At 42.6% G+C, this 57,671-nt stretch carries 56 protein-coding genes, 2 tRNA genes and 1 riboswitch (2 of these 59 only partly in view); of the genes, 35 read left to right on the top strand and 23 right to left on the bottom strand.

Going from position 1 to position 57,671, the window contains the following annotated elements; genetic code table 11:
- From K1X66_06525 to cls, 3 genes are all read left to right on the top strand, one after another.
- Positions 1-590, top strand: the 3' portion of a protein-coding gene (locus K1X66_06525; GenBank protein ID MBX7158022.1) for a DNRLRE domain-containing protein. The gene continues 523 nt to the left of window position 1, outside the view; the window shows 590 of its 1,113 coding nt (coding positions 524-1,113); its start codon lies beyond the left edge, outside the window; the stop codon is at positions 588-590.
- Positions 591-661: 71 nt separating this feature from the next.
- On the top strand, positions 662-2,149 hold the full coding sequence (metG, locus tag K1X66_06520) for a methionine--tRNA ligase (protein MBX7158021.1): 1,488 nt from the start codon (positions 662-664) through the stop codon (positions 2,147-2,149).
- Positions 2,150-2,154: 5 nt separating this feature from the next.
- Positions 2,155-3,567 (top strand): cardiolipin synthase, encoded by a 1,413-nt coding sequence (gene cls, locus K1X66_06515; protein MBX7158020.1) that lies wholly within the window; start codon positions 2,155-2,157, stop codon positions 3,565-3,567.
- Positions 3,568-3,613: 46 nt separating this feature from the next.
- On the opposite strand, the gene K1X66_06510 is transcribed toward cls, so the two are convergent.
- A tRNA-Asp gene (locus K1X66_06510) sits at positions 3,614-3,687 on the bottom strand.
- Positions 3,688-3,879: 192 nt separating this feature from the next.
- Here K1X66_06510 and mdh point away from each other — a divergent pair.
- The 3 genes from mdh to rsmA are packed head-to-tail and all read left to right on the top strand — an operon-like array spanning position 3,880 to position 7,955.
- Complete coding sequence (mdh, locus tag K1X66_06505; protein ID MBX7158019.1) at positions 3,880-4,809, top strand: malate dehydrogenase; 930 nt, start codon at positions 3,880-3,882, stop codon at positions 4,807-4,809.
- On the top strand, positions 4,806-7,130 hold the full coding sequence (locus K1X66_06500) for a carboxy terminal-processing peptidase (GenBank protein MBX7158018.1): 2,325 nt from the start codon (positions 4,806-4,808) through the stop codon (positions 7,128-7,130). The genes mdh and K1X66_06500 overlap by 4 nt, the downstream gene beginning before the upstream one ends.
- The gene (rsmA, locus tag K1X66_06495) at positions 7,131-7,955 is read left to right on the top strand and encodes a 16S rRNA (adenine(1518)-N(6)/adenine(1519)-N(6))-dimethyltransferase RsmA (GenBank protein MBX7158017.1); all 825 of its coding nucleotides are present in this window, start codon (positions 7,131-7,133) and stop codon (positions 7,953-7,955) included.
- On the opposite strand, the gene K1X66_06490 is transcribed toward rsmA, so the two are convergent.
- The 4 genes from K1X66_06490 to K1X66_06475 are packed head-to-tail and all read right to left on the bottom strand — an operon-like array spanning position 7,933 to position 12,280.
- Complete coding sequence (locus K1X66_06490; protein ID MBX7158016.1) at positions 7,933-9,138, bottom strand: hypothetical protein; 1,206 nt, start codon at positions 9,136-9,138, stop codon at positions 7,933-7,935. The two genes, rsmA and K1X66_06490, sit on opposite strands and share 23 nt — an antisense overlap.
- A gap of 9 nt (positions 9,139-9,147) precedes the next feature.
- Positions 9,148-9,720 carry a hypothetical protein gene (locus K1X66_06485; protein ID MBX7158015.1) on the bottom strand — a complete coding sequence of 191 codons (573 nt, stop codon included), beginning with the start codon at positions 9,718-9,720 and terminating at the stop codon, positions 9,148-9,150.
- 44 nt (positions 9,721-9,764) lie between these two features.
- Entirely contained in the window at positions 9,765-10,925 is a 1,161-nt protein-coding gene (locus tag K1X66_06480; protein ID MBX7158014.1) for an aminotransferase class V-fold PLP-dependent enzyme, read from the bottom strand.
- A gap of 5 nt (positions 10,926-10,930) precedes the next feature.
- A complete protein-coding gene (locus tag K1X66_06475; GenBank protein ID MBX7158013.1) occupies positions 10,931-12,280 on the bottom strand; it encodes a potassium transporter KtrB in 1,350 nt (449 codons plus the stop codon).
- Positions 12,281-12,629: 349 nt separating this feature from the next.
- Here K1X66_06475 and K1X66_06470 point away from each other — a divergent pair, with 349 nt between their 5' ends.
- From K1X66_06470 to K1X66_06450, 5 genes are all read left to right on the top strand, one after another.
- The gene (locus tag K1X66_06470; protein ID MBX7158012.1) at positions 12,630-13,007 is read left to right on the top strand and encodes an iron-sulfur cluster assembly accessory protein; all 378 of its coding nucleotides are present in this window, start codon (positions 12,630-12,632) and stop codon (positions 13,005-13,007) included.
- 51 nt (positions 13,008-13,058) lie between these two features.
- A complete protein-coding gene (locus K1X66_06465; protein ID MBX7158011.1) occupies positions 13,059-14,357 on the top strand; it encodes a glucose-1-phosphate adenylyltransferase in 1,299 nt (432 codons plus the stop codon).
- Positions 14,358-14,555: 198 nt separating this feature from the next.
- On the top strand, positions 14,556-15,092 hold the full coding sequence (locus K1X66_06460) for a ribonuclease H-like domain-containing protein (GenBank protein MBX7158010.1): 537 nt from the start codon (positions 14,556-14,558) through the stop codon (positions 15,090-15,092).
- Positions 15,093-15,136: 44 nt separating this feature from the next.
- Positions 15,137-15,547, top strand: a complete 411-nt coding sequence (locus tag K1X66_06455) for a hypothetical protein (protein ID MBX7158009.1) — start codon at positions 15,137-15,139, stop codon at positions 15,545-15,547.
- 27 nt (positions 15,548-15,574) lie between these two features.
- A complete protein-coding gene (locus K1X66_06450; protein MBX7158008.1) occupies positions 15,575-16,468 on the top strand; it encodes a carbon-nitrogen hydrolase in 894 nt (297 codons plus the stop codon).
- Here the strand turns inward: K1X66_06450 and K1X66_06445 are convergent.
- Positions 16,437-16,844, bottom strand: coding sequence for a septum formation initiator family protein (locus tag K1X66_06445; protein MBX7158007.1), 408 nt, complete (start codon positions 16,842-16,844; stop codon positions 16,437-16,439). The two genes, K1X66_06450 and K1X66_06445, sit on opposite strands and share 32 nt — an antisense overlap.
- Before the next feature lie 254 nt (positions 16,845-17,098).
- On the opposite strand from K1X66_06445, the gene K1X66_06440 reads away from it, so the two are divergent.
- The 5 genes from K1X66_06440 to K1X66_06420 all read left to right on the top strand — a co-directional run bounded on the left by K1X66_06440 (position 17,099) and on the right by K1X66_06420 (position 23,690).
- Positions 17,099-18,715: a nitrite/sulfite reductase gene (locus K1X66_06440; protein MBX7158006.1), complete on the top strand. Its 1,617-nt coding sequence runs from the start codon at positions 17,099-17,101 to the stop codon at positions 18,713-18,715.
- A gap of 16 nt (positions 18,716-18,731) precedes the next feature.
- Positions 18,732-19,169, top strand: a complete 438-nt coding sequence (locus K1X66_06435; protein MBX7158005.1) for a nucleoside deaminase — start codon at positions 18,732-18,734, stop codon at positions 19,167-19,169.
- Positions 19,169-20,104, top strand: a complete 936-nt coding sequence (bioB, locus tag K1X66_06430; protein MBX7158004.1) for a biotin synthase BioB — start codon at positions 19,169-19,171, stop codon at positions 20,102-20,104. Before K1X66_06435 ends, bioB begins: the two co-directional genes overlap by 1 nt.
- A 69-nt stretch (positions 20,105-20,173) precedes the next feature.
- Positions 20,174-21,955 carry a 6-bladed beta-propeller gene (locus tag K1X66_06425; GenBank protein MBX7158003.1) on the top strand — a complete coding sequence of 594 codons (1,782 nt, stop codon included), beginning with the start codon at positions 20,174-20,176 and terminating at the stop codon, positions 21,953-21,955.
- Positions 21,956-21,965: 10 nt separating this feature from the next.
- Positions 21,966-23,690 carry a hypothetical protein gene (locus K1X66_06420; GenBank protein ID MBX7158002.1) on the top strand — a complete coding sequence of 575 codons (1,725 nt, stop codon included), beginning with the start codon at positions 21,966-21,968 and terminating at the stop codon, positions 23,688-23,690.
- A 29-nt stretch (positions 23,691-23,719) separates the two neighbouring features.
- Here the strand turns inward: K1X66_06420 and K1X66_06415 are convergent, their stop codons facing one another.
- The 8 genes from K1X66_06415 to K1X66_06380 all read right to left on the bottom strand — a co-directional run bounded on the left by K1X66_06415 (position 23,720) and on the right by K1X66_06380 (position 31,965).
- The gene (locus K1X66_06415) at positions 23,720-24,334 is read right to left on the bottom strand and encodes a LysM peptidoglycan-binding domain-containing protein (protein MBX7158001.1); all 615 of its coding nucleotides are present in this window, start codon (positions 24,332-24,334) and stop codon (positions 23,720-23,722) included.
- 21 nt (positions 24,335-24,355) lie between these two features.
- On the bottom strand, positions 24,356-26,602 hold the full coding sequence (gene ligA, locus K1X66_06410) for an NAD-dependent DNA ligase LigA (GenBank protein ID MBX7158000.1): 2,247 nt from the start codon (positions 26,600-26,602) through the stop codon (positions 24,356-24,358).
- 83 nt (positions 26,603-26,685) lie between these two features.
- Positions 26,686-27,432 carry an isoprenylcysteine carboxylmethyltransferase family protein gene (locus K1X66_06405; GenBank protein MBX7157999.1) on the bottom strand — a complete coding sequence of 249 codons (747 nt, stop codon included), beginning with the start codon at positions 27,430-27,432 and terminating at the stop codon, positions 26,686-26,688.
- A 90-nt stretch (positions 27,433-27,522) separates the two neighbouring features.
- Positions 27,523-28,329, bottom strand: coding sequence for a prepilin peptidase (locus tag K1X66_06400; protein MBX7157998.1), 807 nt, complete (start codon positions 28,327-28,329; stop codon positions 27,523-27,525).
- 1 nt (position 28,330) lies between these two features.
- A complete protein-coding gene (gene aroE / locus K1X66_06395; GenBank protein MBX7157997.1) occupies positions 28,331-29,221 on the bottom strand; it encodes a shikimate dehydrogenase in 891 nt (296 codons plus the stop codon).
- 16 nt (positions 29,222-29,237) lie between these two features.
- A complete protein-coding gene (rpoN, locus tag K1X66_06390) occupies positions 29,238-30,638 on the bottom strand; it encodes an RNA polymerase factor sigma-54 (protein ID MBX7157996.1) in 1,401 nt (466 codons plus the stop codon).
- Between the two features lie 13 nt (positions 30,639-30,651).
- Positions 30,652-31,431: an MBL fold metallo-hydrolase gene (locus K1X66_06385; GenBank protein MBX7157995.1), complete on the bottom strand. Its 780-nt coding sequence runs from the start codon at positions 31,429-31,431 to the stop codon at positions 30,652-30,654.
- Between the two features lie 9 nt (positions 31,432-31,440).
- Complete coding sequence (locus K1X66_06380) at positions 31,441-31,965, bottom strand: NUDIX domain-containing protein (GenBank protein ID MBX7157994.1); 525 nt, start codon at positions 31,963-31,965, stop codon at positions 31,441-31,443.
- A 77-nt stretch (positions 31,966-32,042) separates the two neighbouring features.
- On the opposite strand from K1X66_06380, the gene lipA reads away from it, so the two are divergent.
- Entirely contained in the window at positions 32,043-32,939 is an 897-nt protein-coding gene (gene lipA / locus K1X66_06375; GenBank protein MBX7157993.1) for a lipoyl synthase, read from the top strand.
- A 1-nt stretch (position 32,940) separates the two neighbouring features.
- Here lipA and K1X66_06370 read toward each other — a convergent pair whose 3' ends face one another.
- Genes K1X66_06370 through K1X66_06360 form a run of 3 tightly spaced genes read right to left on the bottom strand, consistent with a single transcriptional unit; the run spans position 32,941 to position 34,424 of the window.
- Entirely contained in the window at positions 32,941-33,285 is a 345-nt protein-coding gene (locus tag K1X66_06370; GenBank protein ID MBX7157992.1) for a DUF86 domain-containing protein, read from the bottom strand.
- Entirely contained in the window at positions 33,282-33,584 is a 303-nt protein-coding gene (locus K1X66_06365; protein MBX7157991.1) for a nucleotidyltransferase family protein, read from the bottom strand. Before K1X66_06365 ends, K1X66_06370 begins: the two co-directional genes overlap by 4 nt.
- Before the next feature lie 54 nt (positions 33,585-33,638).
- A complete protein-coding gene (locus K1X66_06360; GenBank protein MBX7157990.1) occupies positions 33,639-34,424 on the bottom strand; it encodes a polysaccharide deacetylase family protein in 786 nt (261 codons plus the stop codon).
- 113 nt (positions 34,425-34,537) lie between these two features.
- Between K1X66_06360 and K1X66_06355 the strand changes: the two genes are divergently transcribed.
- Positions 34,538-34,843 (top strand): hypothetical protein, encoded by a 306-nt coding sequence (locus tag K1X66_06355; GenBank protein ID MBX7157989.1) that lies wholly within the window; start codon positions 34,538-34,540, stop codon positions 34,841-34,843.
- 62 nt (positions 34,844-34,905) lie between these two features.
- Positions 34,906-34,977: transfer RNA gene (locus tag K1X66_06350), tRNA-Thr, on the top strand.
- A 74-nt stretch (positions 34,978-35,051) separates the two neighbouring features.
- Here K1X66_06350 and rpsT read toward each other — a convergent pair.
- Positions 35,052-35,306: a 30S ribosomal protein S20 gene (rpsT, locus tag K1X66_06345; protein ID MBX7157988.1), complete on the bottom strand. Its 255-nt coding sequence runs from the start codon at positions 35,304-35,306 to the stop codon at positions 35,052-35,054.
- A 47-nt stretch (positions 35,307-35,353) separates the two neighbouring features.
- Here rpsT and K1X66_06340 point away from each other — a divergent pair, with 47 nt between their 5' ends.
- From K1X66_06340 to K1X66_06325, 4 genes are read left to right on the top strand one after another with little or no spacing between them, the layout of a single operon-like run.
- Positions 35,354-36,046: a hypothetical protein gene (locus K1X66_06340; protein MBX7157987.1), complete on the top strand. Its 693-nt coding sequence runs from the start codon at positions 35,354-35,356 to the stop codon at positions 36,044-36,046.
- Positions 36,043-36,513, top strand: coding sequence for a PTS sugar transporter subunit IIA (locus K1X66_06335; protein ID MBX7157986.1), 471 nt, complete (start codon positions 36,043-36,045; stop codon positions 36,511-36,513). Before K1X66_06340 ends, K1X66_06335 begins: the two co-directional genes overlap by 4 nt.
- Before the next feature lie 9 nt (positions 36,514-36,522).
- The gene (gene argS / locus K1X66_06330) at positions 36,523-38,226 is read left to right on the top strand and encodes an arginine--tRNA ligase (protein MBX7157985.1); all 1,704 of its coding nucleotides are present in this window, start codon (positions 36,523-36,525) and stop codon (positions 38,224-38,226) included.
- A gap of 2 nt (positions 38,227-38,228) precedes the next feature.
- Complete coding sequence (locus K1X66_06325) at positions 38,229-38,708, top strand: 8-oxo-dGTP diphosphatase (GenBank protein ID MBX7157984.1); 480 nt, start codon at positions 38,229-38,231, stop codon at positions 38,706-38,708.
- Here the strand turns inward: K1X66_06325 and K1X66_06320 are convergent.
- Positions 38,703-39,395, bottom strand: coding sequence for a 1-acyl-sn-glycerol-3-phosphate acyltransferase (locus K1X66_06320; protein ID MBX7157983.1), 693 nt, complete (start codon positions 39,393-39,395; stop codon positions 38,703-38,705). The two genes, K1X66_06325 and K1X66_06320, sit on opposite strands and share 6 nt — an antisense overlap.
- Before the next feature lie 9 nt (positions 39,396-39,404).
- Entirely contained in the window at positions 39,405-42,167 is a 2,763-nt protein-coding gene (gene ppdK, locus K1X66_06315) for a pyruvate, phosphate dikinase (GenBank protein ID MBX7157982.1), read from the bottom strand.
- A 117-nt stretch (positions 42,168-42,284) separates the two neighbouring features.
- Between ppdK and K1X66_06310 the strand changes: the two genes are divergently transcribed.
- Entirely contained in the window at positions 42,285-42,752 is a 468-nt protein-coding gene (locus K1X66_06310) for a hypothetical protein (protein MBX7157981.1), read from the top strand.
- Positions 42,753-42,770: 18 nt separating this feature from the next.
- Here K1X66_06310 and K1X66_06305 read toward each other — a convergent pair whose 3' ends face one another.
- Positions 42,771-43,340, bottom strand: a complete 570-nt coding sequence (locus K1X66_06305; protein ID MBX7157980.1) for a hypothetical protein — start codon at positions 43,338-43,340, stop codon at positions 42,771-42,773.
- Between the two features lie 46 nt (positions 43,341-43,386).
- Between K1X66_06305 and trxA the strand changes: the two genes are divergently transcribed.
- Complete coding sequence (gene trxA / locus K1X66_06300; protein ID MBX7157979.1) at positions 43,387-43,716, top strand: thioredoxin; 330 nt, start codon at positions 43,387-43,389, stop codon at positions 43,714-43,716.
- 55 nt (positions 43,717-43,771) lie between these two features.
- Here the strand turns inward: trxA and K1X66_06295 are convergent, their stop codons facing one another.
- Positions 43,772-45,130 carry a glycine--tRNA ligase gene (locus K1X66_06295; GenBank protein ID MBX7157978.1) on the bottom strand — a complete coding sequence of 453 codons (1,359 nt, stop codon included), beginning with the start codon at positions 45,128-45,130 and terminating at the stop codon, positions 43,772-43,774.
- Between the two features lie 109 nt (positions 45,131-45,239).
- Here K1X66_06295 and K1X66_06290 point away from each other — a divergent pair, with 109 nt between their 5' ends.
- Positions 45,240-45,422: a hypothetical protein gene (locus K1X66_06290; GenBank protein MBX7157977.1), complete on the top strand. Its 183-nt coding sequence runs from the start codon at positions 45,240-45,242 to the stop codon at positions 45,420-45,422.
- A gap of 22 nt (positions 45,423-45,444) precedes the next feature.
- Here the strand turns inward: K1X66_06290 and K1X66_06285 are convergent, their stop codons facing one another.
- Positions 45,445-45,831 (bottom strand): hypothetical protein, encoded by a 387-nt coding sequence (locus K1X66_06285; GenBank protein MBX7157976.1) that lies wholly within the window; start codon positions 45,829-45,831, stop codon positions 45,445-45,447.
- Positions 45,832-46,032: 201 nt separating this feature from the next.
- Here K1X66_06285 and K1X66_06280 point away from each other — a divergent pair, with 201 nt between their 5' ends.
- The 9 genes from K1X66_06280 to K1X66_06240 form a co-directional block, all read left to right on the top strand.
- On the top strand, positions 46,033-46,401 hold the full coding sequence (locus tag K1X66_06280) for a hypothetical protein (protein MBX7157975.1): 369 nt from the start codon (positions 46,033-46,035) through the stop codon (positions 46,399-46,401).
- A gap of 91 nt (positions 46,402-46,492) precedes the next feature.
- A complete protein-coding gene (gene trpE / locus K1X66_06275; GenBank protein ID MBX7157974.1) occupies positions 46,493-48,001 on the top strand; it encodes an anthranilate synthase component I in 1,509 nt (502 codons plus the stop codon).
- Positions 48,002-48,012: 11 nt separating this feature from the next.
- Positions 48,013-48,585 carry an aminodeoxychorismate/anthranilate synthase component II gene (locus tag K1X66_06270; GenBank protein MBX7157973.1) on the top strand — a complete coding sequence of 191 codons (573 nt, stop codon included), beginning with the start codon at positions 48,013-48,015 and terminating at the stop codon, positions 48,583-48,585.
- 59 nt (positions 48,586-48,644) lie between these two features.
- Positions 48,645-49,901, top strand: coding sequence for a Glu/Leu/Phe/Val dehydrogenase (locus tag K1X66_06265; protein ID MBX7157972.1), 1,257 nt, complete (start codon positions 48,645-48,647; stop codon positions 49,899-49,901).
- A 16-nt stretch (positions 49,902-49,917) separates the two neighbouring features.
- Positions 49,918-50,670: a pyridoxine 5'-phosphate synthase gene (locus K1X66_06260; GenBank protein ID MBX7157971.1), complete on the top strand. Its 753-nt coding sequence runs from the start codon at positions 49,918-49,920 to the stop codon at positions 50,668-50,670.
- Entirely contained in the window at positions 50,667-51,047 is a 381-nt protein-coding gene (gene acpS, locus K1X66_06255) for a holo-ACP synthase (GenBank protein ID MBX7157970.1), read from the top strand. Before K1X66_06260 ends, acpS begins: the two co-directional genes overlap by 4 nt.
- A 211-nt stretch (positions 51,048-51,258) precedes the next feature.
- A complete protein-coding gene (locus K1X66_06250) occupies positions 51,259-54,447 on the top strand; it encodes a hypothetical protein (protein MBX7157969.1) in 3,189 nt (1,062 codons plus the stop codon).
- Between the two features lie 43 nt (positions 54,448-54,490).
- Positions 54,491-54,758: riboswitch (cobalamin riboswitch) on the top strand.
- Between the two features lie 117 nt (positions 54,759-54,875).
- Complete coding sequence (locus K1X66_06245) at positions 54,876-55,922, top strand: hypothetical protein (protein MBX7157968.1); 1,047 nt, start codon at positions 54,876-54,878, stop codon at positions 55,920-55,922.
- A 43-nt stretch (positions 55,923-55,965) separates the two neighbouring features.
- Positions 55,966-57,671, top strand: the 5' portion of a protein-coding gene (locus K1X66_06240; protein MBX7157967.1) for a TonB-dependent receptor. It continues 91 nt past the right edge of the window; only the first 1,706 of its 1,797 coding nucleotides appear in the window; it begins with the start codon at positions 55,966-55,968; the stop codon falls past the right edge of the window.

Raw genomic sequence — 57,671 nt, 5'->3', positions numbered from 1 at the left:
ATAATGGTTTTGTGATTACGCCTGATTCAGATTCAGATGAGATAGCGTTTAATAGTAAGGAAAGTAGTTCTGGAAATCCCCCAACTTTGCATGTTGAATTTTCCCCTGAGATTAAACCAGGAGCTATTTCACCCGATGATTTACCTATCGCAGCAGCGGCACAGATTAGTCGAACGAGTTTCGGGGTATTGTTAGGCCCTTCTTCAATAGTTTCATTCAATCCTACTGCTGAAGTCGATACGAAAGGTCTTTTTAGTGCAGCGAGTCCTGACCACTTAACAATTACAGACGCAGGGGTGTATGAGTTTAATGTTACAGCGAAATGGGATACGACAGGATTAAGCGGTGCGCCAGACGATTCTTTAAGAGTCGATTTGGTAAAAATAACCGCGGCCGGTCCTCAAGTTGTCGCTTCAGATATTGCTGATCCCAGTGGTGGTGTAACCTATTCTAGGTTAAATGTAATGCAGAAGGCAAATGTTGGCGATATCTTTGCCATTCAAGTGAGCCAAGGCGCAAGTGCGGCTGGTCCTATGAATGTGGATGTTACTGTCTCAACTAAAATCATAGCTATTTTAGCAGCCATGTAATCATTTGATTCATGATAAAATTCAAACAGCCCAGTTGCCTGGGCTGTTTTTTTTGTCTATGTAAATAAAGGATGAGTTCTTTTTTTCTGACAACGGCAATTGATTACGTGAATGGCAAACCCCATTTGGGGCATGCTTATGAGAAAGTTTTGACTGATACGATTGCGCGTTATCAACGAAATCTTGGGAAAGAAGTTTTTTTTCTAACTGGTGTAGATGAGCATGGGCAGAAGGTGCAGCAATCAGCGCAGGCTAAAGGGATTTTGCCTCAAGCATTTTGTGATGAGTATAGTGGCTATTTTCAAGAAGCGTGGAAAAAACTTTCCATTAATTATAGCCGTTTTGTTCGAACGACCGAAGAAAATCATAAGAAAGTTGTGCGCCAATTTTTGCAACAGCTTTATGATGCGAAGCTGATTTATTTTCAGGAGCATGAAGGCTATTACAGTTTGCGTCAGGAACAATTTGTTACTGAAAAAGAAAAAACTTCTGAGGGTAATTGGCCTGAAATTTATGGGGAGGTGGTTCATACCAAAGAGCCAAATTATTTTTTTAAGCTATCAAATTATCAAGATTGGTTGATTGATTATGTTAAAACTCATCCGGATTGGATTGTTCCGGGTTTCCGGCGGAATGAAGTTTTAGGCGCTTTAGAAAAGCCCTTAAGCGATCTTTGTATTTCGCGGCCCAAGAATCGTTTGGCATGGGGCATTCCTTTACCGTTTGATGAAGAATATGTGACCTACGTATGGTTTGATGCTTTGGTGAATTACGTTTCTTTTGCCGAAAGTCATTGGCCGGCGGATTTGCATGTGATTGGGAAGGATATTTTGATTCCGGCGCACGCGGTTTATTGGCCAATTATGTTAAAGGCTTTGGATTTGCCCTTGCCGAAACAATTTTTGGTGCATGGATGGTGGCAAATTTCTGGCGAAAAAATGAGTAAATCTACGGGGAATGTGGTTGATCCGCTTCAGTTGATTGAGACGTATGGCGCGGACGCGTTTCGTTATTATGTGTTGCGAGAGATGTCAGTAGGGCATGATGCCGAGTTTTCGGTAGAGCAGTTTGCGCAACGTTATCGCAGTGATTTAGGTAATGACCTTGGCAATTTAGTAAATCGTTCTTTAGCCATGCTGCAGCGTTATTGTGGTGGCATGGTTCCGGAGGCAAAAGTGGATGAAACGTTGCTAAAACTTTCAACTGAAATTTTGGAAAAATATTGTCAAAGGATGGAGCGTTATGAAATCCATCTCGCGTTAGAAAAAGTTTGGCGTTTGATTCAGCGCGCGAATCAGTATGTTGAAGAAACTGCGCCCTGGAAATTGGCAAAGGATCCTGCAGCTAAAGAGAAATTAAATAGCGTTTTAGTAACATTGATTATAATGGTTTACCGTATTAGTATTTTAATTGAACCGGTAATGCCTTCTATTTCACAAAGAATTCAAGGCCAGTTAGGTCAAGAAAAAAGTGCTTCCTTAAAAGAGGTCACAGTTTTACATGATTGGCAGGGTAAAAAAATAACTCAACCTGAAGTTCTTTTTCCTAGGATAGAATAAAATTTATGAAAAGCGAATGGTTGTGGGCGTTAATAGCTTATGGCGTTAGTCTGTCCACCATTCCACATTTGTTATTGCTCAAAAAGCGCCCAGTTTCAACCTTGGCTTGGTTGTGGGCGATTATTCTTTTTCCTTATGTTGGTGCATTATTTTATTTGTTGATGGGCACGGATCGCATGAAGCGCAAACGGTTGAAACGACGTGAGGCGTTTCGAGCGCATCGTTCCTTAAAAGGCGCAAGAGATCCTCGCGGAATCGTTCCTTCTCTTCAAGAAAGGGATCAATTATTTTTAGAAACCTTGGCGCATGTGAATCAGTTGCCTAATAGTGTTGCCAATTCTGTTAATGTGTTAGTGGACGCTTGCCATTTTTATCCCGCTTTGGAGGAAGCTATCAAAAAAGCGAAGCATTTTATTCATATGCAGTTTTATATTTGGCGAGATGATGAAGCGGGCAAAAGGTTTTTGAATTTGGCTGTGGATGCGGCTCGACGGGGTGTGGAAGTCCGCATTTTGCTGGATGAAATGGGTTGTTGGGAGATTAGTCAAAAGTTTTATAGGCCTTTGATAGAAGCAGGCGGTCATTTTTCCTGGTTTCAATCTTTTAATATTTGGCGCAATCGTTTTTTCCTTAATTTTAGGAATCATCGAAAACTTCAGATCATTGATGGTGAAGTGGCTTTTGTAGGAGGAATGAATCTGGGTGAGGAATATGAAGGAGGTGATGAAACCTTGGGTTATTGGCGCGATGTCCAAATTCAATTGAGTGGTCCGGTAGTCCATGTGTTGGAGGATTCTTTTGCTAATGATTGGTATTTTGCTACGGATGAGCGTTTAACGGAGAGTAAAAAAATTGAAAGAGATGAAGAGTGTTATCCCGTTCAGGTTTTGGCAGGAGGTCCGGATTTAAATTGTGATCCCTTACAACGCTCTTTAGTTGCCATGTTGAATCATGCCAGAGAGCGATTTTGGATTACTTGCGGTTATTTTGTGCCCAGTGAGACACTGTTAACGGCTTTGGCGATTTGCGCTTCGCGTGGTGTGGATGTGCGGTTGTTAATTGCAGAAAAGGTGGATCATCCTTATTTGGTGCAAGTTAGTCGTTCTTTTTATGAGGACTTGCTTCATGTGGGTGTGAGATTATTTGAATATTCATGCGGTATGAATCACTCCAAAGTGACGATTATCGATCAAGATTGGCTTATGGTGGGATCCGCCAATTTGGATAATCGTTCGATGCGATTAAATTTTGAGTTAAATGTATTGATTCGTTCTCAGGAACAAAATCAATATTTATCTGATATTTTGGAAAAGGATTTTGAAAAATCCAAAGAAATCAAACTCTCTATATTTCAAAAGCGATCTTTTAAACAAAAATTAGTTGAAGCAGCGTTTCGTCCATTAGCGCCCCTGTTATAATTAAGTGACGGCGGTGGTAAGTAACAGGTGATTAGTTAGTGATCACCGGAGCTGACGGGGCTCGAACCCGCAACCCCCGCCGTGACAGGGCGGTGCTCTAACCAATTGAGCTACAACTCCACGGAATAAGGCTTTAATCTACCAATTAAAAAAAGAGTAGCAAGAAAAAGTGAGAGGTTATTTGTCTACAACTGCCGTCAGCTATATTTTGTGCAACTTTTTACCTTTCACTTTTAAATTTGTTTGCTTGTGCCGAAGGAAACTTCATTCTAAAAGTTTAATTTTTACAAAAGACAGGAAGGATTTAGTTAAATGAGATCAAAAATTACAGTAGTAGGTGGTGGGTTTGTAGGAGCAACGACGGCTCAACGATTGGTAGAAAAAGAGTTGGGCGATGTGGTGTTGCACGACATTGTGGAGGGTATGCCTCAAGGAAAAGCGTTGGATATGATGCAGTCTGCCTGTTTGGAGGGTTTTGATTGTCAAGTTCGGGGGACTAATGATCCGGCAGATTATAAGGATTCTGATGTGGTGATTATCACAAGTGGATTGCCACGTCAACCGGGAATGAGTCGTGATGATTTGTTGCTGAAAAATGCTGAAATTGTAGGAGGTGTCGCGGATAATGTGAAGAAATATGCGCCGAACGCCATCTTAATAATTGTGAGTAATCCTTTGGATGTGATGACGTATTTGGCTGCTGCTAGAACAGGTTTTCCGAAAAATAAGGTCATGGGTATGGCTGGTGTTTTGGATTCAGCACGATTTCGCTGTTTTATTGCAATGGAATTAGGTGTTTCACAGCGTGATGTGGAAGCGATGGTTCTGGGAGGTCATGGAGATGATATGGTTCCTTTGGCGCGTTACTCTACGGTGTCAGGCATTAGCATTGAAGCTTTGCTGCCGAAAGAAAAAATTGATGCTATGATTGATCGCACGCGCAATGGAGGTGCGGAAATTGTTAAGCTATTGCAAAAAGGTAGTGCTTACTATGCGCCTTCTTCTGCCGCAGTTCAAATGGCCGAAGCTATTTTGAAAGATTCAAAACGTGTGCTACCTTGTGCTGTGTGGTGTACTGGGCAATATGGCATTATGAATCAATTTGTGGGTGTTCCTTGTCGTTTAGGAAAAAAGGGTGTGGAGGAAGTGATTGAACTACAGTTGACTCCGGAAGAATTAAAACAACTTCAAGACAGTGCGGCACATGTGGCGGCCAGCGTTAAGAAGTTAAATTTAGGATGAAAAGTTTACATAAAATTTTTGCGCTAACTCTGCTTTTAGCTGGAAGTTCAGGCTTGTTATTGAGTCAAGGAAATGAGCGGAACTCTCTAGAAAAAGGGCCGCCGCCTATTTTGGTGACCACCAATGTAGAGCCTGTCGAATCGAATCTAGCTATTACAGTTGAAGCGATTTCGCCTGAAGAAAGTGATACTTATATCGCTCGCATGGTTGCAAAAATTTTGGAACAATCCCATTTTTTAAAACAGGATTTTAACGATGAAGTTTCCAAACGATTTTTGGAGCGTTATCTGGATATACTGGATTATCAGCACATTTATTTTCTGCAGTCTGACATTGCTGATTTTAAACCGTTTGAAAATACGTTGGACAACCTAACGCTAAAGGGAGATACGCGACCAGCTTATTTGATTTTTAATTTGTATATCAAGCGTCTCAAGCAACGTTTGGAGTTTGTACGTCAAGCTTTAGAGAAAGAGTCTTTTACTTTCACTTCTCATGAGCGATTTCGCCCGGACCATCATGAGTTAGAATGGCCTAAAGATTTGGAGGAAGCGAAGAAGCTGTGGCATGATCGATTGCGTTTTGAATTTTTGCAGGAAAAATTGAATCAGGAAAAGCCTAAGGAAATTGTTAAGAAAATTATTAAACGTTACGAACGTCATTTTCGCTCGATTCAAGAATATAGTAGTGAGCAAGTTTTACAGACTTATTTGACGGCTTTAGCGCATGTGTATGATCCCCATTCCGATTATTTAGGCCATTCGGAATTGGAAAATTTTGCGATTCAGATGAATTTATCGCTCTTTGGTATTGGCGCGGTTTTGCAGTCAATTGATGGTTATTGCACGATCAAAGAACTAGTGCCGGGTGGACCGGCTGCGAGATCGAAGTCGTTGAAACCAAGTGATCGAATTATCGCGGTGGCACAAGCGAATGAAGAACCCGTTGATGTTGTGGAAATGAATCTTAATAAAGTGGTGGAAATGATTCGAGGTCGTAAGGGAACGGAAGTGCATTTGACTGTCATTCCTGCTGACGCGGCTGATCCTTCCGTGCGCAAAGAGGTGGTGTTGGTGCGTGAGGAAATTAAATTGGAAGAGCAAGAGGCCAAAGCAAAGATTGTAGATATTCTTAATCAAGATGGTGGTAAGACTCGAGTTGGAGTAATTGATCTTCCTTCTTTTTACGCAGAAATGGAGTTGAGCCAGTCTAACTCCAAAGCTACGCCTCGTAGTACTACGGTTGATGTAGCACGCTTATTAAAACGATTGATAAAAGAAAAAGTGCAGGGAGTTATTTTAGATTTGCGTCGAAATGGAGGAGGATCGTTGGAAGAAGCGATTGAGTTGACCGGACTTTTTATTCCTGAAGGTCCCGTAGTTCAGGTGAAAGATTCTCGTAGTAAAGTTGTAGTAAATAAAGATGATGATCCGAAGGTTCTTTATGACGGTCCTTTAATTGTATTAACTAGCCGTTTTAGCGCTTCGGCCTCAGAAATTTTGGCGGGTGCCTTGCAAGATTATGGTCGGGCGATGATCGTGGGTGATATGACTACGCATGGCAAGGGAACAGTGCAACAAGTGGTTCAATTAGCGCCTTTTTTTCAGCGTTTAGGATTAAATTCTGATATCGATCCGGGAGCATTAAAAATTACTGTTCAAAAATTTTATCGTCCTAGTGGGGCCTCGACTCAGTTGAAAGGTATTGTGCCCGATATTATCTTGCCTTCTTTTAATGATTATTTGGAAATGGTCGGGGAAGTTGCTTTGGATAATCCTTTGGCCTGGGATGAAATTCCCTCTGCAGATTTTACTTTTGAAAATCGTGTGGCTCCATTTCTTCCTAAATTAAAACAGCTTTCTCAAGAGCGAATTGCCGTCAATAAAGACTTTTCCTATTTACAAGAGGATATTGCGGAGCAAAAGCGATTTTTAGCGGATAAAAGTTTTTCCTTGAATGAAAAGGAAAGATTACAAGAAAAGAAAGAATCTCAAGAACGTTTAGAAAAACGCAAAAAAGAAAGAAGTTCCCGTCAGAAAGACGGAGAAATTGATTATGAATTAACGTTGAACAATGTGGATGAAGTGACATTACCTAAAATGCCGGATGCTGCAGCAAAGGCTGATTTGTCGGAAAAAGAAAAACTAAATTCTAGAGATGACAAGCAAGATGCGGAGGCGAATGAGGATGAGGGTTTAATGACTTGGGACACGGTTACTTTAAACGAAGCGGAACATATTTTAGTGGATTGGATTAAGTTATTGGACCAAAAAAATCATGTCAAAGCAACTGTAGCCGAGCGTGGTGACATCAAGCAGTAAGTGACCTTACAAGAAATCAAACAGGTTTTGGCCACAGAAGGCTTGTTTCCCAATAAAAAGCTGGGTCAAAATTTTTTATACGATCAAAATCTTTGCCGATGGATAGCTAGTCAAGCTGCCATTGACTCTCAAGAAACTGTTTGGGAAATAGGGCCGGGTCTAGGGGCATTGACTCATTATTTGTTAGAGTTGGCCCATCGCGTAGAAGTTGTTGAAGTCGATCGCGGTTTTGTGCGTTATTTAAAAAAGCGATGGGGCAATCATGAAAAATTTTCTTTGCATGAAGGTGATGCTTTGGAGTTTGTTCCTCATTTTTTGCCTGCTTTGGTTTCATGTGTGATGGGAAATTTGCCTTATTCGATTGCGACTCCTTTACTAGCGGTTTTTTTGGAAAAAAAACTTCCACCACAACGCATGATTTTTACTGTGCAATATGAAATGGCGGAACGTTTGTTGGCTCAACCCGGTTCACGTTATTACGGCGCCATTTCGGTTATGGTTAACACGGTTTACGAAATCAAGCTACTAAAGAAAATAGCGCCCAACGTTTTTTATCCGAAGCCAGAAGTTTTTTCAGCGGTGCTTCGTTTGCAGCGGAAAGATAAAGTTGAGCCTTATTCTTGGCGAAAATTTTTTTTCCCTTGGTTGCGGGAAGCTTTTCAACACAAAAGAAAACAATTGGCCAATAATTTATCGGAACAATTTCCATTGAAAAAAAGTTGGATAAAGTTTTTTGAAAATCAGGGTTGGAATCCAAGATTGCGAGCTGAAGAGCTTAATTTTGATCAGTGGAAAATGCTTTTTAATTATTATAATAATTTTTGATTCCGGCTACGACATTTTCGGCGTATTCACGGAAAATACTGCGATAACGTTTCCCTCGAATGAGACGGATTCCATTATAGTCGCCGGCTATAAGGCGGGGATAAGTGTCATTGGCATTCATGTAAGGCCCTTCGCAAAAAACGACTGGACCGTGATAAAGACGGCTCGCTAGCAAATTTCTATCGAAAACATAAAAATTTTTAGGATTGCGAATTACGTTGGGCGCATTGGGATAAGGTTCTGGTGGCCAGGGCCAGGTGCGTTGATATTGCTTGGCGATATTGATTGCAATGGCTTCTTCAATGTTGCGTGAACCCTCCAAAAGTTTTTGCGTGAGGTGAAATTTATGGTCTTCATAACGCAATTCATCCGCCATGTAAGCGCCGTGAGTGAACAAGACTAAACGATTTTTTTTGACAAGCGTGGGATTTAAGGGATCGCCCCATTCATCAGCGTTATAATGAATGCAAAGGGTTAAATCAGGTTTTAAATTGCGATTAACTCGTTCTGCGCGCGCGCGAATTTCAGCGACACGGTAAAAGAGACGATTGGCGCATTCTTCGATTTTTTTTCTAACTAATAAATTTTCGAGTGTGCGTGTATTGGGTTTGAGAAGTTTGTCCTCAACTAAACTATTGAAAGCTTCTCCCCACAAATCTTTGGGTCGCAAGGGCGTGACAGGCTCACTATTTTTTTTGACCCATACCACTTTGGCCCCTTCTTTTTTTAAAAGAAATTCGATGAGATGGCAGGTTAAAACATTCAGATTCCATTCTTTGATGGGTGGATCGTTGCCAATGCGGAAGTAACGCTCTTCCAAACGCGCCCACTCTCCCCCCAGATGGCCTGGATCTAAAGCGATGACTAAATTTTTAAGGGAAGATTGACGTGGTGTGCAGAGAGGTTGAGATTTTGGGTTAAAATAAAAGGTCCATAACGGCTGAGTATGGTTGAGATCTTGATAAAGGGTGACGCTTTTTTGGTCTTGGAATCGACAATAGCGAAAAAAAGTTTTGTCACGAGAATAATGAGTTTTAACAAGATTTTCAAATTGTTCGCGAGATAAGCTTTTTTGATAACGATTAAGCAATGACCAATCAGGTTTTGTTGCGAGAGGGGAAAGTTGTGCGAAAAGGGTAAAAAATGAAAAAAAGAAAATGAAAAATGGAGCAATCCGTTTCAAATCTAATTACTAGTTCGCTAAATTAAGTTCAATCAAACGTCCGTCTTCGGCAGAAAGACGCACTTTAGCCAAAAGTTTTTCTTTGCCACCTACTTCTGTAAAGAGAGTGATATGCCAAAGGGGTGGAACATTGCCTTTGGCTTTTTTTAATTCCCAAAGCGAAGAGGTAACCTTTCTTCCTTTCAAAGGGCCTAAATTCATGACACGCGCTAGAGCTTCATCGGAATCAACCTGCAAACGATCGCTAGGAATGACTTCTTCCATTTGATAAGGGAAAAGTCGTGCACGTCCGATTTCCGTAAAACCTTCTTTGATTTCCGTAACATTGTCGCTGCTAACTCGTACGCGTCGGCCATTTTGAACGGCATTAGGATCATAAAACCAAATCAACCATTCCACAGGAACAGGGGACAACATGCTACGTAGCCCACGAATGGCTATAACGCGCTGTCGGGTAGCAGGATCTAAAACCTCGGTGGCAATTTCCTTGGCTTTCATAGCTGTGACCGTTTTAGGTGGCGCAGCAACGAGGGGTAAACTTTGGCTTAAAACGAGAAAGGAGAAAAGAACGACTTTGTTCATGGGAAAGAACTTAACTTAGAAAATGAAAATAAGCAAGAAGCACCTCATTTAAAATTTACGATAAAATTTAATGTTTGTTCCATTTCTTGAGGTAGAATATAGCAATGCGGAGATAATCGAATCCATTCTTTGCCGTCGCGACTCCAGCGATGAGAGGCGATTATTTTTTCAGAAAGAAGTTTGCGAAAGAGTTGTTCCGTAGGAATTTTCGGATGGCAAAAAGTGGTGACCACACCGTGGCCAGGAGTTTCTGCAGGCAGTATGGGAAATTCAAAACCGTGGGATTGTAGAACCTCAACCAAACGCCGTCTCTGAGTTCGCAAATAATTTTCGATATTGGAAATCCCAATGGACTCCAAGAGTTCCAAAGATGCAATCATTCCCGCGATTCCAATCAAATTCATCGCGCCGGATTCATAACGCGCTGCACCTTCGACCGGTTTGATTTGAGTCGCTGCCACAAAGTTTTGCGTTTGGACATTGGGAGAGCCGAGAAGAGAAGATCTCAAACGATCCAAAACATGCTTTTTAACAATAAAAATGCCTGCGGCTAAAGGGCCGAGCATCCATTTGTGTGAATCAGCAGAAACGAAATCCGCCTCATCTAAAGGCGTCTCAATCGCACCCAAAGTTTGGATGGCATCTAAAGAAAAAAGGGCGCCCACATCGTGAGCGATTTTGCCAATATCGGTGACATCAATCGTGTAACCCGTTAAAAAATTAGCGGAAGCCAGGGCGACTAGTTTGCAGCGAGGCGTAATCGCTTTGGCAACCAATTCTGGTGTAATTTCGCCAATTTGCTTGGGTTTTAACGGGACGAGTTTAACCCCTTTCGTTTCTAAATTAAGCCAGGGATAAACATTCGTTGGATAATCATCGGGGTAAAAAATCACTTCATCGCCAGGTTTCCAGTCCAATCCATTGGCGACCAAATTTAATCCCAAACTTGTCGGGCCTAATAACGCCACCTCTTCTGCTTCCACTTTAAAAATTCGTGAAACGGTTTGTCGTGCATGCGCTAACTTTCGGTGATAATCCGATTCTTGCTGGAGCGTGGTTGCGGTGCGCGCCTCTTTTTCAATCGCCTCGTAAGCCGGCTGTGGCAGTGGACTCACGCCTGCGTGAGCCATAAAAATTTGATGTTGGGTAATGGGGAAAAGTTTTTGTCGTAACCCATTATCATGATGAAGTTGTTCGAGAGTCATAATCATTAAATAGCGATATCTTCTTCCGTAGCGAAGTCTGAAATTTTTTCTCGTGTCGTAAAAAGTGCCATTCCAATGGAAATAGGGCCTATCCGACCTAAAAACATCAAAGCAGTGATGATTATTTTTCCTAAATTGGTTAAATTTCCGGTAATGCCGCGACTCAATCCCACGGTTCCCAAAGCTGAAGCGGCTTCAAAAGCAAGATCGGGTAATGGCAATTTTTCTGTTAATGTAAGCGCGTAAACTCCCGCAATGAATGTGAAAAGATAAAACATTAAACTTGCTATGGCGCTAAAAATACGTGCCCGAGGAATCTGTTTTTTGAAGAACGTAATTTTTTCTTGCTGACGAAATGTAGAAGCCATGACCGCCCATAATGCTGTGAAGGTCGTAGTTTTTAAACCACCCCCCGTACCAGCAGGTGAAGCGCCGATGATCATAATGAGAGTTAATAAAAACAACGAACTAGCGGTCAGCGCACCAATAGGAATGGTATTGAAACCAACCGTGGTGCTAGCGGTCATAGTTTGAAAAAAAGCTGTCATGGCACGTTGAAAAAATGGCAAGGATCGGGTGGAAGACTCGTCAAAAAAGAGAAGTAAAGTCCCGATGACACTAATCCACAGCGTGCTCATTAAAATGATTTTTGAGGTGAGAGTGATATGGGTTTTTCGATACTTCAAAGAAGTCCAAACATCACTCATGACAATAAAACCGATGGCTCCTAAATAACTTAAAACTATGATGAGACAGTTCAGACCAACATGATTGCGATAGGCCTCCAAGCTAGTATTGAAAAGACTAAAACCTGCCGTGCAAAAAGCCGAGACACTGTGGAAAATGGCTTCCCATAAAGCTTGGGGGACATCCTCTTTTACAAAAATAAAATAAAGTCCCCAGGTTCCAATGATTTCGATGATGAGCGTAAAACCGATCACCTGTCGCAAAAAGCGAATCACTTCAAAACCTTGCGGTAAACTTAATGCTGTTGAAGTGATGCGATGACGAAAGGAAGAAATTTTTCCCGACGCCGATAATACAATGAAAGAACTCAAAGTCATATAACCCAAGCCCCCGAGTTGGATCAAAAAAAGCACGATGCCTTGACCGAAAAAAGTGTAAGAGTCAGCAATGCTCATCGTTGCGAGTCCCGTAGTTGAGACTGCTGATGTGGCGGTAAAAAGATGATCCAGCCAACTCATATTTTTTACTTTTTGACTCCAGGGCAAAAGTAAGAAAAACCAACCCAAAATAATGTAAGAAAGATAACCTAAAACGACTTGTTGAATCGGGTAAAGATTGAGAAACCAACGCTTCACGACATGCGCGGCACGATCGAGTGAATTTTTCATTACGACACTCCACATCGGAAACGTCTCGTAAAGCCAGAAAACGCTCCCTTTATTTTCAGTTTTTTACTTGAGTGATCGTAATTACCCACCTCCTGGCGGGATTAGAGGATCGCCCTTCCCAATGCCGACGAGGTTAGCTGGCGGGCTAGGTCTGGAAAGTGACCTCTCATCACGTTGCCGAAATGAGTTAGCCCCTTTTTCGTGATTAGCGAAGATTTGGGTCCCCCGCATCACCATCGAGGAAGCGATGGTGATTTAGGCTGCTTGATTTTAATCTAAAGCAGCCTTCTATTTTTGTCAAAATAAGGCTGGGATTGACCCAGTTCATGCAATAGATAAGCTGTAGCTCATGACAGAAGCCACTCCAGCGCCGACAGTGAATTATAAAATCGGCAATGAAAAACTGGTGCGTGTGTCGGATAAGGCAGCGCACAAGTTGAAAAGCCTTTGGGAAAAACAAGGTAAGACGCCAGGTGCATTGCGCATTGCGGTGGTGGGTGGGGGGTGTTCTGGTTTGCAATATAAAATGGATCTGGTTGCGGGTCCAGCGAATCGGGATATTCTTGTGGAATCCAACGGTTTGAAAGTTGTTGTGGATCCTAAAAGCGCTTTATTTGTGAGTGGATCGGAATTGGATTTTTCGGATGATTTACAAAAAGGCGGTTTTAAAGTGACTAATCCGAATGCGGTTGCTCACTGTTCTTGTGGGGAATCATTTTCAGCGTGATGGTTTACCATTCTCCTTGTGATCAGTGAGAAGCGCGATAAAATAAGGGCTATGAGTCAAGCATCGAGTGGAATTGTTCAAAAGATTCAGCGCACGGCTGCGATTGTTATGGGGGGGGGAGCTGGAACGCGCTTATTTCCTTTAACGAAAGATCGCGCGAAACCGGCGGTGCCGTTGGGCGGAAAATATCGGTTGGTGGATATTCCCATTAGTAATTGTTTGAATTCCAATTTGCGCCAGATTTATTTACTGACGCAATTTAACAGTTCTTCGCTGCATCGCCATATTCAGCGCACTTATAAGTTTGATGAATTTTCTTCGGGTTTTGTTGAGATCATGGCAGCTCAGCAAACCGGTAATCCGAATCAGGGTTGGTATCAAGGCACAGCCGATGCGGTGCGCCATAATTTGGTTCATTTTGATAATGAAATTTATAATACAGCCCTTATTTTATCAGGAGATCAACTTTATCGAATGGATTATCGTTCGCTTTTAGAGGAGCATGCGACGACGGGAGCTGACATTACGGTAGCAGTGATTCCGGTGAATCGTGAAGCGGTGCCAGAGTTTGGCATTATGCAAATTGACGAAGAACACGCCATTAAACGGTTTGTGGAAAAACCGAAAGAGGAAACGTTATTAAAAGATTTGCATTTGGATGAGGGAATGCGTCGTGTTTTAAATATCCAGGTAAACGAGCCACTTTATTTAGCGTCGATGGGTATTTATGCGTTTAATCGAAGGGTTTTGCATGAGGTGTTGAACAGCGATTTATTGGATTTTGGTAAGGATATTATTCCCGCTGCGATTGGGCGTTACAAAGTTAGGGCTTTTGTTTTTCAAGGTTATTGGGAGGATGTGGGAACGATTCGCGCTTATTATCGGGCGAATTTGGATTTGTGCGAAGCTAAGCCTCAGTTTGAATGGAATTTGCCGGGTCAACCGATTTATACTCGGGCACGCAATTTACCCCCGAATCGCATCGAAAATGCGACTTTGAAAAATGTTTCGATTTGTGCGGGTTGTTCGATTCAGGAAGCGATTTTGCAGAGGTCTTTGTTGGGAAATCGTTGCGTAGTTCAGAAGGGAGTGAAAATTGAGGAAAGCATTGTGATGGGCGCAGATTATTATGAGGGGGAAAAACCGATTTCTGCTACCATTCCTTTAGGTATTGGAGAAGGCACGCAGATTCAAAAGGCGATTATTGATAAAAATGCTAGAATAGGCAGAAATTGTGTTATTTCACCTCACGGTAAACCCAGTCATTCGGATCATGAACTTTATTATATTCGAGATGGAATTATGGTTATTCCGAAAAATAGCGTAATTCCTGATCATACCGTGCTATAATTTTCATAGGTAAAATGGGAAAAAGATTAAATTTTGAAAAAAAGAGTTGAATCTAAAAGCGTTTTGCGTTATATTTACTGGTCTTAATTAGATGTTTCATTCTCCTCCTTGGTAGCCCGGGTCGCAAAGACCTGGGCTTTTTTATTCGTTTGATTTTTCATGGGTTTTTGAGAAGCTTTTTCTTGATCGGTTATTAGAATGAAAAATATTGTTTATTTCGATTTAGAAACACAAAAAAGCCTCCAACAGGTAGGAGGATATAGTAAAATTCATGATCTAAGACTTTCTTTAGCAGTTACTTACAATACACTTGATCATCAATACAAAATTTATTTAGAAGAAGACGTTTCTCAGCTTATTTCGGATTTGAGTCGAGCGAGTTTGGTGGTGGGTTATAATTTGTTGAATTTTGATTATCGGGTTTTGTCGGCTTATTCGGTTTTGGATTTATCGCAAATTCCCACTTTGGACATGATGGTGGAAATCGAGAAAACGTTGGGCATGCGTTTGAAACTCGATTCCATTGCTCAAGCGACATTAGGCGTGGGCAAGACAGCGGAAGGTATGGATGCGTTAAAGTGGTTTCAGCAAGAGCGATGGTCGGACATTGCGGAATATTGTTGTTATGATGTGAAAGTGACGCGTTTGTTGCATGAATTTGCGCAAACGCATAAGCAACTTTTTTATTTGGAAAGAGCCAGTGGACAGCGGCGTGCGATTCAAGCGGTGTGGTAGAAGGTTCGCTTGCGTATTAAGGAGTTTTTCTTTAATTAAAAAATATGGAAGAAATAGTCACTCCCGATCTTCAAGCGTCGATGGCTTGTGAAGATGTTCGTATGGAAGTCAATGGATCGCAAACGTTGGTAGGAGTCATTAACGCCATTTTTGCGCCTCAACTTCCGGTTCGGTTATTAAAGTTTTGTCTTTGGACGCGTTGGAGCAGTGGTGCGGGCAAGTTTTTGCAAAAAGCGCGCATCATGAGTCCTGATGAAGAAAAAGTGATATGCGAAAATCAGGTGACGTTTGAACTGAATCATTTGGAAGCTCATGCCACAAATGTGCATTTTTTTCCTGGACTACAGTTTGATGTTTACGGCGCTTACCATGTGGAAATTTATTTGGGTGACGATCTGAAATTACGTTATCCTTTGTGCGTGGTGAAATTGGAACAGCAAAGCGCGGTGGCTTGATATATGGCTGGTGCGACTTCTTCGAGAATGGTTAAGGTGGGTTTGATTCAAACGCATGCGGATCCTAAGCCTGTAGATAATTTAGAGCGTCAATTGGCTTTAATTCGGAAGGCGGCAGAACAGGGTGCTCAGATCATTTGTACGGAGGAACTTTTTGCTTCACCTTATTTTTGTCAGGAAGAAAATCATGATTATTTTGGATTGGCTGAACCTATTCCCGATGGGCCAAGCACGAAATCATTTTGTCAACTTGCCCAAGAAAAAAAAATCGTGTTGATCGGCTCACTCTTTGAACAGCGCCTGGCTGGAGTTTATCACAACACTGCGATTGTGGTGGATGCGGATGGTTCTTTATTGGGGCGATATCGTAAAATGCATATTCCCGATGATCCTCGCTATTACGAAAAATTTTATTTCACTCCGGGCGATTTAGGTTTTCGCGCGTGGCAAACACGGTATGGCAAAATTGGTGTTTTAATCTGTTGGGATCAGTGGTATCCGGAAGCGGCGCGTTTGACGGCTTTGCAGGGTGCGGAAATTTTGTTTTATCCTACGGCCATTGGTTGGCATCCTCAGGAAAAAGCGGAATATGGTGAAGCGCAGCATCAAGCGTGGGAAACGATTCAACGGGCTCATGCGGTAGCCAATGGTTGTTACGTTGCGGTCGCGAATCGAATCGGCCACGAAAAGTTAAAAGGTGATAGTGATCAGCAAGGCATCGAGTTTTGGGGCCAAAGTTTTGTAGCTGACACGCAAGGTATCATTTTGAAAAAAGCTTCGCAACAAAAAGAAGAAGTGCTAGTGGCAGAGGTGGATTTAACGAAAGTAGATTTTACTCGAACGCATTGGCCCTTTTTTCGCGATCGTCGTATCGATGCCTACGGGCAAATTACCAAACGGGTTCTTGACGAGACGTTGTGACGTTGGCCGACGTCGCTTTTTGTTTTTCGTAAGGTTCAAATCGGAAAACAAGTTCATCTTCTCGCGCTAGATTCAGTCGATCTCGCGCCAAGCGTTCAATCGCATCAGTGTCATGATTGAGCGCGTCAGCTTCTTGATAAAGCGAGTCATTACGATTTTTTTCGCGATCAATTTCAATGTCGTAATTGGTTAGATCGCGTTTTAATTCACGCGATTTATCGAAGGAGGGAACAAAAAAGAGATAAATCAAAATGCCAGCCGCAAGAAAGATGAGAATTTGAGTGATCTGGCTCAACCAACTCCAAAAAGAGCGCGGTTGCGAGCGCTTTGACCCCGATATAGCAGCAGGGCGAAGGAGTTGAGAGTTGATGCGCATGACTAACTGTTTTAGCAAAAGATTTATTAAAAATCAATCTTCATTTCAGGTTGTTCTTGACAAATGGTCGTTACTTTTTTCTTATGCTTACTTTCATTTATGGGAAAACAATATAACAAAATTATTAAACGCAAACGACGCAAGCTGCACGAAAAACGTAAAAAGATCAAAGTCAAAACCAAAACGGTTTCCTAGCCAGGTTTCTGTGGTTGGGATTGAAAAACTTGAAATCTTGTTTAAAATTCTAGAGACGTATGAATTCTGTACCTTTATCGACACCTCGCAATTTCACCCCTGGCGAAACTCCTATGGAGAAGCTGAAAGTGGCGAAGGATGGGTTGGATGTTTTACCGGATATTGCGCGTTATGCCGAAACGGGGTTTGCGAGTATTCCAGAAGACGATTTTGATCGTTTGAAATGGTTTGGTGTTTATCGTCAACGTCCCAAAGACAGTGGCTATTTCATGTTGCGTACCAAAATTCCGGGTGGACAATTGAATGCCGCGCAGTTGGATGTGATTGCGGATTTAGCGGAGCAATATGGGCATGGCATCGCTGATATTACTACGCGACAAACTTTTCAAATGCATTGGTTGCGAATTGAACATTTTACCGATATTTTTGCGCGATTGAAAGCTGTGGGCATTACCACATCGGGCGCTTGTGGAGATGACACGCGCAATGTGGTGGGTTGTCCCGTAGCGGGAATTGATCATGAGGAAATTATTGATGCGACGCCTTATTTGCATGTGATTAGTCAGCATTTGACGGATAATCGCGAGTTTTCCAATTTGCCGCGTAAATATAAAATTTCGATTTCAGGTTGTCGTATTCATTGCGCGCAACCCGATATTAATTGCGTGGGATTTTTTGGATTGGAACGAACGGTTAACGGGCAAAAAGAGGTGGGATTTGGCCTAAAAGTGGGCGGCGGACTTTCTTCGGCTCCTCATTTAGCGAAGACATTGCCTATTTTTATTCCTGAAGAAGAGGTGTTAACCGTGGCACATTATATTTCTGTGATTTATCGCGACTACGGTTATCGCCATGCTCGCAATAAAGCGCGTTTTAAGTTTTTAGTGGCGGATTGGGGTGTGGATAAAGTGGTGGCGGAATTGGAGCGATTATCGGGTAAACAATTTGATCGGCATACTGAATTTGATTTTCCTCATGATCCGGAAAGTGATCATTTGGCGGTTTGCGCGCAAAAACAATCGGGTTTGTATTACGTGGGCATAAGCTTTGCGGGAGGAAGAGCTCGATTTCATCAACTCAAAGCCATTGCGGATCTTGCGCGACGTTATTGCAAGCCAGCTCAAGATGCGATTCGCACGACGAATAAGCAGAATTTGATTATTCTGAATGTGCCTCAAGCCAATGTTGAACCCTTAAAAAAAGAAATCGAATCTCTTGGATTGGCCTGGAATCCCAGTAATTTTCGGCAAGGATGTGTTTCGTGCACGGGCATCGAGTTTTGTAATTTAGCGATTGCCGAAACAAAAAATCGTATGATTGAGCTGGTTGCTCAACTGGAAAAACAGTGCGCGTTTTATGATGAAAAAATTCGCATTCATTTCAGTGGCTGCCCAAGTTCTTGTGGTCAACATCAAATTGCCGATATTGGTTTTCGCGGTGGGATGACAAAAGTGAACGGTGTTTCCACAGAATGTTTTGATATGTTTTTAGGAGGTAAAGTGGGACGTGATGCCCGTTTTAATCAATTGGTGAAAGGCAAAGTTTTGAGCACGGAAATTCATAATGTGATCGAAAAGGTTTTGCGCTATTATCAAGATAAGCGCAATTCAGGCGAGTCGTTTGCCGATTTTTGTTCTCGCACGCCTCGAGAAGAGTGGACAGCGACTTTGGGATAGCATTAGAATAATAATTATGGATCCATTTTTACAAGCAGCGATTGATGAAGCCCAAAAGGGTAAACAGGAAAAAGGCATTCCGATTGGATCAGTCTTAGTGCATCAAGGAAAAATTATTGGACGAGGTCACAATCGTCGTGTTCAGGAGGGTAGCGCGATTCATCATGGTGAAATGAATGCTTTAGAAAATGCAGGGCGGCAACCTGCTAAAGTTTATCGTGAATCGGTTTTATATACGACATTATCACCGTGCCCAATGTGTAGTGGCGCGATTTTGCTTTATGGCATTCCCAAGGTGGTTGTGGGTGAAAATAAGACGTTTATGGGCGAGGAAGAGCTTTTGCGTTCGCGAGGGGTTGCGGTCGAGGTTTTGCAAGATCCGACCTGTATTGATATGATGGAGACTTTTATTCGCGAAAATCCTGAGTTGTGGAATGAGGACATAGGGGAATGATGAGGGTTTGGACTTTGTCAGAAATTCAGTCGGTTTATGAGTTGCCACTTTTAGAGTTAATTGATCACGCGCGCAAAATTTATCGTGAGCATTGGTCTAAAGACGAGATTCAACTTTGCCGTTTGTTGAGCATTAAAACAGGCGGATGCAGCGAAGATTGCTCTTATTGCGCGCAAAGCGCTCGCTATCAAACGGGGGTGAAGGCAGAGCGATTGATGTCGGTGGAAGAGGTTTTACCCTTAGCGCGCGAGGCGAAAGAGCAGGGGGCAACGCGATTTTGTATGGGAGCGGCATGGAAAGGCGTGCGCGAGGGGGAAAAGAAATTTGAATCGGTGCTGGAAACCGTTCGTGAGGTGAGCAAATTGGGAATGGAAGTGTGTGTGACGCTCGGTGAGCTTTCGGAAGGCGCTGCGCAAGCGTTAAAAGAAGCGGGATTGACCGCTTACAATCATAATTTGGACACGAGTCCAGAATTTTACTCGCAGATTGTGTCGACGCACACGTTTGAAGATCGATTAAAAACGATTCGATATGTGCAGCAAGCTGGAATTTCGGTGTGTTGCGGCGGAATTTTAGGAATGGGAGAAAATGTCAAAGATCGACTTCGCTTATTGGAGGTTTTGAGTTCATTTAATCCGCAACCCGAGAGCATTCCGATTAATTGTTTGATGGCGATGCCGGGCACTCCTTTGGAAAATCAAACGCCCATTGATAGTTTGGATTTGGTGCGAATGATTGCCACGACGCGTATTCTTTTTCCCAAAGCGCGCGTGCGTTTATCGGCAGGGCGTCGCCATTTATCGAAAGAAGCGCAAACGCTTTGTTTTTTAGCAGGCGCCAACTCTATTTTTTATGGGGAGAAACTGTTGACAGCAGAAAATCCTGAGGTGGAAGACGATAGAGTGTTACTTGAAGCAATTGGCCTTAAATTATAATTGTTTTCTTTAGAATTTTCCGTTGCTTTTTGCTATTTCGACTTTAAATTTGTATTTAGAGGAACAGGAATGAAATTAAAGGGTATTTTTTTGTTATATTGTATTATTGGGTGGCTTTCCGACAAGGCGTGGAGTGAAGATTGGTTAAAGCCCAAGTTTTTGTTTGAATTTGGCAAACGGGGCTTAGGGGATGGGGAGTTTGGTGGCGAAGATGTTTTGGATAATGATGCGATTCAAGGGCCTAAAGATATTGCAGTGGATTGGGACAATAAGATTTATGTATTGGATACCCAAGGAGATGAAAAAGCGCGAGTGCAAGTTTTTACCAGTAATGGAGTTTTTATTGGAAAGTTTGGTTCTGTGGGGAATGGTCCTGAACAATTTTCTGAACCCGAGTCGATAGCGGTGGGAAGGTTGGGCGATATTTATGTTTCCGATGGGGGTTTGGATTGTGTGCATGTTTTTGATAAGAATTTTAATTATAAAAAACGTTTTGGCATTCATGGTAGTGGGCCAGGCCAGTTTAATTGGCCTACGGAGATTGCAATTCGTGGAGAAGATGTTTATGTCATGGATGGGGGCAATAAACGCGTGCAGGCGTTTGATAGTCAGGGAAGTTATTTATCTGAAATTAAATTTCCAGAGGTAGAAAATTTATCACCAGAGGATGCTTATCAATACTTGGGAGGCATCGCTTTCGATGCTTGGGGTAATTTACATGTCAGTCTTAAAAGTGTTTGGGGCAATAAAATTAATGTTTATGATTCTCAAGGGAAATTGGTTCGCTCCCTGAGCACTCAAAACCCCAGGGTGTTTTCTGATCTCGCAGTTTTAGGACAAGGCTATATTTTGGGTTCGGATTGGGTAGGTTCTGTGATTCAGATTTATCGTCCTTTTAGCTATCAGTCTCAATTTGGTTTGTTGGGAAATGATTCGGGACAGTTTGATAGTCCCTATGGATTAGCTGTTAATCCCTTGCAGCGAGATAAGCTGTATGTAGCAGATTGGGATAATCATCGGATTCAGGTTTTTGCATTTGAAACAATCACGAATTTTAATGCGTTTTCTAAAGATTATGTTTCGGGCGATTTTTTGGGTGATGGATATGCCGACTTGATCGTTTATCGATCAGGAAAATTTTCTACAACTCATGGTTATCAAGGTGATGATAGTCCAAGATCGCCACAAACTAAATTGCTAAATTTTTATGAGAACACGCTAGTTAACGAAAAAAATATCAGTTCTTTATTCTGGAAAATTCCTGAGGGTAGAGCTATTAGTTTTGGTAAACCTATTTTAGGCAACAGTATGGGTGTATTAGGAAGTTTGGTTTTCAAATGCAAAAAATATTTTGCCTTAATCCATTACTGGGTGGATGAGGCTTTGCCTTTATGGAATAGTGATTTAGAAGCGCGGATTTTGCCTATTCCATTTAAGATAGGACATCTCCGAGCGTCGGGCGATTTGAATCAAGATGGGTTTCTGGATTTGGTATTAGTCAAAAAACAAACGCTTCGTGTTTTGTTGGGGCCCGATTATCGAGAGTCAAAAGAAATAAAGGGGTTGACTACGCCTTTGCCGGGTCGGGTTCATGCCATTTATCACCAGGGAGAAGAAAATAGTGCTTTGGTTTTTCAAAAAAGAAGGGAAAATGCCGTGGCGTATTCCATTGCTCCTGATTTGACAGCGACTTTTTTAAAGGTTATTCCTGTGCGAAGAAAAATCCGAGCAATGATGGGAGCGACTCCCGTTGTTAAAAAAGGGCGCAAGATTAAAGCAGGTTCCTTGCGTTATCGTCTTCCTCGATCGCCTTATGGCAATGGCACTTTTAAAATTATTGGGCCGCGATAAGTTTTAAAATATGAAATATTTTATTGGCATAATAACCTGGAGCATTCTGGGATTCAGCTTTATTAAAGCTGATACAATTTTAAAGCCTAAGTTTCTTTTTGAATTTGGTAAAGCAGGGTCTGGCGATGGAGAGTTTTCAAAACCTAAGGATATTGCCTTCGATTTTTCCGGTAGGGCGTATGTTTTAGACAAAGAGCGTATTCAGGTTTTTACTAGTAATGGCGTGTATTTAACGAAGTTTAGCAGCACCAATTTTGTTAAGCCTTATGCTTTGGCAATTGGTCGGCTTGGTAATATTTATGTGACTGATATTGAAGCAAATTGTGTTCATGTGTTTGATAAAAATTTTCAATATTTCATGAAATTTGGATCGACTGGAGAAAAAGATGGAGAATTATATTGTCCGCGACAAATTGCCATTGGTGAAGCAGAAAATGTTTATGTGGTTGATTGGCATAATCATCGTGTGGCAAAATTTAATAGTGTGGGTGGATTTTTGACGAATTTTGTTTTTTCTAACGAAACGGATATTTGGGGATTGACTGTGGATGGGCAGGGTGATTGGTTGATAAGTTGCAATCGACCGAATGGGAATTTGATTCAACGCTATAATGCCGATGGAATTTTTCTGAGTGAAATCTCAACGAAATCAGAAAATAGTGGCATAGAAACTCTGACGCCCGTAACTTCGGTGCTTTATGATTTGGTCGTTTATCAAAATAATTTTATTATCGGATCGATAGAACAATTTCATACGATTCATATTTATACTGCGACAAATTATTTAACACAATTTGGTGCTTTGGGTAAGCAATCCGCACAATTTAATGAACCCGCAGGTCTAGCAGTTACTTCTTTGGCGTCTGATCGATTATATGTGACTGACGCGAACAATAATCGAGTGCAAGTGTTTTCTTTTGAAGAGATGACAAATTTTGATTGGGCTCATCCCGTTGCCCCGGGGGGTGTTTATCATTCGGGCGATTTTACCGGAGATGGATTTGGCGATATTTTAGTTTATCGCAAGGGTCGAAGATTTTCTTGGTTTTCTTTCGATGGAGAGGAAGAAAATGTGGAGCAAGTCGCGATATTAAATGTTGCAGACAATCATTTAATGGGAGTCTTGGATATGAGTTTGCCGGAAGATTGGAGATTTTTGGGGTCATTAGGAGTAAGGAAAACACTGGTAGGAAATAGTCTGGGTATTTTTAGTAGCTTGGTTTTTTGTAGAAGTAAGCAATTTCGCCTAGCGCGTTATTGGGTAGATCCGCTGTTAATTCAAAATGAATTGCAAGAAGAGAAAGTATTACCGTTTGCTTTTGCTAGCGGCCATGTTCAGGCTTCGGGTGATGTGGATCAAGACGGAAATCTCGATATCATTTTAACTCAAAAACAAAACGTAAAAGTGTTGTTGGGACCCGATTACACTAACTTACACGATATCATAGGATTGCCAAAAAAATTGCCAGGACGGGTGCGTGCCATGTATCATGAAAGTGATAAAGATAATGTGTTGGTTTTTCAAAAAGGAAAAAAACCGGGACAAGGCTATTTTATTAACTCTAACTTTGCGGCAACGGTTGGGCCTCCAATTCCAGTAGCGCAGCGCATTCGTGCGATGTCTGGTTCTATTCCGGTGACTCAAAAAAGGCGAACGATTACAATGGGCAGTTTTATGTATCAAGATCCTAAAATAAAAGGGAAACGAAAATTTAAAGTAGTAGGACCGAGATAAAAAACTTTCTCCCCTTTTTTACCAGGAGACTATTTTTTAGGAATAAAAAGTTTTTGACCAATTCGAACTTTTGCATCGGCATCCAAATGATTGGCTTGGATAATGTCTTTCACCGTGACCTTGACGCCGGCTTCATTAAAAGCTTTTGCAATCGAAGAAACTGTTTGGCCCGGGCCTACCACATGCTCGTAACCTACTTGCTCTTGAGCAGGTTGATTGGTGGTTGAAGCGGCTACAGGTTTGGTTGCTATAGGTTTGGCAACAATAGGAGCGGGTGCTGTGGTGTTAGTGGAAGTTGTTGCTTGAGATTTCAGAATGGGTTTTGCAGATTTGGATTCCGCCATAATTTTACTGACTTCATCGAGAAGCGCGTCTCTTTCTTTCGTGCGCGAAACTTCCAACTCGCTCAAATTTTTTTTCAACGCTGCATTTTCCAACTGTAACCGATCCACTTGTGTTTTTAAGGTTTGCACCTCATTTTTCAAAGAATCCAGTTGAGGTAATAAAATTTCTAGCTGGTCGGCAGCTCGAAGCACTTTTTCGCGTTCCACACGGGCATCTTCACGTTGTGCGGGATTGTTTTGAGCGAAAAGGGGTAATGTATAGAGCGCTGAAAATAGGAGAGAAATGGATAAAATTTTCATGAAAAATAAGATATCGGATGCTTAAGACTTCGCAAGCTTTTCAAAATCGACTTCATTAAGAATAGGTACACCAAGTTTCTTGGCTTTATCTAGTTTGGAGCCGGGATCGGCGCCAGCTACAACATAGGACGTTTGAGAACTCACCGCGCTTGTTACTTTGCCACCCAGTTCGCGAATTTTATTTTCAAAATGGCTGCGAGATTCACTTAAGGTGCCGGTAATGACAAACGTTTTATCGCTTAGAGGTAGGTTCGATTGAGGCTTGGAAGTGATTTGAGATTGTGGATGGATGTGTAATTCTCGCAAACGTTGAAGAATATTTTTTCCGCGTTGCGATTGGAAAAAATCGAGAATGCTTTGAGAAACGCTCGGTCCGATGCGATAAACATATTTGGGAATGCCTTTGGAACTGCGTTTTTCGGAAAAATTTTGTTCTACCAATTCATCGCCGAGCGTTTCGATTTCTTTTTTTAATTTTTCATAATGTTGTTGCGATTCTTGGGAAGCGTTTTTTTTGATAAGCGATTTTATGTGAGCAGCTTCTTCAGTTTTTTGGGCGATTGCCGCCACATGATGTAATAGCTTCGAATTTGCTACGGATTCTAAATCAGGATGAAATTGCGCGATTTCGTAAGCTGTTGCTTCGCCCATTTCAGGAATAGCGAGCGCGTTCAACCAGCGCTCTAAAGGAAAAGTTTTTGCGCGTTCTAAAGCAGCTAAAGCTTTTCTGGCATTTTTTTGCCCAAAAACGCGCGGTTCAGTTTCTGTGCCGAGGTTTAGCGTGGCAAATTTTTCTTCCGTTAATTCAAAAAGGTCTAAAGGTTCTTTGACCCATTCTGCTTCCACTAAAGATTCCGCAACAATCGCGCCCAAACTTTCAATATCCAGCGCATTACGCTGACAAAAATAGGCGACACGACGCGTGTTTTGCGCGGGACATTGCAAATTTTCGCAACGCCAGGCAGCGAACTTGGGATCGCGGTGAATGGGTTCTTGGCAAACCGGACATTTGCCGTGGATGGACTCGTAAAAATGAAAAGGTTTCGCGTGGGAAGGACGTTTTTCTTTAATTACTCGCACGACTGCAGGAATCACAGCCCCTGCTTTTTGAATCATCACTGCGTCACCGATTCGGATATCTTTTTTCTTAATTTCATCTTCATTGTGCAAAGTTGCTCGAGAAATAGTGGAACCCGAAAGAAAAACGGGTTCCAATTCTGCGACCGGAGTCAGCACGCCTGTGCGTCCAACTTGGATTGTGATATCTCGAATACGGGTTTCGGCTTCTTTGACCCAATGCGCGGGTTTGTAAGCGATCGCATAACCTGGAGCATGAGCCGTTGCCGGAAGTCGTGACCATTGCTCGAGACAGTTGACTTTGAAAACCACGCCATCAATTTCAAAAGGAAATTGATCACTTTTCTCTTTAAAAATTTCTACTCGTTCCATGGCTTCATCGACCGTGGTCACGACATAAGTTAATGGAGGTGTTTCAAATCCTAATGCTTTGAGTTGCTTTAAAAACTCATCTTGGGTTTTAATTTCAATGCCTTCACAAGCTCCGAGCGAATAAAGAACTGCTCGCAAGGGCCGTCGAGCCACGAGACGAGGATCGAGCTGTTTTAGGGAACCCGCTGCCGCATTGCGCGGATTTTGAAAAGTTTTTTCTCCTTTAATTCGCATTGTCTCATTCAATTTTTCAAATCCTTCGGCAGTCATATAGACTTCACCTCGAACCTCCAATAGCGCGGGTGGATTTTTCCATTTCAAATCATGAGGAATGGTCGGAATCGTTTTAAGATTTTCAGTAATATCGTCGCCACTTCGACCATCACCGCGAGTTGTGCCGACAGTGAATTTTCCTTTTTCATAGCGCAAACTGATCGAAACTCCATCGACTTTGGGTTCCAACACGAATTGCACGGATTCGCCCGGAAGACGTTTTTTAATGCGCGTTTCGAAATTGATCAGTTTTTCTTTGGTTTCCGCTTTTTCTAAAGAAAGCATAGGCAACAAATGTTGCACTCGCTGGAATTCTTGCAACGGTCGACCGCCCACCTTTTGTGTTGGCGAATCTAGAGTAATGAGTTGTGGAAAACGTTTTTCCAACTCTTGCAAATCGTGATAAAGCTTGTCAAATTCCGCATCCGTGATTTCTGGTTGTGCTTCTTCATAATAAAGACGATTGTGATGTTCGATGACGGAAGCCCACTCACGATGTTTTTTCTGAGCGTCATGAAGAGTAATATCAAAAAGATCGTCGGTCATTATTTAGTCCCATAAACGTAAAAGATTATTTCATTTGCCAAAGAGTAAAACCAAGCTTTTTAAGAATTATGCTAAATAAAAATTTATCGTCCTTTTTTATGAAGTAATAATGTCTTTTTTTTAAGTGTTCGAAGTATGAAATAAATGGTGAAAGAGATAGCGAGAGTAATAAGCCAGAGGAAACGTTCTTGGTTTCGATGTTCAAAGAAATGGTCAGAAAGAAAATCGATTCCAATAAAAAGTAAAGTGGTTATTAAAAAACCGCTGTATTCTCTTTTCAAAACATTTTTAAAAGAAAATGGCAAATCCGGTTGAATCCAACCATGAAATTTAGGAATAAAAGCAGGGGTTTTTTGCGCCCAATTGATAAAAACTTCACCGAATTTGTGTTGAAGAAATTCTTCCTCGATCAAAATAATTCTTTCATAGAATAGAGTAAAAACGACTATTGTGATAATAATAAACCAAAAAGTTTCGGTAAAAAGCGCTACACCTAAAACCATTAAAAAATTACCTAAATAAAGGGGATTTCTTACTAGTGAATAGATTCCGGTTTGATTCAGTCGGTCAGCCCGTTGTTGTTTAGCATTTCTTCCAGAAGTGCCACCGGGAGCGTAACCTATTACTAAACATCTTATTAAAAAACCTAGGGAAGAAATGAAAACGCATCCCCATTTCCAAAATTCGCCCGTGGCTTTTCCGAAATGGGTTTTAATGATTTCTGCATTAGGTAGGCTTAATAGTAATAAAGGCAACAAGATTAAAGGAAGATAGCTTCTCCAACGAAAGCAGTAATGACCTTGTTTTTGAAAAATTTCTTTTGTAGTCATATTTAAATGTAAATAGATTTATCAGCTTTATAAGTTTTGGGAATAAATTATCAAAGCTTAGTGAGTTGCCTTGTCCACTAAACATGAAAATTATAAAGTTAACCAATAAGTTTGCCAAATTTTTTTGCCACCCAAAATCCAGAAAATAGCGGCAATCATAAGGGGGGGGCCAAAGGGGAGCATGACGTGGGAACCCCATTTTTTTCTTTGTGCGATTAAGATGCCAATACCGATAACTGTGCCGATTAAGGAGCCGATCATGATACAAAAAAGTGTGGCTTGCCAACCCAGAAATGCGCCCAAACAGGCCATAAGTTTTACGTCGCCCATGCCCATGGCTTCTTTTTTTAAAACGCGACCACCTACCCAGGCGACAACGCCTAGGATTCCAGCGCCGACAAAAGCGCCTGAGGCAGCTTGTTTCAGAGCATTCCAGCGGTTAAGCGTGTCATGAAGTTCGGGTAAAAGTGTTGAAGCGATGATTCCTAAAAAAAAACCGCCAACCGTGACAGCGTCAGGAATCATAAGATGATCGAGATCGGTAAAAAATCCAATGATTAATAAAGCGCACAATATGGAGTAGGCTAGGGCAGTGGCCCAGTGAAATTGAAAAAATAATAACGTGAAAAGGGATGCAGTTAATAATTCCACAAAGGGATAACGCCAACTAAACGGTGTGCCGCAGCATTGAGTTTTTCCACCTAATCCGATCCAAGAGATAATAGGTAAATTATAATACCAAGCGATAGGTTCTCCGCATAATGGACAGAAGGAACGAGGAGAGACGATAGAAATATCGCGGGGAATGCGATAGATGCAAACGTTGAGAAAAGATCCCACGCATGCGCCTACGATAAAAACGATAAGCAAAAAAAACGGATTGGTTTGAAGCGACATGTCAAATTTGAGTTTGGAATAGGGCTTGTTTCATGACATCAATCGGCGCAGGTTGCGAGAACCAAATTTCAAAAGCAAGCGCGCCTTGATAGAGAAGCATGAATAGGCCATTAGCAGTTTGAGCTCCCGCGCTTTGTGCTTCGCGCATGAGGGAAGTGACAGAGGGTTGATAAATGGTGTCAAAAAGTAGATGATTCGGTTGAAACCAATCTCTGGGAATGAGTGAAGGATCATTTTCGCGAAGACCTAAAGAGGTTGTATTGACAATCAGATCACTATTCGCGAGTTCTTTGGTAAGTTGATCGGATGAAGAAAAAGTGAGGTAGGTCACGTTGCTGTTTTTGAAAGTGGAAGCCGAAGAGGAAAGCTCTTTTATTAATTGCTCTGCTTTTTCTATTGTTCGATTGACGATCACTAATTTCTGGCATTTTTCAGATATCGCTTGAAAAGCGATTGCTCGACCCGCACCACCGGCTCCCAAGAGTAGGATGCGAAGTTCGCGGAGTTTTTTCTTGAAAACTGTTTCGATAGCTCGAGAAAAACCGGGTGCATCGGTGTTATAACCTTTTCGCAAACCAGCATCGAATTTGATAGTGTTAGCCGCACCAATGGCTTTGACTTCGTTGGAAGTTTCATGTAGCCAAGGTAAAACTTGAGTTTTGTGGGGTAGGGTAAGATTAATTCCTTTAACACCTATTTTTTCTAGATGTTCCAGAGAGGGAATGAGTTGATCAGGCGGGATTTCAAAAGCCAAATAATCAGCGTCTAATCCTAATGCATGCATAGCGGCTTGTTGCATGATGGGCGATAGCGAGTGCTTTATGGGGTAGCCGATGACGCCATAAGTTGGGCGTGTTGGGCGCCAGTGAGTTAATTGTTCAAAAGAAATCATGCGGTGGGGAATATCATTACAAAACACGCCGCAGGCTGGAAGGGAGAATTTTAAGTTCTTTGCGATATTTGGCAATGGTTCGGCGCGCAATAGTAATGCCGCGTTCGGAAAAAATTTTAATGATTTCTTCATCGGAATACGGGTTGCGTTTGTCTTCGTGTTCTATCAGTTCGCGTAGTGATTCTTTGATGCTTTGATTGGAAATAATTTGTCCGGAAGCATGGTTGCGATAGCCCGAGGTGAAAAAGAATTTTAATTCCTGAATGCCCCACGGGGTGTCCATATATTTATTGGCAATGGCGCGGCTTACTGTGGTTTCGTGAATGCCAATTTCTTGCGCCACTTGAGCGAGTGTTAAGGGTTTTAAGTGAGACACGCCGTGCTCAAAAAAATCTCTTTGTTTTTCGATAATAACTTGCGCGATTTTTTGTAACGTGTCTTGGCGTTGTTGAATCCAGTCCATAAACGATCGACCAGAACGAATTTTTTCGCGCAAATAGTCGCGGACTTCTTTGCTATCGCCATTATTTGAGGCGAGCATATCTTTATAGGTGTCGCTAATTTTGAGTCGAGGAGAAGCGTGAGGATTAAAAATAATTTTCCAATCTTCTTTCACTTTTCGCACGGCGAATTCGGCTCGCACGATTTGATGTTTTTCTTCGGGCAGAAAAGCGCGACCTGGTTTAGGATCGAGTTTAGCAATGGTTTGAGCAGCGGCTTGGATAGTGTTAGGATCGGTCTGTAATTGTTTGGCTAAAATTTCGTAGCGATGATGTGCCAAATCTTCCAAGTGATTAGCGACTAAAATCGATTCTAATGATTTAGTTTTGCCCAGGCGCTGTAGTTGCAATAGTAAGCATTCTTTCAGATCGCGTGCAGCAATACCGCTGGGATGAAAGCCTTGAATGAGTTGCAAGGTTGCTTTTACCGATTCGTTGTTGCTGTGGGAGAGATTGCTAATTTCATCCAGGGAAATGCGCAAAAAACCGTCACTGTCGAGGCTGCCAATGATAATTTCACCGATTTGAATTTGCTGAGGATCAGAGCTATTTAAGTGCAGTTGTTGAGTGAGATGTTCTGCCAATGTTTCGGGTTTAGTGAGAGAATCAAAAAAAAACTGGCGCCTTTGTGCTTCATCCTGATCTCTATGGGAATGGCGTATTGATGAAAGGTCCCAGCTTACTTCAGATTCTTCACTTTTGTTTGTAAGTGGCTCGGTTTTTTCTTGTGTGATTTCTTCCCATTCTTCTGAAGGTGCTTCTGTGATTTCTTCTAGAACTGGATTTTTCGCAATTTCTTCTTGAACCAGAGAGCGCAATTCCAAGGCAGGCGCTTGCAAAATAGCGAGCGCTTGCTGCATGTGAGGCGTGAAAATTTGGGTTTGAGCCGTTGATTGAGTCAGTCGAATATCAGCCATAAATCTATTTCGGCTAAAGTTCTAAAGTTGCTGTCGCTTGATCTTGAGAGGCGACTTCTACAGTAACATGAGATGCGTGAACGTTTTCCAAGGCAGTTAAGGAACTGTTTCTAGCTAACTCGGGTCGATTACAATCTGAGCTGAGATGGCCTAAAAATAAGTGTTTGAGATGTTGCGAAGCCATTTCATGGAGCACTTGAGCTGCTCCATCGTTGGAAAGATGGCCGTGACGGGAAAGAATTCTTTGTTTCACAGACCAGGGCCGTCGTTGATCTTCTTGGAGCAGGCCGAGATCGTGATTGGCTTCCAAGAGAAGGGCGTGGCAGGATCGAATGCGTTCGATAACGAGACGTGTGGCGTGGCCGAGATCAGTTAGAAAGCCAAAACAGACTTGTTGGAAGCGTAAAACGAAACCGACCGGATCATAGGCATCGTGAGGCACGGGAAATGTTTCAATGTCCCAGTTCCCAATAGTAAAACGATCGCCCGTGGTAAAAAGTTTCCAAGTTTGCGAAGGATGAAGTTTGGATTTGATACATTCGGCGGTTAAAGAGTTGGTGTAGATCGGAATATTTCGTTTTTGGCAAATCCGTGTTAGGCCGAGCGTATGATCGCTGTGTTCATGGGTTAAGAGCACACCGTCAATTTCATCCAAACTTTTTCCGAGTTGTGAAAGACGGTTTTGAATTTGGCGACCGCTCAAACCGGCATCAATGAGAAGACGAGTCTGATCGGCTTCAACCAAGGCGCAATTGCCCGCACTGCCACTTCCTAAAATGGTTAATCGCACCATGTCTTTGTTTTAAACGGTTGATGAATGATCGCAAGCTGTAAGAAATTTGTGAAAAATAGTGTGGAAAGCCGTTGCAAAATCTTCGGGTTTTTTCTCTATCCATTGTTGAATGTGATGGATTTCAAAAAATTGACCTTCGCTAATTTCTTCGGGATGCAATTGGAACGGGCCGGGATGCATTAACCGGAAAACTTGTATAAACTCCTGATCAGTTGCTTCGGAAGCTGGCAAATAAAGAATCCTATCGGCAGTCGATATGGAGAAGGTAATGCCCAACTCTTCTTTTAATTCGCGCTGAGCGGCGATGGCATAGGTTTCGCCAGTATCTAAGTGACCGCTGCAAGAGGAATCCCATTTTCCGGGATGGGAATCTTTCATTAGCGAACGTTTTTGAAGAAAGAGACGATTTCTTGAATCGAAAATGAAAATATGGATGGCGCGATGCAGTAATTTTTTTTCATGAATTTCGCGTCGCGTGACTTGTCCTATCACTCGATCCTTTTCGTCGACGACATCAAAAATTTCTTCTTTCATATTGCTTTATCATTCGTCGAAAAAGGCTTTGCTGTAAAGTTGAACTTTTAAAAAAGTTATGTAGGGTCGTGCTAACAATGTTGACAAAAGCTCAGTCAGAGATGGTAAAGCCGGGACGAAAACCGGATTGGTTTCGTCTTAAATTACCGACTTCGCCTCAGTATCAACAAACGACAGATTTGATTCGCGATTTAAAACTTCATACGGTTTGCGAAAGTGCGCGTTGTCCGAATCGTTGGGAATGTTGGAGTCGTGGAACAGCCACTTTTATGGTGGCGGGTGACCGTTGCACGCGTAATTGCGGATTTTGTTCGGTGGCCACCGCCAAACCGTTTGCTTTGGAGGCAGACGAGCCGATGCGTGTTGCCGAGGCGGTGGCACGATTGCATTTGCGGCATGTGGTGATTACAATGGTTGCGCGTGATGACTTAAAAGACGGAGCGGCTGCGCATGTTGCGGAAACGGTGCAAGCGGTTCGGGAAAAAAATCCTGGGATTATTATTGAGGTGTTAACGAGCGATTTTCAGGGCGAAGAGGAAGATATTGCGAAAGTGGTAAGGGTTAAGCCTGATATTTTTAATCATAATTTAGAAACGGTGGAACGATTAACATCTCATGTTCGCGCGCGAGCGACTTACCATCGTTCGCTGGAGGTTTTGAAGTTTATTAAAACGTTGGCGCCTGGGATGATTACGAAATCGGGTTTGATGTTGGGATTGGGAGAGTCAGACGTTGAAATTATGGCTTCGTTGCAAGATTTACGTAGAGTGAATTGTGATTTGGTGACTTTGGGACAATATTTGCAACCTACCCCGCAGCATTTACCTGTAGCGCGTTGGGTGACTCCGCAAGAATTTGAGCAATGGGCCGATTACGCAAAAAATATTGGCTTTAAAAATGTGGCTTCGGGGCCGCTTGTGAGAAGTTCTTATTACGCGGATGCAGTGGATTTGGAAGTGTTGAAATCGATTTAATTTATTTTTTTGATTTCATTAAGGGGCGAATCAGGTGTTTGAGTTTTGGAATATCTTCTTTGACTGTTTTCCATAGGATTTCCAAATCTACTCCGAAATAATCGTGAGCAAGTTTATCACGCATGCCAGCCATTAATTTCCAAGGAATATCTGGATGTTGTTGACGGTAGGAATGAGGAATTTGTTTGGTTGCTTCGCCTATGATTTCCAGGGCGCGAACTACAGCGTAATTGGTTTTGCTATCGTGATAAAAAGTTTTTTCTTCTATCTTTTTAGTAAAAGCTTCTATTTTGTGAATAGAATCCCAAATATCGTTTAAATAATCTAGGTGAATTCGTGAGCTCACACGGCTATGATTTCTTTTAAGATTCTGGAACCGATTTGAGGACGTAGTGCTTTGGGGGTGACAAGATCAACTTTCATTTTTAATAGGCGCGAAAGTTGGTTTTCAAGCTTGATGAATTCGAAGAGAGTTGGAGTTTCATTAAACTCAACCAAAATGTCGATATCACTGGCTTTGGTTTGTGTGTGTTTGGCATACGAGCCAAAAATGCTTAATGATTTCACGTGATATTTTTGAGATAACTGAGGTAGTTGCCGTCGTAATGCGGAAAGTTTTTGATTAAGTGCTGAAGAAAATCTCATACTATAATTTATATATTTTTTTGAATGTTCTCAAGATTTTTAGGAATAGCCAGGCTAACCCAAAAGCAAATCGGATAGAGTGACTAATTCAAAACCGCGATCAATGAGTGCAGGAATAAAATAAGGAGCTGCTTCTGCTGTTTGCCGATGAATATCGTGGCAAAGAACGATATCGCCACCACTGGTGTGATTAACAATGCGACGGTGAATAGTATTTGCGCCGGGTCGTGACCAATCTCGAGGATCCACGGACCAAATCACTATGTTTAGTTTCAGTTCAGTAGCAATCGAAGCTTGCGAGGCTTTGAAGGCGCCGTAAGGGGGACGAAACCAGCGAGATTGAAGATGTAAAGTGTCTTCGATAACTTGTTGGGTTTTTTGAACTTCGTTGTAAACTGTTGCTTTGGGAAGACGGGTAAGGAGAGGGTGAGTGTAGGAGTGATTACCAATATCGTGGCCTTGATCACGGACTTCTCGTGCTAGGGCTGGGTATTCTTTGACGCGACTGCCGATCATAAAAAAAGTCGCTTTAGCGCGGTGTTGATCTAGCGTTTGTAAAATTTTTTCAGTTGTGCCTGGATTGGGACCATCGTCAAATGTTAAAGCGATACGAGGATTACCGCGTGGGCCGCGCAAGATAAAGGGAAGTTCGGAGGTGGGTTGGCTTTTGTCGATGGGAATTTCTAAAGAATCGCCACGAAGTATTGTTTCTTGTTCATCCTTTTCTCTGTTTTCTGCTTGCACGAAAGGGGCAAGGAAAGAATGGCCTAAAGCGAAAAGACCTAATTTTTTGAGAAAAAGACTTCGCGAAATTTTTGTCGAATCATTAGGATTAATCATAAACGGATTGCTTTAAGTAATCATAATAATTGGTAATCGCAAGCGAATTCCCTGATCGGGTTGGGTGTGGCTTGATTCTCGGAGCGAGTTGATCTAAGAAGAGAAATTGAGATATGGCGACATTGAAAGGTCGAACAAGACCTAGAAAAAAGTTGAAGGCGAAAACGAGAAGGAAATCCGTCAAGGATCGTTCTTTTTCTTATTTTGCTTTATTGTTATTGCTGGTAGTTGTGGGAGGAGTGGGAGCGCTTTATTATCGTCAATCCACTCAAGAGCAGGAACCCGCAGAAACGAAATTGGATCATTTGATTTTGGATAATCCAGATGCAGAGGTGCTCGAATTAGAATCATCGGAAAAAAAAACTGTTCCCACCAATGAGGATGAGTCAGTTCCCGAAGTGTTTCGAATGGGAGAGTGAAAAAGTAAATAAATACGAGAGTTGCTTTGTTAGAGAGTTTTCTATAACTTAAAAAAATTCCTGCCGGTTTAGCTCAGTGGTAGAGCAGCGGTTTTGTAAACCGCTGGTCGTCGGTTCGAGTCCGACAACCGGCTTTTTCAATTCAAAATTAAGAAAAAACTTAAGAACTGCAAAGCTTCTTAGTAAAAAAACTAAGCTTATCTAGCAGTTATTTAATCAATTGGCTAAGACGCGCTTGTTTGCGGCTGGCTTTATTGCGATGAATCGTTTTTCCCTTAGCAGCTTTAGCAAACGTAGAAACGACTTTCGGAAAAAGTGTTTTAGCTTCTTCGATTTTTTTTGCGTGAACCAGGTCACGAAATTGTTTTTCCAATTTCTTCAAAGTATGTTTACGACGAAGGTTTACGGCACGTTTTCGAAGTGAAGAACGCGCTTGTTTTGCTGCTGATTTTGTATTTGCCATAAAAAACGATTTCCAAGACGGTAAAAAGAGCGCAAAAAAAAGCAAGTGTGAAGTGGCAAAAATTTTTTATTGGTCTTTTAGGTCTTATTCCTTTGGCATTTTTGTGTTCTTACGCCTTGGGAATGAGTCTCTATGAATTGAAAACGCAACTTTATGCGCAAAATTCATTAGTATGGTTTGGCGCGGGTTGTGTGAGTTGGCTATTGCTCTTTTTTATTTTACCACGACCGATGTGGCTTTACGTGTTTGGTCATGAGTTGACACATGCTTTGGGCATTTGGCTTTTTGGTGGCAGCGTGTTTCGAATGAAAGTTTCGTCTCGTGGCGGTTACGTGCGCACGGATAAAAGTAATGTGTGGATCGCGCTTGCGCCTTATTTTTTTCCTATTTATAGCGGGTTAGCGATCTGGCTATGGTGGTTGCTTTCTTTTTGGGTGCCTTTAGATGGATGGAACGTCATTTTGTATGCTGTGTTGGGGTTGACGTGGAGCTTTCATTTTACGTTTACTATTTTGATGTTAGTAACCACCGAACAGTCGGATGTTACGCAGCATGGATGGCTTTTTTCGATGAGTTTTATTTATCTTATGAATATTTTGCTGCTCACTTTTTTTCTGATTTTGTTATTACCTCAATTAACTTGGGAACAATGGTGGATAGGATTTTTGCAGGGGTGGAAAGAAATGCGAGAGCTAGGGTTGTCATTTTACCAATTTTGCTTTAGTGGTAGTCGCTTATGAAATTATCGGAATTAATGCCGCTTTCTCATGTGAAGGCCAATTTGCAAGCCAAAGATCGTTGGCAAGCGATTGAAGAATTGTTGCAGGTATTGGTGGGAGCCAATGCGGTAGGAAACGATCAAAAAGAGGCGGCTTCTAAAGCTATTTTAGCGCGCGAACGTTCTATGAGCACGGGTATTGGTGGTGGTATTGCCATTCCCCATGCAGGTGTTGCTGGATTAGAGACGGCCGTGGCAGCTTTAGGGCGGTCGGAAGCGGGAATTGAATTTGAATCGATGGACGGAGCGCCTGTGCGCTTGGTTATTTTATTGCTAGTGCCTCAGCATCAAACTCAGTTGCACTTGAAAACGTTGGCTACCTTAGCGCGATTTCTTAATACGAAGACTCAACGCCAAAAACTTTTAGAAGCCGACACGGCCGAAAAATTAGAGGAAATTTTGGAAGCAGAGAAACAGGTAGATCTCTAAACCGTTTTTATGAGTTCTTTTTTGGAGGAGTTAAGTCTTTGCTTGCAAGAAATTTTGCAAACGAGTGATGTTGCATTGCCGGAAAATTTTAATTATTGGCAGCCCTGCGCGGATGCACGTTTTGGTGATTATCAAAGCAATGCAGCGATGACTTTGAGCAAGCAAGCCGGTAAAAATCCTCGGGAATTAGCCACTCAAATCGCTGAAGCGTGGAATGCAAAACATGAAAGAATGGGTCAACTTTCTGTAGCAGGCGGGGGATTTATTAATTTGCGATTGAATAATGATTTTATTGTCCAAACTTTTCAGTCTTATTCTTCAGCGCCACGTGTAAAAAACAAGCAAACCCTTGTGATTGATTTTAGCGCGCCTAATGTGGCTAAGGCGATGCATGTGGGGCATATTCGCTCAACAATTTTGGGAGATTGTTTGGCGCGTGTAATGCGATTTTTAGGTCATCGCGTAATTACGGATAATCATATTGGCGACTGGGGCACACAATTTGGAAAGTTGATTATTGGATTTCGTAAATATGGTTCATATGAAAAGTTAGAGCAGAATCCCATCGCTGAAATGGAGCGGCTTTACAAATTGGCTCATGAAGCGAGCCAAAAAGATGAGAAAATTTTAGAAGAAGCACGTTTTGAATTAAAAAAATTGCAGGAAGGCGACGAAGAAAATCTAGCGCTTTGGGAAAAATTTCGCGCGTTAAGTCATACTGCCTTTGATCGTATTTATGAACGACTTGATGTGCGTTTTGATCATATTTTGGGTGAAAGTTTTTATAATCCGCAACTCAAAATGGTTGTGGAAGATTTGGTTGCTCGTGGCGTTGCAAAGGAAAGTGAAGGCGCTATTTGCGTCTTTTTCGATGAGCCGAATTTGAAAGATAAACCGTTTCTTATCCAAAAATCGGATGGGGCGGCGTTGTATGCGACGACTGATATTGCGACACTTTTTTATCGTGTGAAAGAGTTTCATCCGGATGCCGTTTGGTATGTGACGGATTCGCGGCAAACACTCCATTTTCAACAACTTTTTGCCACGGCGTGTCGATGCAAAGTGAGTGTTGGGCTTGTTCATGTGACGTTTGGCACGATTTTGGGTGCGGATAAAAAACCGTTAAAAACGCGGGAAGGGGATCCGGTAAAGTTGGAGGCATTATTGGATGAAGCAGTTGCGCGTGCTTTGGAAATCGTTAAAGAGCGGCGGCCCGATTTATCGGAGAAAGAGCGACAAAATATCGCAGAAATTTTAGGAATCGGTTCCGTAAAATATGCGGATTTGGTGCAAAATCGGCATTTGGATTATGTTTTTGATTGGAAAAAACTTTTAGCTTTTGATGGCAATACGGCGCCTTATGTTTTGAATGCTTACGTTCGAACGCAATCCATTATCCGTAAAGCCAATGAAATGGAGGTCCAAGAAGGTGCACTTCAAGACGCTTTGCATCCTAAGGAGCGAGAGTTGGTTTTGCTTTTATTGCAGTGGCATGCAGTTTTGGAAGAGGTGGCTTTGGAGCAACGTCCGCACCATCTTTGCTTTTATCTTTATCGTTTGGCGAGTCTATTTCATTCCTTTTTTGAAGAATGTCCGGTTTTGAAAGCGGAGTCTGCCATTCGGGCGCATCGTTTGACGTTATGCCGTCGAGTCGCTGAAACTTTGAAACAAGGTTGTGAACTTTTAGGAATTCGAACCTTGGAAAGGATGTGAGTATGGATTTTGATTGGAGTTGTTGGAAACCTAAGGAAAAAGCGGTGCTTTGTTTTGTAGTTCAAGGCGATCAGGTTTTGTTAATTCACAAAAAGCGTGGTTTTGGCGCGGGCAAAGTGAATGGGCCGGGAGGACGCATTGATCCAGGTGAGACGGCGCTCCAAGCTGCGATTCGTGAAACTCAGGAGGAGATTGGAATTTTACCCAAACAGATTGATCATATTGGCGAACTCTTTTTTCAGTTCCATGATGGTTATGCTTTGCAATGCGCTGTTTTTCGAGCAGATGCTTATGAAGGGGAGCTTATCGAAACGGATGAGGCTTTAGCCTTTTGGAGCGACATTTCGGAAGTGCCTTATCATCGCATGTGGGCTGATGATGCGCATTGGTTGCCGCTAGTTTTTCAAAGACAAAGATTTGAAGGTTATTTTGTTTTCGATGGGGAAACTTTGCTAAGTAAACGCTTGGATTTGAAATCATAGTCCTGCCCAGCGTTCCTCTACGGATTTGGGGAGATCATAATTGGTTAGTTGAAATTTTTCTTTTGTTTGTTGGAAAAGTTTTTGAATAGCTTGTGTGGTTGCACTATTGATTTGTTGACGAATTTCTGAGGAACTACCGGAAAATTGGTCAGGTGAAATGGTTGGAGCAAATGCAATATCAACGGTTGTTTTGCGAAACCAGGCTTTATAATGATAAAGTTTATCACTACCTAAAATGAGAGCGGGCAATATGGGAACATGCGTTAAATGAGCGATAGCGCCGACGGTTTCATTCATGGGCGCGCCTTGCAATAAAGAATCTTTGCCGTAACGAATGCCGCCTTCGGGGAAAAGTCCAATGCTTTCATTTTGTTTTACGCGCGATAAAATAGCTTTGACGGCGCGGCGATCGTTCATTTTACGGTTGATGGGGATGGCATTAACATAGTTAAAAAAGTTTCGAAGCAGTCCATTGGTATAAAGGTCGGCGGCCACAACCCAGGCGAGATAGTGGGGGATCACGATTCCAAGCAGTGGCGGGTCGAAATGGCTAATGTGATTAGCAATAAGTAGGAAAGGGCTTTGGGCAGGAATATTTTCTTTGCCCGTAACGCGCACTTGTAAAAAAGCGTGCGCTAATCTTCTTCCAATCCAAGCGGGAAGATGATAGCGCAGCGCGTAATTCATTGCCCAATTTTATTTTTTCTTTTCTAAAGCGGCTTGGGCTGCGGCTAATTGCGCAATCGGGATGCGATAAGGTGAGCAACTAACATAGCTTAGGCCGATGCGATGGCAGAATTTGACCGATGCCGGATCGCCACCGTGTTCGCCGCAGATGCCTAATTTGATGTCGGGCCGCGTGGTGCGACCGTTTTTGATGGCAATTTTCATTAATTCGCCCACGCCTTCTTCATCAATGGAGGCAAACGGATTGCTTTTTACGATTTCGTCGCGTTGATAAAAAGGTAAGAATGAACCGGAATCGTCGCGGCTCATGCCTAAAGCAGTTTGGGTGAGATCGTTGGTGCCGAAGCTAAAGAATTCAGCGTCTTGGGCGATTTTGGCGGCGGCCACGCAAGCGCGCGGAATTTCAATCATAGTTCCAACGGAGTAATGAAGTTTAATGCCTTTTTCTTTTTGCACGGCTTCAGCCACGCGACGAACAATGGCGAGTTGCAGTTTTAATTCTTTTGGAAAGCCGACAAGAGGAATCATGATTTCCGGTCGAACTTTTGTTCCTTTTTTCTGAACTTCTGCCGCCGCTTCAAAAATGGCGCGTGCTTGCATCTCAGAAATTTCAGGGTAAACGACGCCGAGTCGACAGCCGCGATGACCGAGCATGGGGTTGAATTCATGCAGTTCATGAACGCGTTTGGCAATGCGTTCTACAGGAATTTCCAATTTATTGGCTAGAGCGGCTTGCTGTGCGTGATCGTGCGGCAAGAATTCGTGTAATGGTGGATCCAAAAGTCGAATGGTAGCGGGCAAACCATCTAGCGCTTTGAAAATGCCAATGAAATCTTGGCGTTGGAATGGCAACAATTTTTTCAAAGCGGCTTCACGTGCTTCTTTTGAGTCGGCGAGAATCATTTCTCGCACAGCGTCGATGCGATCGCCTTCAAAAAACATATGTTCGGTGCGGCAAAGCCCGATGCCTTCTGCTCCGAAAGCCACGGCGGTGGTAACTTGATCGGGCGTGTCCGCATTGGTGCGAACGCGTAAGGCGCGAGTTTTGTCGGCCCATTTCATGAGTTGGGCGAAGTATTGGTAGGTGGAGGCTTGTTGCGGTTTTAAGCTTTTTTCCACGAGTACTTGCACGACTTCGGAGGCGGAGGTAGGGAGTTCGCCTACAAAAATTTCGCCACTGGTGCCGTCGATGGAGAAAAAGTCGCCTTTTTTGAAAACTTGATCGCCAATGGTGAGGGTTTGTTTTTCGTAATCGATGCGCAAGGCAGAAGCACCGCACACGCAAACTTTACCCATTTGACGGGCAACTAATGCTGCGTGAGAACTGACACCGCCGCGCGCAGTCAGGATGCCTTCTGCAGCAAGCATGCCACGAATATCTTCAGGCGAAGTTTCGACGCGAACGAGCAATACGCGTTGGCCTTTATGCGCCAGGGCTTCAGCTTCGTTAGCATTAAAAATAATTTTACCTGTAGCGGCTCCGGGGCCTGCGGGTAAGCCGGTGGCGATGGCTTTGGCATTTTTACGCGCTTTGCCATCAAAAATGGGAGCCAAAAGATGGCTCAATGAATCGGCGGGCACGCGCATGATAGCTTCTTCCCATTTGAGAAGTTTTTCTTTTACCATATCGACTGCAATTTTAACCGCAGCAAGACCGGTGCGTTTTCCGTTGCGCGTTTGCAGCATGTAAAGTTTTCCTTCTTCCACAGTGAATTCGAAATCTTGCATTTCGCGAAAATGGCTTTCGAGTGTTTTGCGAATGTCTTCTAGTTCGCGATGGGCACGCGGCATTTTGACTTGAAGGGTAGCAACAGGATCGGGTGTGCGAACGCCGGCTACGACGTCTTCACCTTGGGCGTTGATGAGATATTCTCCATAGAAAACTTTTGCGCCGGAAGCTGGATCTCGAGTGAAAGCGACACCGGAACAAGAGGTTTCGCCCATGTTTCCAAAGACCATCGCTTGTACGTTGACTGCGGTGCCCCATTCATCAGGAATGCCATATTTACGACGGTAAATGATTGCGCGTTCGTTATTCCAAGAGCCGAAAACTGCTCCGATCGCTCCGAGAAGTTGTTCCCAGGGTGAGGAAGGGAAGGCTTTGCCTGTGCGTTCTTTGACTAAAGCTTTGAACCGTTTTACCAGTTCTTTCAAAGCGTTGGCATCTAATTCGGTGTCGGCCACGTGATGTTTGCCTGGGAAAAGATGTTCTTTGAGATCTTCGATAACGGTTTCGAAGGGTTCGTGTTCTTCACCTTCGCGTTTTTGCACGCCCATGACTACGTCGCCATACATTTGAATGAAGCGTCGGTAGCAGTCGTAGGCAAAACGTTCGTTGCCTGTTTTAGCAATGAGACCGAAAACGGTTTCATCGTTTAATCCTAGGTTTAAGATGGTGTCCATCATGCCTGGCATGGAATCGCGCGCGCCGGATCTCACGGCAACTAAGAGAGGATTTTCGACATTGCCGAATTGTTTGCCTAACGATTTTTCGAGGCGTGCTACGGCTTTTTCAATTTGGCTTTTGAGTTCTGCGGGATAAGAACGATGATGATCATAATAATAAGTACAAACTTCTGTGGTGATCGTAAAGCCTGGAGGAACAGGGAGGCCGATGCGGGTCATTTCGGCGAGATTAGCGCCTTTACCACCTAAGAGTTCTTTCATTTTTCCGTGGCCATCGGCTTGGCCATTGCCAAAGCTGTAAACGTATTTTTTGGATTTGGTAGTTGAGGTGCGTGGAGTCGATTTCTTTTTAGTTTTTGTTGCCATATGCGTTATTTTCAATATTTCAAATTTGGTCGGTGAAGCTAACAAACGAACGATTTCTGTCAATGCGATGTTTCAGGCTTGCAATTTTGCCAGCTCAATTTAACTAGGAGAATAGTTATGAAATTTTTATCTTTAATTGGAATTGCATTCAGCATGAGTTTGATTTTAAACGGTTGCGCTTCGTCTCAACCTCGATCTTCGCGAGCACCGGTTGATATTTCCGCGGAACAACCGAGTGGTGTCACTCAGACTGACTCGGCCGCGGGTCAACAAGTTGTTTCGCCAGAAAATCCTGGGACAACAAGCACAGATACTCCACCTGCGATGGGGGATGCGACATCGACGGCTGTGGATAATTCGAGCGGTGGTGCCAGTCGTTTGCCGCCTCCACCCAATGCGAATGCGAATCAAGCGCCGCGTTACCCTTATGGTATGAAAGTGGCAGGTCGTCCGGGTTTTGTGACAAGTCCTTATGCGCAGACAGCAGGATTAGTAGATGTGCGTGATCCAGCAACGCAAAAGCCTTATGCTCGTGGCACAGAAGTGCGATGCCCCTATACAGGAAAAATTTTTCTGGTTCCTTAATAATGAGGGTTGACTAATTTAAATTAAAAAATATTTTTTATTTATGGCTGATAACATACCTACTCCACCACCCCCTCCACCAACACCAGGCTCGAGTTCTCCGACACCGCCTCCGCCACCCGATAAGCGGTTGCCATCGGTTTCTGCAGAATCGGCGCCTCGCAAGGAAACAGTAAAAATTAGTTTGCCCCCACGACCTTTAGTTCCAGGTGTTCCGGCTCCTGCGGCTAAACCGCCTGGATCCCCAGCGACTCCTGTTGGTTCAGGGCCTGCTGCTCGACCACCAGGTGCTGCACTTGCTTCACCAACCGGAGTGAAACCTGCAGCAACGCCAGCGGGTGTAGCTCCCAAGCCTGTAACAGCAGCGCCAGGAGCAGTTAAACCACCGGGAGCGGTGCCAGCGGCTAAACCTGCGACCGCGCCGGCAGCAGCCAAACCTATTACGGGTCCAGCTAAATCAGGTGCTACGACTCCTACTGCGCCGGTTAAGCCGATGACGGTAAGTCCGATGGCTCCTGTTGGAGGTGGAACCGACAATATTACTTTAATATTGGGAGTTTTGGTGATCGTTGCTTTATTAGCGACCATTTTATTTCCTTTTATTATTAAGTAGAATATTATTAAGAAAAAATTTATGGCTAGTGATCATGTTTTGCATTTAAACGGTGGTAATTTCGAAAGTGAAGTTTCGGGAGAAACACCTGTTTTGGTTGATTTTTGGGCAGAATGGTGTGGTCCTTGTAAAATGATTGCGCCGCTTTTAGATGAAATTGCTAACGAATCAGTAGGCAAATTTAAGATTGCTAAGGTTGAGGTAGATCAAAATCAGGATCTGGCAGGTCGCTATAATATTCGAGCCATTCCTACAATGCTCATTTTTAAGAATGGACAAGTCAAAGAGCAAATGGTGGGCGTCGTTTCCAAAAAGGAAATCCTTGGTAAGTTGACATCGGCTGCGGCTTAAAGCGGTTTAGCAATAAGTTGCTAGTTAAGAATAAATCAAATTACGAAACTGATCATTAAAGTTTTGCAGTGAGATAAGCCAGTAACTCGCTTATTGGTAAACGGATTTGCTTCATCGAATCGCGTTCGCGAATAGTAACAGTGTTTGGTGTTTTTTCAATGGTTTCAAAATCGATCGTAACACAAAATGGGGTGCCAATTTCGTCCTGACGACGATAGCGTCTTCCAATCGCGCCTGCTTCATCATAAAAAACGGTCATGTGTGGTTTGAGCAGGTTGGCTACTTCTTGCGCTTTTTCCACAAGTTGTTGTTTGTTTTTTAGTAAAGGGAAAATGCCAACCTTAATAGGAGCCATGCGTGGCACGAATCGCAAAACGGTGCGCGTTTCTTTGTTGCCTTTTTCATCGGCGACTTCTTCTTCATCATAAGCTTCGCAAAGCAGAGCAAGAACAGTGCGATCAACGCCGGCGCTGGGTTCAACGACGTGAGGAATGAAGCGTTCCTTGGTTTCTTCATTAAAATAGTCGAGTGGTTTGCCACTTTTTTCCATGTGTTGTTTTAAATCGTAATCGGTGCGATAGGCGATGCCTTCGAGTTCTTGAACGCCGAAGGGAAATTCGTATTCCAGATCGTAAGTTTTTTTTGAGTAGTGCGCTAATTTTTCTGTTGGCACATCGTAAATGCGAATTTTTGTGCGTGGGATCCCGATGGATTCATACCATTTCAACCGTTCCTCAAGCCAGTAATCGGTCCATTTTAATCCTTCGGAGGTGTCGGCTTTGACAAAAAATTCCAGCTCCATTTGTTCGAATTCGCGAGATCGAAAAGTGAAGTTGCGCGGGTTAATTTCGTTGCGAAAAGCTTTGCCGATTTGCGCGATGCCAAATGGCAGTTTTTTCCGTGACGTGTCCAGAACGTTGCGAAATTGGACGAAGATGGCTTGTGCGGTTTCAGGTCGAAGATAAACGAGATTTTCGTCTGATTCAATGGCACCAGCGTAAGTTTTGAACATGAGGTTAAAATTGCGAGCTTCGGTTTTTTGACCTTCGCATTGAGCGACGGTTTTGCTGGGTTTTTGAGGGCAAGCGGTTTCATTGATTTGATCCGCACGAAAGCGGCCTTTGCATGTTTTGCAGTCGATCATCGGATCAGTAAAAGTTTCTTCATGGCCGCTAGCTTGCCAGACTGTGCGATTCATTAAGATTGCTCCATCAAGACCTACGATGTCGTCGCGTAAATGAACCAGACATCGCCACCAGTAATCTTTGACGTTGCGCTTGAGTTCGACGCCCAGGGGACCGTAATCCCAAGCGCCATTGAGGCCTCCGTAAACTTCTGAGGATTGAAAGATGAAGCCGCGCCGTTTGCAAAGGGCGACGATTTTTTCCATTTTTTGTTGGTCGGGCTGAGACATATTAAACTGTCAAGGTTTTGCGAGAATTTATCTGAGAAGTCAATGAGCTTGGCCAATTTTTTAAATCAGAAATTTGACAAGTGACGAAGGAAGCGGTTTATTAATGCCAATGAATCAAGTTGTTAAGCCAGCGCCTCGTCGAAAAAGTCATTTATGGAAAGTGGCGATATGGTTGATTGTGATTGTGATTGTGGCGCAGTTGATATGGTTGTTGTCATCTGTTCCCTGGTTAAGAAAAATTTTAAAGCAGGAAAAGCAGCAAGCTCGACAAGAGCAGGTGATGGAAGAATAGAGAAATTTGCCAATTTAAAAATTTAATTAGCAAAAGGATCGTGGGAGCTGAAGCCGGGATATGACGTTGGATTTGATTCTAATTTAATAGAACTTGTGGAAGAGGGGGAGTTATGGGATGGGGTGATCGATTGAGGAGTTCCTTCAAGGTTTTGAGCAGATGTCGCATCCGTAATTTCTTCTCTTGAAACTGCACCTTTAGCATCTCGAATGACTAGCCAACTGACATAGGCAGAAAAAGAGTGGCCAAACCCTCTTTTTTCTGCGTTACGTTTTCCAATTTCAGCAACCTCTTTGTCAAGAGTGATGCTGGTTCGAACAATATTTCCTTTGCTTACTTTCACGAGTTTTAAATTTTTTTTAATCAATATAACTTTTGGCTTTTCTATCAATAAGTCAAAATTTATCAATGCAAATTGTTCATTATTAACTATATTGGATATTATTTTAAATTAATCCGCAGTGCAGAAAATAAATTTTTTACAAGCTTATTCAAAAAAGCCTAATTAAAAAAATAACAAAAAGGTGAAAAAGAACTTTTCTTCAGCAAGAAAAACGATAAGAGCTTTTAAAGGAATGAAAACGTTATGATGAATTAGGAGGAGATTCTAGTGAAAACAATTGGAGCATCCGAAGTTAATAAGAATGTCTTACGTGAGGAGTCTTCCGAATCTTATTTACATTCTCCAGAGTTTCAATTGATCGAACAATGGCGAGTTGCTATTAAAAGTTTACTTTTGGCATGTGTTGAAGAGGGAAATCCTTACACTTCTTCCTTATTGGCTTGTTACAGTTATATGAAAGTGGCGCGATGGGAAAAAATATCGCCGTTGCAAAAATTAGTCGTTTTGAGTGCGCTTAGGACGATTATTAATAACGAGATACAGCTAAAGGAGACAATAGAAAAACAGGTGGATTCCATGCTTTTTTTGCAAGTTTATCAGGAATTATTACAAAGAGTGCATACCTTTTATTCTTAAATTGTGTTTCTTGTTTTGAAGTAAGATCGTTCTTTCCCTTCGATTAATTTTCTATCATTATCTTTTTCTATTCGATTGAAGATGGGTTGTTATGAATTTACCGATTTATCCTGATATTACTGCTTTTTGTCAGTTGGCTAAGCAAGGGAATCTTGTCCCTGTTTCTATAGAGCTTTTAGCGGATTTGGAAACGCCCGTTTCAGCTTATCTGAAATTAGCTGGTCAGGGGGATCGGTTTTTATTGGAATCGGTGGAGCAGGGAGAGCGTTTTGCGCGTTATTCTTTTGTGGGTTTTAATCCTCGAGCGATTTTGCAGTCTAAAAATGGGAAAATGATTTTAAAAGAGAAGGGGAAAAAAACTCAAGAATGGGAGACATCGAGTGATCCTTTGCGGGAATTGGAGCAATGGATGGCGCGTTATCGTTTGGCTCAAACGCCTCTTCATTTACCACTCTTTTTTGGAGGCGCGGTTGGATTTTTATCTTACGAAATGATTCGTTATTTTGAGAAAACCGTGCCTATGGCAAAACAAGATGATTTGCTGGTGCCGGATTTTTATTTTATTTTGAGTGACACGCTTTTGATTTTTGATCATGTGACGCGTCGTTTGAAAATTGTAGTGAATGCAATCGTTGAAGAAGGTGATAAATCTGAATTGGTTTATCGAACCGTTTGTGAAAAGCTGCAAGAGATTGTTCAATGTTTAAAGCAGCCTTTGTCGCCCACGCTGTTTTTTCCTAATTTGTCTTTTGATGATATTTCGTTTCAGACGAATATGACGCGTGACTATTACTTGAAAATGGCGCAGGCCATGAAAGGCTACATTGAACGGGGTGATATTTTTCAAGTGGTGCCTTCGCAACGTTTTGAATTTTCGTATACGGGTTCTGCGATTGATTTGTATCGGGCTTTGCGTTCGATTAATCCGTCGCCTTATATGTTTTGTTTGGAATTTGCTGATTTTGCTTTGGTGGGCTCTTCGCCTGAAATTCATGTGCGTTGCGAACAGAATAAAGTGACGGTTCGGCCCATTGCCGGAACGCGTCCTCGCCGCGAAAATCCTGTGGAGGATAAAGCGATGGAGACCGAATTATTGGCGGATGAGAAAGAAAGAGCGGAGCATGTGATGTTGGTGGATTTGGCGAGGAATGATGTGGGGCGTGTATGTGAGTTTAACACAGTGAAAGTTTCGGAATTTATGACTGTAGAACGTTATTCGCATGTGATGCATTTGAGTTCTCATGTCGAAGGTGAATTGCATTCAGGAAAAAATATGTTCGATGTCATGCGTGCGACATTTCCTGCGGGAACGGTGAGTGGATCGCCCAAAGTGCGAGCGATGCAGATCATTGCAGAATTGGAGCCGACGCAACGCGCAACTTATGCTGGGGCTGTGGGCTATTTTAGTTTTTCGGGAAACTTGGATTCGTGCATTGCGATTCGCACGTTGTTGTTAAAGCAGGGTAAGGCTTATTTGCAAGCGGGTGGTGGGCTTGTGGCCGATTCTACTCCGGAGGGAGAATATCAAGAGAGTGTTTCTAAGGCGAAAGCAGGAATGAAAGCATTAGCTTTAGCTAGCGCGCATCAAAAAATAAGATAAGCTACCAAACTATGGTTTTAGTAATCGATAATTACGACAGTTTTACTTACAATCTTGTTCAGTATTTGGGCGAGTTGGGGGCAAATCTTGTTGTGAAACGAAATGATGAAATTACAGTGGATGAAGTAGAAAAGCTGGCACCGGAAAAAATTTTAATTTCGCCAGGCCCTTGCACACCGAACGAGGCGGGAGTTTCTTGCCAACTGATTCAAAAACTTGGAGAACGGGTGCCTTTGTTGGGAGTTTGTTTGGGACATCAATGTATTGGTCAAGCGTTTGGGGGCGAGATCGTGCGAGCACAACGGTTGATGCATGGAAAAACGTCATGGATTTCGCATGACGGCACGGGACTTTTTAAAAATTTGCCTAATCCTTTTGAAGCCACGCGCTATCATTCTTTGGTTATTCGTCGCGAGACATTTCCATCTTGTTTGAATATCACAGCCCAAAACACGGGCGAGGAAGAGGTGGAAATTATGGGATTACAACATAAAGAGTTGCCCATTTATGGAGTGCAATTTCATCCCGAGTCTATTTTAACGCGATGCGGTAAAGATTTGTTAAAAAATTTTCTTACTCTTTGATTTGTGCGAAGAATATTATTTTCTTTTTTATTGGTTTTTGCCATTTTTCTTTTTTCTTCATGAAGCTCTTGGACGATCCGGTCTATAGAATGGCCTGTCAACAGTTTGATCGGGCAGCGGATGTATTGGGAATGCCGGAACAATTTCGCGAGCGAATTAAACAGCCTAAGCGATGTATTTCCGTTTCGATGCCGGTTTTGATGGATGATGGTTCAGTACAAGTTTTTTGGGGACACCGGGTGCAGCATCATTTAACTTTGGGGCCGACCAAAGGTGGTTTGCGTTTTAGTCCACAAGTGGAATTGGGTGAGGTGGCAGCATTAGCAATGTGGATGAGTTGGAAATGTGCTTTGGTGGGATTGCCTTATGGCGGTGGCAAGGGTGGTGTCAATTGCAATCCGCGTGAGTTATCATTGCGCGAGTTGGAAATGGTGACGCGTCGTTATACACAAGAGATGATGCCTTTTATTGGCCCACAAACAGATGTCATGGCGCCGGATATGGGCACGAACGAGCAGACGATGGCATGGATGATGGATACTTATTCGATGCATGCTGGGCATGCGGTGCCAGCAGTGGTGACGGGTAAGCCAGTAAGTATTGGGGGCTCTTTGGGGCGACGAGAGGCCACGGGTCGAGGCGTAGCATTTTTGATAGGGCGAGTGATGGAAATTTTGCAAATGGAGCCGCAGGGAACAACGGCAATTATTCAGGGTTTTGGGAATGTGGGTAGTGTAGCGGCTTATGCTTTGAGGCGGTTCGGAATAAAAATTGTAGGAATTAGCGATTTTTCTGGCGCTTTATTTCATGAAAAAGGTTTAGATTTAGAAAAGCTTGAGGCTCACGTGCTAGCGAATCGATCTTTGGAAGGCTTTTCCGAGGGGCAATGGATGAGTAATGAAGAACTTTTAGTCCAACCGTGTGATATTTTAGTGCCAGCAGCGGTAGAGCGAACGATTACAGAAAATAATGCGCATCAATTGAAATGTCGTATTTTAGCTGAGGCAGCGAATGGCCCGACAACTCCTGAAGCGGATGGAATCATTGATGAAAGAGAGGATATTTTTTTGATTCCGGATGTTTTGTGTAATGCTGGTGGGGTCATTGTTTCTTATTTTGAATGGGTACAGGATTTACAGAATTTTTTTTGGTCGGAAGTAGAAGTGTTGGATCGGTTGTATCGTGTTTTAGAGCCCGCGTTGGCCGCGATTTTGAAGCGGGCGAAAGAGCGTAAGATTAGTCATCGTAATGCGGCGTTGTGTTTGGGTATTGAACGAGTCATGCAGGCCAAACAGATGCGGGGACTTTTTCCTTAAAAGCAATATGAAAAAAATGAAATTACGTCTCGGGGTGAATGTGGATCATGTGGCAACTGTGAGACAGGCGCGTTATCGGGAAAAAGTGCCGGGTATGATAGCGGAGCCGGATCCCGTAGGTTTTGCGTTGGAGGCTCAGAAGGCTGGAGCACATGGAATTACTGCGCATTTGCGTGAGGATCGTCGTCATATGCAGGAAGAGGATATTAGACGTTTGAAGAGGGAGGTGGCTTTACCTTTGAATTTGGAAATGGCGAACACGGCAGAGATGGTTAAGTTTGCTTTGGCTTTGAAACCGGATGCGGTTTGTTTGGTGCCGGAGAATCGGCAAGAGGTGACGACTGAAGGGGGGCTTGATGTGTTTGGGCATCGTATTTCTCTTCAGAAAAATATAGTGCGTTTGCGTGATGTTGGAGCGAAAGTGAGTCTTTTTATTGATCCTGATTTAAAACAAATTGAGTTTGCAAAGAAAGTAGGAGCAGATTGGATTGAGTTGCACACAGGCAAGTTTGCGGTGGTTTATCAGAATAAGCGACGTCGTGCCGAAGAGTTGAAGCGGTTGATTGAAGGAGCGCATTTTGCAAATAAGATGGGGTTAAAAGTGAATGCGGGACATGGATTGCACGTTCGGAATGTGTGCGATTTGTTTGTGATGCCTTTTTTGTATGAGTTGAATATTGGGCATTCTATTGTTTCTCGAGCGCTTTGGGTTGGGGTAAGGAATGCGGTGAAGGAAATGCTTGTTTTAATGAAAGAATATCGTTTGTGAAAGTGTTGGGAATTGGATTTGATATGGTAGAGGTGGCGCGAATTCAGCGAATTTGGGAAAAATTCGGTGACGCTTTTTTGCAAAGGGTGTTCGGTGAGGAGGAGTTGAGTTATTGTTTGAAGATGCGTCAACCGGAGCTGCATTTGGCCGCGCGATTTGCCGCGAAGGAGGCGATTGTGAAAGCGTTGGGTTCGGGGATAGGAGCTGTGCGATGGCGCGATTTGGTGATTACAAAGGAAAGTTCTGGAGCGCCTTGGATTAAGTTGTCTGGAGCGGCATTAGCTTGCTTGGAGGCGATGGGTGGAAAGGTGATAAAGGTAAGTTTGTCACACACTCAACATTATGCGGGTGCTCAGGCGATTGTGTTGTCGAGTTAAAATATATCTCTGTTAATATTTCTGCTCATTCTATGATTGGGTTAAAAAAACAAAGCGGGGTTTAACCCGCTTTGCTATAGAAAACGCTTTTTTGTTCCGGTGTAATCGCTTGGCGATTAGTGACGCGGTTTGCGTTATCTAACTTTGTCTTGATTCTTCAAAATTGTATGCCATATTTTTAATTATTGACAAGTAAATATTTTAAAAATTTATGATTCTTTCATTTAACTGGGGTAAAAACTCTATTGGCTGGAGTTTGCTTAGGAGTCAACCGAGTTTGGAACTTTTAGGAACTGGAGTTGTAACTTTTTCTTTGAATAGTTGCATGGCGGCAGAAAGGCGTAATCATCGTCGGCAAAGGCGTCATATTCGTAGCACGCGCCAAAGGATTGTTGGGATAAAAAAACTTTTAAATGAACTAGGTGTTTTAGAGCAAGAGGCGTTGAACCGACCAGGTTGCGCATGGCCGTGGTTACTGGCAGCTCGAGTCTTGCAAGGTGGCGAGTTGCTTTCCTGGTCAGAGTTGTGGAATGTGTTGCGTTGGTATGCTCATAATCGAGGGTATGACGGAAATCGACGTTGGAGTTATTTGGAGAAAAAAGTTTACGTTGAAGATAGCCAAAAAGAAAAAAATGCTTGGGAGTTTATGAAGCGTCATAAAACAAGCACCATGGCGGAAACTTTTTGTGCGGAGTTAGGATTGGATCCTTTGAAGGATAAAAAAGCTTCTCATTTGACTTTTAAGAATCATAACGCGGCCTTTCCCCGTAAAGTAGTGGAAGCAGAAGTACGAAGAATTTTGGAAGCGCATATTGGGCATTTGTCTCAGGTAAATCAGGAATTCATTCGTACTTTGATTGGGGAGGGTATTGAAGATAAAAAAGCTTGGCAGACACTGCCTCAGGCAAATTTGCACTTGCCCAATCGTTTCGAAGGCGGTCTTTTATTTGGCCAACTCGTGGCTCGATTTGATAATCGAGATCGAACGATTTGTCCCATTACTTATCCTCGACTTTTGCTAGAGGCTAAACGCCACACGATCAGTGAAGAACGCGCTAAGATCGTTGCGGCTCAGAGATCCCGCACGCCGCATAAAAATTGTCCTGAATTTTATCGCTATCGTTGGGCAACTCTTTTGTCGCGCATACAAATTAAAGAGGCGAAAGATTTGCCTCATCGTTTTCTGAATCAAGCCGAGTTGCAAAAAATAACGGAATTAGCTCAGCGACGCGGACATTTTACGATTACGCAATTTAAAAAAGCGGTGCGAGTCACGACGAATGCAGATGAGGACAATTTGGATAAGCTATTTCATCAAGCCGAATTGGCCGAGGCTTTGATGGTTGATCCGATTCGAAAATTAGAAACTTCAAACCGTTTGTTGCCTTTTTGGAATTTGTTGCCTGAATGTTTGAAAAAAAGGATTCGAGGACAATGGCGACGGGGACATGCTGTTACGCTAGAACAAATTCGAGCTCAATTACAGTCAAGAGGTGGGGCTGTTGATTTATTTGATCAGGAGCTCCAACAACAGCTGCAACTGGCTCAGAATCGTCGACGAAAGCGCGAGTCTGTGGTTGGGTTGGAAGATCTTTTGCAAATAAAATTTTATCCTGAGCAATTGACTGGTCGTGCTCCGTACGCTCGGTGGGTTATGAAAGAGGTTGCTAATGAAATCATGCAAGGCAAACAACCGCAACGACCTGGAGGTTGTTTATCGTTAACACCGGAGTTACGCCAAGCGCAATTTGAAATGCCTTTATCGTTTCAAACCAAAAGTCATTGGGTGCAACATCGTATGCTTTTACTGGAACGTTTGGTAAAAGATATTGTTCAGACTTATGCCGATGACAATTTGGGGGCGATTAAAAAAGTTATCTTTAAAGTAGATCATCCCACAAAAAGTTCTGGATTTAAACCCTTGCCAGACTTGAACGAAAATTCTGAATCAGAAGAGTGGCAACGTCTCATGAAGAAATTGCAATTGGATGCTAAGATTAAAAATTGCAACGTTCCAATCACTTCCGAAATTATTCGCAAAGCTTGTATTGCCGAAGATTTGGGTTGGCGATGTCCTTACACAGGAGAAAAATATCAACCTATAGACCTTGTTTTGAGAAAGGTAGATAAAGATTATATTACTCCTGATGTGAAGAGCTTTTCTGAGTCATTGGACTCTTTAGTGCTGACTTTTACTGAAATTCACAATTGGAAAGGTAAACGGTCCGGAGCTAAGTTTGTGGAGGAGGAGGCTGGTAAGCCGGTGCCCAATTTACCACATCTTTCTATTACCTCGCCTTCAAACTTTAAACGTTTTGTGGAAAATCTGGAAACGACAGATGAAGATTTTCGGCATCAGCAACACATCGAAATGAGTGAAAGACCTCGTTTGGTTTCTGAATTTTCTGCTTTCGAAACAGCACAATCTTTTTCTTTAACTCAAATTGGTGCCCGCGTTATTGCTAGCGTTTTTCATCATGCGCCTCCGCCTATTGTTACGCTTTCACAAACGGTACTGGAACCGGTGCAAAAACAGTGGAACTTAGAAAGTTATCTTGCCGGTTTGTGTCCCCAGGTCGAAAAGGATGAAAATAATATTTCTCGAGTTACCTATTTAACGCGAGCGATCAAAGCATGTTCTCAAGGGTTATTTTCTTACTATGCCGCTCAAGTTCATCATTCGCAAGATAGCCAAAAACCTTACTCTGAAAAAAATTCTTTTTTTCCAAAATTACCAAGTTATCTGAAAGAACAGCTTATTCATCGGTTACTGGAAAATCGAGTCGTGCAACATTTGCCTACTCGAATGGATGGGCTAAAAGTCGAACAAAATATTTGGCGCGTAGTTTCTAGAGATAAACAAGATCAAGTTACCTTGCGGCAGCGAAATCTTCAATCTTCTAAGCTTTTTAAGACAGAAGTATTACATGCTATTAAACTTTTAGGATTAGATCCTGAAAAGGAACCTAGCAAACTTAAATCACTTAAGGGCGCGTTGATTGTGCGCGACAATTTTGGAATTGCAGTAGGTTCGCAAGGTTCGCAATCCGTCATCGTTCCTTTTCATAAAGTTTGGTTAAGATTACAAGCGCTTAAAGATAGTTGCGCGAAAAAACCAATGACCTTTTTAAGGAATGGACAGATCATTCATGTGCCCAGAGAACGGCAACGTAAAATTAGTCGATGGGGCCTGAAAGGAACTTGGCGCATTTTTTCTGTGAAAAATAATCGCGGAGGCATTGCCCTGGACTTGGGCTACGTTGATGCAGTTAAAGCTCATATGATTAATATTGCTTTGGAAGCCTTGCTAAAGGCGGGCGCTTATCCGATTCAAACGAATTTAGTGGGTAGTCGTGCTACAGCTAAAAAACGTTCCCAAACTATGGCTGTAACAGCTTAATTTTTAGGCTTGCTTAAAATCAAATAAATTTTTATCTAGCAGCCTAGTTCTTTGATTTTGAGATTATCTTTTGTGTGAACAAAAGAAAGGTTGATTGCGCCGGGGAACTCCGTGAAATTCGGAGACAGTTGCGCTGCGGTATTGAGCTACAATCTTCCATTGCCTAATTTGAAAAAATAGGTGAACAAACCCAGTGAAGCCGAAATGCTTTGCGAAGGGGGAAGAAAGGCAAAATGATTTCACCCGCTTTGGCGGGAGGAAATTCAAGAAACTCAAAAGTCCGAATATCTGTCCAATCAATCACTCATTGCTATTTTCAAGAGGATTGAAAATAGAACTTTATCGCAAATAATAAAGTGTGAGAGTGGCAACAAACCATCGTTAATCTTTGGTGATTTTTCTACTCTTGCTCATAACAGGAGTAAAAAATGAAGCGTGGAATAGTTAGTGTTGGATTAGTCGTCGTCTTATCAATCAAAAGCTTTGCGTTAACAGGCAGTGGCAAGCAAGTGGTTTCTTATCAACCCGGATCAGGATCAACTTTAACTCAAACTTCAGCAGCTCTTGGATTGCCTGATCCTTTGGTAGGAGTTGGCACTCCTTTTGTTTCTATTCTTAGCCCATTTAATCCTCCTTATGAAGACTCGCAACTTTTACAAATTGGTCCGGGTGGCCAGATGACGATTCAACTTTCGCATTTTGCTATTGTTGGACCAGGTCGAGAAATTGGAATTTTTAGCAATGTAGGTATTTTTGATGCTGCTTATCCTCAAGGGAAAGCGGGTTCTCCAATTACTCTTTTTGGCGATGATAAAGTGACGGTTGAAGTCAGTGAAGATGGTCAGACTTTTTTTTCTTTGGGAGAAAAAAACATTTCTATGTTTCATAATTTTTTTACGGATTTGGCCAATCCTTATTCCAGTGAATCCGGAGCACGTCGTGCCGATTTTGGGCGTCCGTTTTTAGGAAAGGTCAGCGATTTTGCTGGTAAAGATTATGAAGAAATCAAACAGGTCTTGGCTGGTTCGGCGGGAGGGAATTGGTTGGATGCAAGTGCTGCTCCTCTTACTAAAATAGGTTATGTTCGTTTGAGTTTGCCTGCTAATGCTCCTAACAAATTTGAACTCGATGCTATAACTGTGAATAATCAATTACTGGGCGCTTCGACAGATGGATCGACCTCTTCACAAAATTCGAAACGAAAAAAAATTACGATTCTTCGACCCCTGCGCAATGAAAAAGTGTCAGGCAATTTTATGGCAATTGGCACGGTGAAATCAAAAACGAGGATGGTGGGTATAGAATATCGTGTTAATCATGGTTCCTGGCAAGAAGGTGTTTTAGTAGACAAAAATTGGTCTGCTCTTGTTGAGGTTCTGGACGGAATTGTTGTGATTCAATTGGAAGTGCGCGCTTTCGGTGAGCAAGGTGAACGAACTCCGAGCAAGTTTCGCCGTTTTCGTGTGTTGGAGTAAGATTTCAAAATTGTTTTGAGCGTCGATGCAAAAAACGAAACAAGTGCGAAGACTTAGTCTGCTCATTTTATTTATTTCTTTTTCGTGTGGTTCGCAACCGGCTCTCACGACATTAGAGCCGGTAGTGGTCACCGCAACACGAACGAAAGAAAAAACCATTACGCCTGATATAACGGTTTTAAATTCTGATGAACTGCAAGCGAAAGGTATAACAACAGTCGAGCAGGCCTTGCGACAAGTGTCGGGACTTTCTGTCGCAACAACGGGAGGACCTGGTCAACTGAGCTCTATTTTTAGTCGAGGAACAGAATCGAATCATACCACGATTTTAATTGATGGCGTTCGTATGAGTCCTGGTTTGGCAGGCGGTTACGATTTGGCCAATTTAACGCTGGATAATGTCGAGCGTATCGAGGTAGTGAAAGGCCCTATTTCTACACTTTATGGACAAGATGCTGTGGGAGGAGTGATTAATATTATTACCAGTTCGGGTGAGGGAGAGCGGATGAGTGGTGAGGCTTCTTTCGAAACAGGATCTTACTCAACTTTTCAAGAGCTCGCGGCGAGTCGCGGGGCCTTTGGTCTTTTCGACTATTCGTTTAGCGCAAGCAAATGGGTAGCAGATTATCATCGGGTCAATGACGATATCGACCTTTTTTCAGTTCGAGCCAAACTTGGATTCCGTATTTCAGACACAGCCAGGTTAGAAACATTAATTAATTATTACAAAGCAGACAATGAATCGCCCGGCTCCATTCCTTTCTCGACGCCTACTGCTGAATTAACACGGGAAATTTTTACACTTGCACCTAAATTGACATGGCAAACGACCCCGACATGGAAGCAAACCGTAATTACGAGTTTTACTCAAGAAGATCAAAATTATATGATTTTGCCGGTGGTTGATAATCAAACGCTGTTGCAATACAAAACCGTGGATTATCAATCCGATTTTCAGATCAGTTCTTCCTGGAAATTAACTTTGGGAGCCAATTTAGAATGGAATCAGGTCGATCTTTTTGCTAATCACATTTCGGCTATTGATGAATCCCATTTTAGTTACGGTTTTTATCTGCAAAGCCAGTGGGAAGTATTTAAGAATTTTCAAATGATTAGCAGTTTACGCTATGATAATTATCAGGCTTATGACACACCGATAACTTGGCAGCAAACTTTTTCCTATGAATTGCCCACCGACACCTTGCTCTATGCAAAAGTAGGCACGGCTTATAGCCCACCAACTTTTCAAGACCTTTATTTTCCAGGTTTTGGTAATCCTAATTTGGAAGCGGAAGAATCTTTTTCTTACGAGATTGGATTCACACAACATTTTTGGCACAAAAAAATTCGATTTACTTCGGCTTATTTTAGAAATGAAATTCAGAATCTTATTCAGTTCGATGGGATTTTACCGCAAAATATTTCTGAGGCAGAAACCTGGGGAGTGGAAAATTCTTTTACTATCCAGCCTTGGAATTTTTTGTCCTTATCTATGGGCTATACCTATTTGGAAGCCAACGACACAGAGGCGCAAATTCGTTTGGTGCGACGTCCGCGTCATCTTTTCACTTCTGATTTGATAGTGAAACCTCTTTCTTGTGTGACTTTGTTTTTGGGGGCGGAATGGAAACGGGAACGCGAAGATTTTGATGCATTAGCTTTTCAACAAAAAGATATGCCGGATTATTTGACTCTTCGCAGCGGATTACAATGGGCCATTAATCGTTATTGTTCTGTTGGATTTCGCGT

The sequence above is a fragment of the Verrucomicrobiia bacterium genome (genome assembly GCA_019694135.1).
Lineage (GTDB): Bacteria > Verrucomicrobiota > Verrucomicrobiia > JADLBR01 > JAIBCM01 > JAIBCM01.
This window is presented reverse-complemented; position numbering and strand designations above follow the sequence as displayed.

Excerpts from the sequence above, each read along its gene's own strand:
- ligA (MBX7158000.1), bottom strand. The coding sequence starts at position 26,602 with ATGACCGACGATCTTTTTGATATTACTCTTCATGACGCTCAGAAAAAA.
- trxA (MBX7157979.1), top strand. The coding sequence starts at position 43,387 with ATGGCTAGTGATCATGTTTTGCATTTAAACGGTGGTAATTTCGAAAGT.
- ppdK (MBX7157982.1), bottom strand. The coding sequence starts at position 42,167 with ATGGCAACAAAAACTAAAAAGAAATCGACTCCACGCACCTCAACTACC.
- K1X66_06485 (MBX7158015.1), bottom strand. The coding sequence starts at position 9,720 with ATGAACAAAGTCGTTCTTTTCTCCTTTCTCGTTTTAAGCCAAAGTTTA.
- K1X66_06310 (MBX7157981.1), top strand. The coding sequence starts at position 42,285 with ATGAAATTTTTATCTTTAATTGGAATTGCATTCAGCATGAGTTTGATT.
- K1X66_06295 (MBX7157978.1), bottom strand. The coding sequence starts at position 45,130 with ATGTCTCAGCCCGACCAACAAAAAATGGAAAAAATCGTCGCCCTTTGC.
- K1X66_06450 (MBX7158008.1), top strand. The coding sequence starts at position 15,575 with ATGGTTAAGGTGGGTTTGATTCAAACGCATGCGGATCCTAAGCCTGTA.
- K1X66_06435 (MBX7158005.1), top strand. The coding sequence starts at position 18,732 with ATGGATCCATTTTTACAAGCAGCGATTGATGAAGCCCAAAAGGGTAAA.
- K1X66_06335 (MBX7157986.1), top strand. The coding sequence starts at position 36,043 with ATGAAATTATCGGAATTAATGCCGCTTTCTCATGTGAAGGCCAATTTG.
- K1X66_06480 (MBX7158014.1), bottom strand. The coding sequence starts at position 10,925 with ATGACTCTCGAACAACTTCATCATGATAATGGGTTACGACAAAAACTT.
- K1X66_06445 (MBX7158007.1), bottom strand. The coding sequence starts at position 16,844 with ATGCGCATCAACTCTCAACTCCTTCGCCCTGCTGCTATATCGGGGTCA.
- lipA (MBX7157993.1), top strand. The coding sequence starts at position 32,043 with ATGTTGACAAAAGCTCAGTCAGAGATGGTAAAGCCGGGACGAAAACCG.
- K1X66_06305 (MBX7157980.1), bottom strand. The coding sequence starts at position 43,340 with ATGGTCGCTAATAAAGCAACGATCACCAAAACTCCCAATATTAAAGTA.
- K1X66_06245 (MBX7157968.1), top strand. The coding sequence starts at position 54,876 with ATGAAGCGTGGAATAGTTAGTGTTGGATTAGTCGTCGTCTTATCAATC.
- K1X66_06400 (MBX7157998.1), bottom strand. The coding sequence starts at position 28,329 with ATGTCGCTTCAAACCAATCCGTTTTTTTTGCTTATCGTTTTTATCGTA.
- K1X66_06420 (MBX7158002.1), top strand. The coding sequence starts at position 21,966 with ATGAAATATTTTATTGGCATAATAACCTGGAGCATTCTGGGATTCAGC.
- K1X66_06455 (MBX7158009.1), top strand. The coding sequence starts at position 15,137 with ATGGAAGAAATAGTCACTCCCGATCTTCAAGCGTCGATGGCTTGTGAA.
- bioB (MBX7158004.1), top strand. The coding sequence starts at position 19,169 with ATGAGGGTTTGGACTTTGTCAGAAATTCAGTCGGTTTATGAGTTGCCA.
- K1X66_06250 (MBX7157969.1), top strand. The coding sequence starts at position 51,259 with ATGATTCTTTCATTTAACTGGGGTAAAAACTCTATTGGCTGGAGTTTG.
- K1X66_06360 (MBX7157990.1), bottom strand. The coding sequence starts at position 34,424 with ATGATTAATCCTAATGATTCGACAAAAATTTCGCGAAGTCTTTTTCTC.
- K1X66_06290 (MBX7157977.1), top strand. The coding sequence starts at position 45,240 with ATGAATCAAGTTGTTAAGCCAGCGCCTCGTCGAAAAAGTCATTTATGG.
- K1X66_06500 (MBX7158018.1), top strand. The coding sequence starts at position 4,806 with ATGAAAAGTTTACATAAAATTTTTGCGCTAACTCTGCTTTTAGCTGGA.
- K1X66_06260 (MBX7157971.1), top strand. The coding sequence starts at position 49,918 with ATGAAATTACGTCTCGGGGTGAATGTGGATCATGTGGCAACTGTGAGA.
- K1X66_06440 (MBX7158006.1), top strand. The coding sequence starts at position 17,099 with ATGAATTCTGTACCTTTATCGACACCTCGCAATTTCACCCCTGGCGAA.
- K1X66_06380 (MBX7157994.1), bottom strand. The coding sequence starts at position 31,965 with ATGAAAGAAGAAATTTTTGATGTCGTCGACGAAAAGGATCGAGTGATA.
- rpsT (MBX7157988.1), bottom strand. The coding sequence starts at position 35,306 with ATGGCAAATACAAAATCAGCAGCAAAACAAGCGCGTTCTTCACTTCGA.
- K1X66_06320 (MBX7157983.1), bottom strand. The coding sequence starts at position 39,395 with ATGAATTACGCGCTGCGCTATCATCTTCCCGCTTGGATTGGAAGAAGA.
- K1X66_06465 (MBX7158011.1), top strand. The coding sequence starts at position 13,059 with ATGAGTCAAGCATCGAGTGGAATTGTTCAAAAGATTCAGCGCACGGCT.
- trpE (MBX7157974.1), top strand. The coding sequence starts at position 46,493 with ATGAATTTACCGATTTATCCTGATATTACTGCTTTTTGTCAGTTGGCT.
- K1X66_06385 (MBX7157995.1), bottom strand. The coding sequence starts at position 31,431 with ATGGTGCGATTAACCATTTTAGGAAGTGGCAGTGCGGGCAATTGCGCC.
- K1X66_06470 (MBX7158012.1), top strand. The coding sequence starts at position 12,630 with ATGACAGAAGCCACTCCAGCGCCGACAGTGAATTATAAAATCGGCAAT.
- K1X66_06475 (MBX7158013.1), bottom strand. The coding sequence starts at position 12,280 with ATGAAAAATTCACTCGATCGTGCCGCGCATGTCGTGAAGCGTTGGTTT.
- K1X66_06425 (MBX7158003.1), top strand. The coding sequence starts at position 20,174 with ATGAAATTAAAGGGTATTTTTTTGTTATATTGTATTATTGGGTGGCTT.
- K1X66_06325 (MBX7157984.1), top strand. The coding sequence starts at position 38,229 with ATGGATTTTGATTGGAGTTGTTGGAAACCTAAGGAAAAAGCGGTGCTT.
- cls (MBX7158020.1), top strand. The coding sequence starts at position 2,155 with ATGAAAAGCGAATGGTTGTGGGCGTTAATAGCTTATGGCGTTAGTCTG.
- mdh (MBX7158019.1), top strand. The coding sequence starts at position 3,880 with ATGAGATCAAAAATTACAGTAGTAGGTGGTGGGTTTGTAGGAGCAACG.
- metG (MBX7158021.1), top strand. The coding sequence starts at position 662 with ATGAGTTCTTTTTTTCTGACAACGGCAATTGATTACGTGAATGGCAAA.
- K1X66_06405 (MBX7157999.1), bottom strand. The coding sequence starts at position 27,432 with ATGACTACAAAAGAAATTTTTCAAAAACAAGGTCATTACTGCTTTCGT.
- K1X66_06460 (MBX7158010.1), top strand. The coding sequence starts at position 14,556 with ATGAAAAATATTGTTTATTTCGATTTAGAAACACAAAAAAGCCTCCAA.
- K1X66_06355 (MBX7157989.1), top strand. The coding sequence starts at position 34,538 with ATGGCGACATTGAAAGGTCGAACAAGACCTAGAAAAAAGTTGAAGGCG.
- K1X66_06415 (MBX7158001.1), bottom strand. The coding sequence starts at position 24,334 with ATGAAAATTTTATCCATTTCTCTCCTATTTTCAGCGCTCTATACATTA.
- argS (MBX7157985.1), top strand. The coding sequence starts at position 36,523 with ATGAGTTCTTTTTTGGAGGAGTTAAGTCTTTGCTTGCAAGAAATTTTG.
- K1X66_06265 (MBX7157972.1), top strand. The coding sequence starts at position 48,645 with ATGAAGCTCTTGGACGATCCGGTCTATAGAATGGCCTGTCAACAGTTT.
- K1X66_06365 (MBX7157991.1), bottom strand. The coding sequence starts at position 33,584 with ATGAGATTTTCTTCAGCACTTAATCAAAAACTTTCCGCATTACGACGG.
- rpoN (MBX7157996.1), bottom strand. The coding sequence starts at position 30,638 with ATGGCTGATATTCGACTGACTCAATCAACGGCTCAAACCCAAATTTTC.
- K1X66_06270 (MBX7157973.1), top strand. The coding sequence starts at position 48,013 with ATGGTTTTAGTAATCGATAATTACGACAGTTTTACTTACAATCTTGTT.
- aroE (MBX7157997.1), bottom strand. The coding sequence starts at position 29,221 with ATGATTTCTTTTGAACAATTAACTCACTGGCGCCCAACACGCCCAACT.